The organism is Kitasatospora sp. NPDC048298, from assembly GCF_043201465.1.
Classification (GTDB): Bacteria; Actinomycetota; Actinomycetes; order Streptomycetales; family Streptomycetaceae; genus Kitasatospora.
Window position 1 is genome coordinate 226,847 of the sequence record NZ_JBICYZ010000003.1, and the last position, 56,286, is coordinate 283,132.

Sequence of the window (56,286 nt, forward strand, 5' to 3'; positions counted from 1 at the left end):
CCGAGGCGGGGGCCGGGCAGCGCGCCGCCTGAGCTGCGCATCCGCTGCGGCGCGTCCTCCATGCCGCATGAGCCGCACGCCCTCCGCTTTCCCGCTTTTCCGCTTTCCCGCTCTCCCCGCCCGAAAGGCTCCTCACCCATGCGAGAAGACCGCGGTACCGCCCCCGGTACCCGCCGGGGTGCCCATGCCGGGCCGCCCGCCCGTCCGCCGCGCCCCGGTCCGTGGCTGCGCGGGCTGCGCCCCCGGAGCGTCCGCGCCCGGATCATCGCGCTGCTGATGGTCCCGGTCGTCTCCGTCATCGCGCTGTGGGGGTTCGCCACCGTCACCACCGCCCAGGGCGTCTGGGGCCTGATGCGCCAGCGCGACGCCCAGCGCACGCTGCTCGCCCCCGTCGCCGAGACGGTCGCGGGGCTGCAGGCGGAACGCACCGCCGTCGGTCAGCTGCTGGCGGCCCCGGCGACAGCCCCCACCGCCGTCCGGGAGAGCGCCCTGCGCGAGGCGGCGGCGGCCACCGACCGGGCGCTCACCCCGCTGTTCCCGGACGCCCACCGCCCCGACCGGGGCTACAACCGCGCCGACGCCCAGGGCCTGGGCGGCGAGGCGGCGGCCAGGCTGGACGCCCTCGGCAGCTCGCTCGCAGCCCTGCCCGTCCTGCGCGACCGGGTCCTGGCCAGGAGCGTCGGCTGGCCCGAGGCGTACGCCGCGTACGGCGAGGCGGTGGACCGGGCGCTCGCCGCCGCCGGCGCCGTCGCGCCCTTCCAGGACCGCCAGGTGGCCGCCGACGCCCGGGTGCTGCTGGAGCTGGCCCGCTCCCGTGAGCTGCTCGCCCGCGAGGACGCGCTGCTGCGCGCCGCCCAGTTGTCCGGCGGGCTCGGTGACGACCAACTGCGGGAGTTCTCCGGCGCGGCCTTCGCCCGGCGGGAGTTCGAGCGGGGTGCCGCCGCAGACCTGCGCCCCGCCGACCGGGAGTCGCTGCTCGCCGTCACCGGTGGCCAGGACCACCGCGAGCTGGCCGGGTACGAGGACAGGGTGCGGACGGCCGCCGACGGGCGGACCGCGGTCGCCGCGGTGCCGGCCGACCGCTGGGCGATGGTCGCGGGCAACGTGGCCGGCGCCCTGCGGACCGTCGAGGACCGGGCCGGACGGGTCGCCGCCGAGCGCCAGGACCCTTACGCCCTGGGCCTGTTCACCCCGGCCGGGATGGCCGTGCTGCTCGGCCTGGTCGGCGTGGTGGCCTCGCTGGTGATCTCGGTGCAGATCGGTCGCGGGCTGGTCACCGAGCTGATCGGCCTGCGCAATTCGGCACTTGAGCTGGCGGGGCGCAAACTCCCGGCGACCATGCGGAAGTTGCGCGCGGGGGAGGAGGTGGACATCGAGGCCGAGGCGCCCCGGCCGGTGGGGCGGGACGACGAGATCGGCCAGGTGCACCGGGCGCTGGGCACCGTCCAGCGGGCGGCCGTCACGGCGGCGGTCGAGCGGGCCGAGGTGCTCTCCGGCGTCTCCGGGGTGTTCGTCAACCTCGCGCGCCGCAGCCAGGTCCTGGTGCACCGCCAACTCACCCTGCTGGACGCGATGGAGCGCCGCACCGACGACCCGTCCGAGCTGGCCGACCTGTTCCGGCTGGACCACCTCACCACCCGGATGCGCCGCCACGCCGAGGGCCTGATCATCCTCTCCGGGGCCGCTCCCGGCCGTGGCTGGCGCCGACCCGTCCCGCTGGTGGACGTGGTGCGCGCGGCCGTCTCGGAGGTCGAGGAGTACGCCCGGGTCGAGGTCCACCCGCTGCCGCGCGCCGCCGTGGTCGGCCACGCCGTCGCCGACCTCACCCACCTGGTGGCCGAACTGGTCGAGAACGCCACCGGGTTCTCCCCGCCGCACACCCGGGTGCACATCCGGGGCGAACGGGTCGGCAACGGCTTCGCGTTGGAGATCGAGGACCGCGGCCTCGGCATGGGCCCGGAGGTGCTGGCCTCGGCCAACCGCCGGATCGCCGCCGCCGAGCAGAGCGACCTCTTCGACAGCGACCGGCTCGGACTGTTCGTGGTCAGCCGGCTCGCCCGGCGGCAGGACGTCAAGGTCTCGCTGGTGACCTCCGCGTACGGCGGTACCACCGCGGTGGTCCTGCTGCCGACCACGCTGCTGGCCGACGAGGCGGCGGCGGAGGCGATGGAGGCGGAGGACGTGCGACACGACGTCGAGCCGGTGGCGCCCCTGCCGTCCGTAGCGGCGTCGGGCGGTGCGTCGGGCGGTGCGGCGGCCGGGGAGGCGCCGGTGGGGCCGCTGCCTGCCGAGTGGGCACAGGCCGGTCTCCCGGAGCGGGAGTTCACGGCGGTGCACGCCCGCGGGGAGGGGGCGACGGGCGATCCGGGCAGCGCCATGGGCAACGCGTCGAGCGGCGGCCCGAGCGGCGGTCCGAGGCGCCGGGAGCACCCGCAGGGCAGGACCGGCGACGGGTTTCCGGCGGTGGGTGGGCCACCGCCGGAGGGTGGGGCTCTGCTGGCGTTCGGCGTCCGGGGCAGTGACCCCGGGCCGGTGCGCCGCACCCCCTTCCGGGCCGACGGCGCCCGGGTGGCCGGTCCGGCTGCGGGCGGGGGTGCGGGTGCGACCGCCCGTCCGCAGTCCGGACCGCCGCAGCCGTACGGCGCGGAGCCGTACCGTACGGAACCCCAGGCCGAACCGGTACCCGGGCCCGGCGGCGCGGGTGACGCCAGGCCGGAGGACCGGCGCCCGGGCGGCCAACGACCGGGCGGCCAGCGATCGGAGCGCCACCGCCCGGGCGGCCACCGGCCGGACGATCACCGAATCGACGATCACCGACCGGAAGCCCGGCGACCGGAGGCTCGACCTGCGAGCGGCCACGTACCGGACGGTCACCCAGCCGACCCGGGCCCCGCCGAGCTGCCGCGCCGGACCCGCCAGGCGAGCCTCGCGCCGCAGCTGCGCGAGGCCCCGGCCCGCCCGACCGCGCGCGGCCGCCGTACGGCTGCCGCCTCCTCGGCCGATCCCGGAGCCGGCGACGGCCTCGGCGCCGCGGCCCGCAGCCCCGAGGAGGCGCGGGCGGCGATGTCCGCCTTCCAGAACGGATGGGCGCGCGGCCTGTACCCGGAGGGCCGGCCGGACGGGCAACCCGCCGACCCTCCGCAGCCGCCGGGGGCACGCCACCCCCGACACCCGTCCCGACCCGAAGGAGAGCGTCCGTGATCGCCACCACCCACCGCGCGGGGGAGCTGAACTGGCTCCTCGACGAGCTGGTCCAGCGCGCCCCCGAACTCCGCTTCGCCGTGATGCTCTCCGCCGACGGCCTGGCCATGGGCACCTCGGCCGGCCTGGCCCGCGAGGACGGGGAGCATCTGGCGGCCGTCGCCTCCGGCTTCCACAGCCTGGCCAAGGGCGCCGGCCGACACTTCGGCGCGGGCGAAGTCCGCCAGACCATGGTCGAGTTGGAGGGCGGCTACCTGCTGGTCGCGGCGGCCGGGGAGGGCACCTGCCTCGCCGTGTTCGCCACCGCCCGGGCCGACCTCGGCCTGATCGCCTACGAGATGGCCAGACTGGTCCGCCGGGTCGGCGAGCACCTGAGCGCCCCGCCCCGGGCGGTGGGCGGCCGGTGAGTCCGGTGCCCCGCCCGTACCGGGGGCGACATCCGGAGCATCCGAGGGCCGAACCCGACGGGCACCCCCGCAATCCGCTCGCCGCCGCCCACCGGGCCCGCTGGTACGACGACGACGCCGGGCCGGTGGTCCGCCCGTACGCGATGACCCGGGGGCGCACCGGGGCCGGGGAGCAGCAGTTCGACCTGATCGCCGTGGTGGTCACCGAGTTGCCCGACCCGGTGCTCGTGCCGGACGCGCCCGAGCCGCCGGTCGGCCCTGAACAGGCGCGGATCCTCGCGCTGTGCCGGGGGACCCCGCTGTCCGTGGCCGAGCTGGCCGCCGACCTCGACCTGCCGGTGGGCGTCGTGCGGGTGCTGCTCGGCGACCTGCTGGCGGCCGGGCTCATCCGGGTCCGCCGCCCCGTCCCGCCCGCCCTGCTCCCCGACGAGCGCATCCTCCAGGAGGTCATCCGTGGACTCCGCGCACTCTGACCACCCGCCCGCCCCGTCCGCGCCGTCCGCGCCGTACGACGGACCGGATCCGTTCGACGCCGAGGATCCCGACGGCACGGTGCTCGCGCTCAAGATCCTGGTGGCGGGGGGATTCGGGGTGGGGAAGACGACACTGGTCGGCGCGGTCAGTGAGATCCGGCCGCTGCGCACCGAGGAACGGCTGACCGAGGCCGGGCGCGAGGTGGACGACCTGGACGGCGTGGAGCGGAAGTCCACCACCACGGTCGCGATGGACTTCGGACGGATCACCATCCGCGAGGGGCTGGCGGTCTACCTGTTCGGCACCCCGGGGCAGGACCGGTTCTGGTTCCTCTGGGACGAGCTGGCCCAGGGGGCGCTCGGTGCGGTGGTGCTCGCCGACACCCGCCGGCTGACGGACTGCTTCCCGGCCGTCGACTTCTTCGAACACCGGGGAATTCCCTTCGTGGTCGCGGTGAACCGTTTCGCCGGGACACGGGAGTTCGGTCCGGAGGAGGTCGCCCGCGCACTGGACCTGGACGCGGGCACACCCGTGCTGCTGTGCGACGCGCGCCACCGGGCCTCGGGCAAGGAGGTGCTGGTCAACCTGGTCGAGCACGCGGGCCGGGTGCACGCCGCCAGGCTGCTCGCGGACGCCTCACCGGTGGGCTGAGGCGGGCGGGCCGAGGCACCGACGGGCGGACAGTGTGCGGCGGACGGATAACAGATGACAGCTGACAGATTTCGAAATCTGTTATCCGTCATCTGTTATCCGTCATCTGTCCGCTGACGATCGTCGTCGGTCGGTCGATCGGTCGTCCGCGTTCGGTCGGGGGCGCTCCGGCCGTGCCGCCGAGGGTGTCAGCGGTTCAGCTGTGCCACTGGAACACGACCCGCGTCCAGGTGGACCCGGGGCAGTTGCCCCAGACCGCCCAGGCCTCCGGTCGTGCGCCGATCCACAGGCCGGTGCTGTACGAGCCGTCGGCGCAGTACGTGATGGTGCGCAGTCGTCCGGAATAGACGTTGCAGCGGCCCTCCCAGCGCCAGCCGTAGTTGCCGGTGATGACGCAGCGGTAGGTGTCGGTCGCGACGGTGTTCCAGGCCGGGATGGCGTCGGGGGTCGTGGTCTGGATCCGGACCGTCGCCGCGGCGGCCGGCAGGGTGGTGGTCCCGAGTGCGCCGAGGGCGGCCGTGGCCGCCAGTCCGAACATGGCGAACTTCCTGGCGATGCAGCCTCGCACGGTGGTTCTCCTTGCTGAGGGGTTCTCGTCGGGCGGGGCGCCCCGACCGCCCGGATGTCCGCCGGGAGGTGAACTCCCGCCTCCCGCGCGGTCGGTGACATGTTGCACACGATTGACTGCGCACAGTGAAACGACGAACTATGATGTGACCTGTGTCACAAGTCATCCGGTTGGCCTACGGCGCTCCGTCGCCAGGGCCGGCTTGGTGCTCGGGGTGCCGATTTCCGGGGAGAGCGGCATGGCGGATTGCAGTGGTCGGAATGCGGGCGGCGGACGGGAAGCGGACTGCGCTCCGGGCGGGAGCAGTGGTCAATCGGCAGAGTTCAACCGGGTGTTCACGGATCTGCTGCCCAGGCTCCAACAGGCGGCGGCCTCCCTCGCCGGCGGCCCGGTCGGAGCGGGAGACGTCGTCCACGACGCGTACCTCCGGATCGCCCGCCGGCCGGAGCGCTTCCTCGGTCATCCGCAGCCGTACGCCTACGCGTTCACCACGATGGTGAACATCCTGCGCGACCAGTGGCGCCGGGAGCGCCGGCGGGTGCCGATGCCCGAGGTGCCGGAGGCGGGCGACGTCGGCGAGCGGGACCGGAGCGCCGCCGACTCCTGGGTCGGCGGGATGGCCGAGTCGCAGGCGCGCTGGGAGGTGCTGCGCCTGTTGGGCTTCCTGACCGTCAAGCAGGCCCGCGCGGTGGTGCTGGTGGACCTCGACTGCTACAGCATCGACGAGGCCGCCGAACTCCTCGGGCTGCACCGCAGCACGCTCGCCGTCACCCGGCGCCGCGCCCACGGCCGGCTGCGCGCGATCCTCCAGCAGGAACGCGACCGGGAACGTGACCGGGAACCCGACCGGCAGGGCGACCGGGAACGCACCCGCGGGCGCGGACGCGAGCGCGGCCGAGGCGGCCGGGACGGGTGTGCGATCGCCGCTCCGACGCACCGGGCTGACGGCAAGTCAAACTGATGCGGCGCCCCGGCCCGTACCCTGCGAATCGTGACCACGCACGAGGACGGCCGCCTGCGCGCACTGGCCGAGGACGGCCGCTGGCCCGAGTTGCTCGCCTCCTACCGGCAGGGCCGGGCGGCCGCCGTGGTCGAGGCCGGTGAGGAGGCCGCGGCCGTGCTGACGGCACCGCTCGGCCACCTGATCGCCTATGCGGCGCCGCCCGAGCTGGCCGTCCGGCTGTTCGACGGGGACGGCGGCGCGGGGACGGCGGCCGGGGTGGCCGACCACGACGCCGGCCCGCTCTGGGAGGTGCTGGCGACCAGGCACTCCTGGTCGCGGCTGGCCCCGCTGCTGGGCCCGGCCCCGGTGCGACGGCTGGTCGCGCACACCCGGGCACTGCTCGGCGAGGACCTCTCGCACGGGTCCGAGCCGTACCGGTCCGAGTCGCACCGGTCCGAGCCGTGCGGCTCCGGGCCGTACGGGCCCGAGCCCGACCCCGAGGGCGTGCCGTTGCGCCTGGAGCCGTGGGAGGCGTCGGGCTGGGACGAGGCGGCCCGGGTGCGCGAGTACCTGCCCGGCGGGGGTGCGCGCAGCGCGCTGCTGACCCTGCCCGCCAGCCGGGAGGGCCTGGGTGAGGTGGAACTGCCACGGGCGGCGGAGTCGGCCGGACGCCCGGACGGGCCGCGGGTCGCCCGGGCGCTGGCCGGGCTGGGGGCACTGGTGCCGTGGGCGGCGACGGCCTGCGTCCGCGGTCCGGCCCCGGCGGCGGCCGCCCTGCTCGCCCGCGACCGTCGGGTGGTCGGCGGGTACCTGCCGTTCCCGCTCGCCTATCCGGCGCTGGTGCGGGCCGCCGCCGTGGGGCGGGAGCAGGGCTGCGCGCACGGGCGGCTGGCGCTGTGGCGGGCGCTGGCCGCGATGGCTGCGATGGACGGTGCGGACAGGACGGACGGGGCGGACGGGGTGGGCACTCGGGAAAGGGCAGCCGGGACGGCCGGGACGCGCGGAGTGGACCGCGCCGCGGTGAACGCGCTGGTGGTCCGGATGCGCTGCTTCACCTGGCAGGAGCCGTCGGCCGGGCTGCACCATCTGCACGTCGCGCTGGAGGACCCGGCCAGCGGGGTGGCCTGGGTGGTCAGCGGCTCGCAGGAGCTGTGACGAGCGAGTCGGGAGGCCCGTCCGGGCTGACCGACCGGCCCGGGAGCGACGAGGCCCCGGCCCGGGACCGACGAAACCCCCGGTCCGGGGAAGACGAAACCCCCGGCCCGGCGCCGTTTCCGGGGTTGGTGGAGGCGCCGGGTCGGGGGAGTGTGAGGGCCGCTACCGGGCTCAGGCGCCGGCGGGAGCGGCGCCCTGGGCGGGAACGGCCTCGGGGGTGGCAGCCGCCGAGCCGTCCGCCGCGGTGGCCGGGCCGGCGGGCGCGCCGTGGACGTCGACCAGCGTCTGCTCGTCGAACGGCAGCTCGCCGGCCAGCACCCGCCGGGAGCGCTCGGTGTCGAGCTCGCCGGTCCAGTGCCCGATCAGGACGGTCGCGACGGCGTTGCCCGCGAAGTTGGTGAGGGCGCGGGCCTCCGACATGAAGCGGTCGATGCCGACGATCAGGCCGACCCCGTCCACCAGCGCGGGCTTGTGCGACTGCAGCCCGCCCGCGAGGGTGGCCAGTCCGGCCCCGGTGACCCCGGCCGCGCCCTTGCTCGCGATCACCATGAAGACCAGCAGCGAGAGCTGCTCGCCGAGCGACATCGGCTTGTCCATCGCCTCGGAGATGAAGATCGAGGCCATGGTCAGGTAGATGGCGGTGCCGTCGAGGTTGAAGCTGTAGCCGGTCGGCACGGTGATGCCGACGACCGGGCGGCTGACGCCCAGGTGCTCCATCTTGGCGATCAGGCGGGGCAGCGCGCTCTCGGAGGAGGAGGTGGAGAGGATCAGCAGGAACTCGCGGCCGAGGTACTTCAGCAGCGAGAACACGTTGACCCCGGCGACCAGGCGCAGCAGCGTGCCCAGCACCACGACGACGAACAGCGCGCAGGTGACGTAGAAGCCGATCATGATGACGGCCAGGCTCTTCAGCGCGGCGGTGCCGGTGGCTCCCACCACGGCGGCCATGGCCCCGAAGGCGCCGATCGGCGCGACCCACATGATCATCGACATGATCCGGAAGACCAGCCGCTGCAGGTGCTCGATCCCGCGCAGGACCGGCGCGCCGGCCGTGCCCATCGCCTGGAGGGCGAAGCCGGCGAGCAGGGCGACCAGCAGGGTCTGGAGCACCTTGCCCTGGGTGAGGGCCGAGAACAGGGTCTCGGGGATCATCCCGAGCAGGAAGTCGGTGGTCGACTGGGCGCCGCCGGCGGCCGCCTGGGCGTGGCCGGACTTGGCGAGCGCGGCGGTCAGGTGCAGGCCGCCGCCGGGCTCCAGCAGGTTGCCGACGACCATGCCGATGCCCAGCGCGACGGTCGACATGGCAAGGAAGTAGCCGATGGCGAGGCCGCCGACCTTGCCGACCTTGGCGGCCTTGGTCACCGAGCCGATGCCCAGGACGATGGTGCAGAAGATCACTGGGCTGATCATCATCTTGATCAGGTTGACGAAGCCCGTACCGACCGGCTTCAGCTCCACGGCGAAACCGGGGGCGGCCAGGCCGACCGCCACACCCGCGGCCACCGCGGCGATCACGGCGATGTAGAGGTAGTGGGTCCGGTCCTTGCGTCTGGGTCCCGCCGCCGTGGCGGCTCCGGTGATCGACATCTGCGGCTCCCTTGCCGTGCAGTCCTGGTGGCCCCGGGGGATGGGCCGCTCTGACTATGGGCCCGGAGGTGACGGAGGTCACGTTTGCGTTCATAGAGTTCATGAACGGTACGGGTGGCCCGGAGGTCCCGGCCGTGAACGGTGCGGGCGGCGAACGGTGCGGGCCGGGCGGGCGCGGGTGGGCTGCGGCCGCCCGTCGCCGTGCCCTGGGGTCGTCCGGGAGTGTGGTGCACACTGGCAGGCATGTCCGAGCGCACCGCCCCCACCGCCCCGCGCCGCCGTTCGCACCGGTCGACGGGCCGCGGGCCCCGGCGGCTGGTCCGCAGCCTGGCCGGGCAGCTGTTCGTCGTCCAGGTGGTGATCGTCGCCGCCGTGGTCGCCGGCGGCGCGGTGCTCGCGTACCTCTTCACCGCCGGCCGCACCGAGGACGCCGCGCGCCGCCAGGTGACCGCGGTCGCGCACGCCGTCGCGGACTCGCCGTCCGTCCGTGCGGCCGTCGATGGCCCGGACCCGACCGCGGTGCTCCAGCCGTACGTCGAGCAGGTGCGGGCCGACACCGGGGTCTCCTTCATCACCGTCATGGACACCGACGGCGTGCGCTGGACCCACCCGCTGCCCGAGCAGATCGGCCGGACCTACCTCGGGCACATCGACTGGGCGCTCGCCGGGCAGACCCGCAGCGAGACGTACACCGGAACGCTCGGCCCGTCCGTCCGGGTGGTCACCCCGGTCTGGGACGACCGGCACCGGGTGGTCGCGCTGGTCAGCGCGGGCCTCACGGTGGAGTCGATCTCCGCGCAGCTGAGCGGTCCGCTGCTCGCCCTGGTCGGGGTGGCGGTGGCCGCGCTCGCGCTCGGTGGTGTCGGCACCTACCTCGCCAACTCCCGGCTGCGGCGGCACACCCACGGGATGGGACCGGACGAGCTGAGCCACCTCTACGAGTACCACCAGGCCACCCTGCACGCGGTGCGCGAGGGGCTGGTCCTGGTCGACCGCTCGCACCGGGTGGTGCTGTGCAACGACGCCGCCCGTGAACTGCTCGGACTGGCGGGTGACTTGGAGGGACGTCCGGTGGTGGAGCTGGGCCTGCCGGAGGCGCTGGTCGCGGCCGTGCTGGGGAAGGAGCCGGTCCGGGACGAGGTGCACCTGACGGCCGAGAGAGTCGTCGTGCTGAACACCTCCACCATCGGCGCCGGCACCGGCCTCGGCCGGGTGGTCACTCTCCGGGACCACACCGAACTCCAGGCGCTCAGCGGAGAGTTGGACTCGGTGCGCGGCTTCACCGAGGCGCTCGGCGCGCAGGCGCACGAGGCCGCCAACCGGCTGCACGCCGTGGTCTCGCTGATCGAACTGGGCCGCCACGAGCAGGCGGTGGAGTTCGCGACCGCCGAGCTCGAACTCGCCCAGCAGCTCACCGACCGGGTGGTCGCGGCGGTGAGCGAGCCGGTGCTGGCCGCGCTGCTGCTCGGCAAGGCGGCCCAAGCCGCCGAACGGGGCGTGGAGTTGACCCTCACCGAGGACAGCCGAATCGACGACGGGGTGCTGCCGCCCGGGCTCTCCGCACGAGACCTGATCACCGTGCTCGGCAACCTCATCGACAACGCCGTGGACGCCGCGATCGCCGGAGCGGCCGAGAGCCCCGTCCCGCCGGAGGTCACCGTCACGGCGCGGATCGCCGACGGCCGGGACTGCGGCGTTCCGGACGGTGGCGTTCGGGACTGCGGCGGTCGGGACGGCGTCGGTCGGGATCGCGGGAGCGACGGCCGGGGCGACGACGGGGACGCGGGGGCGCCCGGCGAGTGCCTGCTGCTGCGGGTCGCCGACACCGGCGCGGGGATCGACCCGGGCGCGGTCGAGGACGTGTTCCGGCGCGGCTGGAGCACCAAGCAGGACGGCCGTGGGCACGGGCTCGGGCTGGCACTGGTCGCCCAGACCGCCCGGCGCAACGGCGGCACCGTCGAGGTCGGACGGGAGCGCGGCGCGGTGCTCACGGTGCGGCTGCCGCTGGCCGGCCGGCCGGGTGGGCCAGGGGAGCCGGGAGGATCGGCGGGCGAACCGGAGGAGTCCGCGGACCGGGCCGACCAGGCCGACCGGTCCGCCGGTCGGGAGCAGGAAGGGGCCCTGGCATGAGTGGCGCCGCCGACAGCACGGCCGACACCGCGATCGGCGCCCCCGCCGGGAAGGAGATCTCCGTCCTGGTGGTCGAGGACGACCCGGTGGCCGCCGCAGCGCACACCCTGTACGTGCGGCGCGAGCCCGGCTTCCACGCCGCGGGGACGGTCCACAGCTGCGCCGACGCGCTGCGCTTCCTGGACCGGGCCCGCGCGGCCGGGACGCCCGTCGACCTCACCCTGCTCGACCTCTACCTGCCGGACGGCCACGGGCTCCAGCTCTGCCGCACCCTGCGCGCGGCCGGTCACAGCACCGACGTCATCGCGGTGACCTCGGCCCGTGACCTCGCCATGGTCCGGCAGGCCGTCTCCGCGGGCGTCGTGCAGTACCTGCTGAAACCGTTCAGCGCGGCCGCCCTGCACGACCGTCTGGAGCGCTACGCCCGCTACCGCGACAGCCTCGGGCGCACCGGTGAGGCGACCGGTCAGGAGGAGGTCGACCAGGCGCTCGCGCTGCTCCGCACACCGGAGCGCACCACCCTGCCCAAGGGGCTGAGCGCGCCCACCCTGGACTCCGTCGCCTCGGTCCTGCGCGAAGCGGCCACCGGGCTCTCGGCCGCGGCCGCCGGCGCCGCCGCCGGGGTCTCGCGGATCACCGCGCGGCGCTACCTGGAGCACCTGGTGGAGACCGGGTGTGCGGTGCGGGAGCCGCAGTACGGCAGTGTCGGGCGGCCGGAACTCTGCTACCGGTGGAAGAGCCGGGCCTGACGGTTCACCGAGCCCGAGCCCGGCCCCGAGCCCGAGCCCGGCCCCGAGCCCGAGCCCGGCCCCGAGCCCGAGCCCGGCCCCGAGCCCGAGCCCGGCCCCGAGTCCGAGCCCGAGTCCGAGCCTGAGTCCGAGCCCGAGCCAGAGCCCGAGTCCGAGCCCGGGCTCTGGCACGGGGCCGTATCCGGACCCGGACCGTCGATCGGAGGGGGCGTCGGGGCCCGGGCGTGACCTTTCCGCGCGGCGCTCGTTGGGGGAACCGGGGGAGGTTCACTCGCGCGGGTGGTTCTGGGGCCCCGGGGGCATTCCGCCAGGTCAAGGCCAGTAAAGTTAGGCTTACCTAACTTCCCCTGGGGGTTTCTCGTGTCGCTCGCTGCCGTACCCGTCCAGGCCACCTCCGGAACCCCGGCCGCCGGTGAAGCCATCCTGCGCCGTCAGCGCGTCCGCGAGTCCGCCGCCAGAACCTACGCCCGCTCCTTCCCGATCGTCCCGGTCCGCGCCCACGGCATGACCGTCGAGGGCGCCGACGGACGGCGCTACCTGGACTGCCTCTCCGGCGCCGGCACGCTCGCCCTCGGCCACAACCACCCGGTGGTGCTGGAGGCGATCCGCCGCACCCTCGACAGCGGCGCCCCGTTGCACCTGCTCGACCTCGCCACCGCGGAGAAGGACGACTTCACCAGCGCGCTGTTCGAGAGCCTGCCCGCGGAGTTCGCCGCCCGCGCCCGGGTGCACTTCTGCGGACCGGCCGGGACGGACGCCGTCGAGGCCGCCCTCAAGCTGATGCAGACCGCCACCGGCCGCTCCGGCGCGCTCGCCTTCACCGGCGCCTACCACGGCATGACCGCCGGCGCCCTCGCGATCACCGGCAACGTCGCCGTCAAGGAGCCGCTGCCGAGCGGCGGCGAGGTCGCCCGGCTGCCCTACCCGTACGGCTACCGCTGCCCGTTCGGGGTCGGCGGCGAGGCGGGTGCCGAACTCGCCGAGACGTACGTGGAGCGGCTGCTGGACGACCCGTCGGGAGGTGTGGTGGCGCCCGCCGCGATGATCCTGGAGGCCGTCCAGGGCGAGGGCGGGGTCGTCCCCGCGCCCGACGGGTGGCTGCGCGCGATGCGCCGGATCACCGCCGAGCGCGGCATCCCGCTGATCGTCGACGAGGTGCAGACCGGAGTCGGCCGCACCGGGGCGATGTGGGCGATCGAGCACAGCGGCATCGTCCCGGACGCCATGGTCCTCTCCAAGGCCATCGGCGGCAGCCTGCCACTCGCGGTCGTCGTCTACCGCGAGGACTACGACGGCTGGCGGCCCGGCGCCCACACCGGCACCTTCCGCGGCAACACCCTCGCCATGGCCGCCGGGGCCGCGACGCTGCGCCACGTCGCGGCGAACGGGCTGGCCGAGCGGGCCGCCGCCGTCGGCGAGCGGATGGCGGCGCGGCTGCGCGAACTCGCGGCCGAACTGCCGGTGATCGGCGACGTGCGCGGCCGGGGGCTGATGCTCGGGGTCGAACTGGTCGACCCGGCGGCCGAGCCCGACGCGTGCGGCGCCCGGCCGGCCGACCCGGCGCTGGCGGTGCGGGTCCGGGAGGCGTGCCTGGCCCGGGGACTGATCGTCGAACTCGGCGGACGCCACGACGCGGTGCTGCGGCTGCTCCCGCCGCTGACCATCACGGACGAACAGGTGGCGGCGGTACTGGAGCGGCTGGCGGAGGCGATCGCGGCGGCTTCCGCGAGCGGGCCCGGCGATGGGTCGTCGGGCGCGGTGGTTCACGGTTCGGCAGGCGGTCCGGCGGGAGCGTCGGCGGTTCGGGGGAAGCGGTGACCGGGGCCGCGCCCGGCCCCGTCGGGCTCCCCGACGACAGCGTCGCCACGGACGCCCTGGCGGGCGGCGCGGCCGGGCCGGGCGCACTCGGACCGCTGCTGGCCACCGTCCTCGACTCCCTGGAGCGCGGCACCGCCAAGCGCTCCGGACCGCTGCCGAAGGGCACCCCGGCCGAGATCTCCGCACTCGTCGACGACGCGCTGGCCACCGCCGACGGACCCGGCGCGCTCGCCCGGCTCACCGAGCTGCTCGCCCGCGCCGCCGCCGACCCCGCCGACCCGGCCTGCGCCGCGCACCTGCACTGCCCGCCGCTCGCCGTCGCCGCCGCGGCGGACCTCGCGGTCAGCGCCCTCAACCCCTCCCAGGACTCCTGGGACCAGGCCCCCGCCGCCACCGCCCTGGAGAGCGCCCTGCTCGCCGAGATCGCCGGACTGGTCGGCTACGACCCGGACCGCGCCGCCGGCGTCCTCACCTCCGGCGGCACCGAGTCCAACCTCATGGGGCTCATGCTGGCGCGCGACCAGAAGCTCGACGGCATCGTCGAGTTGGACGGCATCCCGGCCGGCGTCCGGCCGTGCGTCCTCGCCTCCGAGGCCGCGCACTTCTCCGTCCAGCGCGCCGCCGCCCTGCTCGGACTCGGCGAGCGGGCCGTCATCCCCGTCCCGGTCGACCGGGGGCTGCGGATGCGCGAGGACGCACTCGAGCGGGCGATGGCCGAGGCCGGCTGGGCCGGACGGACCCCGATCGCCGTCGTCGCCACCGCCGGCACCACCGACACCGGAGCCGTCGACCCGCTGCACGCCGCCGCCGACCTCGCCCGTCGCTACGGCGCCTGGCTGCACGTGGACGCCGCGTACGGAGGCGGAGCGCTGCTCTCCGACCGGCTCGCCCCGCTGCTCGACGGCCTCGCCCGCGCCGACTCGGTCTCCCTCGACTGGCACAAGCTCGGCTGGCAGCCGGCCGCGGCCGGGATCTTCCTGGTCCGCCGCGCCGAGACCTACGTCTCGCTCGCCCGCCGAGCCGAGTACCTCAACCCGGCCGACGACGAGCGGGCCGGGTATCCCAGCCTGCTCGGCCGCTCGCTGCGCACCACCCGCCGGGCCGACGCCTTCAAGCTCGCCGTCACCCTGCGCACCCTCGGCCGCGACGGACTCGGCCGGCTGGTCGACGCCTGCCACGACCTCGCCCGTACCACCGCGGACGCGGTGCGCGCCGACCCGGCGCTCGAACTCCACGCCGAGCCCGTGCTCACCGTCCTGCTCTTCCGGTACCGGCCGCCCGGCGTGACGGACGAGGCGGCGCTGGACGAGGTCAACGGGCGGCTGCGGCGCCTGTTGCTGCGCACCGGACGGGCGGTGGTCGGCCGCACCGAACTGCCGGGCGACGGCCCGGGCCGGGTCCGGCTGAAGCTCACGCTGCTGAACCCCCACACCACGGTGGAGGAGGTCGGCGCGCTGCTGCGGGAGGTGGTGGGCGCCGGCCGCGAGGTGGCGGGCGAGCGGGCGGGGTAGACGCGGGTCCGGCGGTGCGGGGCCGGAACGGGGCGCGGCCGGAAGGGGTCCAGGTGGGCGTGGCCGGAACGGTTCCGGGCGGGCGCGGCCGCGGGGTCAGCCGTCCAGCAGGATCGAGCGGGTGAGTTCCCAGGTCTCGGGGTCGGCGGCGACCAGGAGGCCGTCCTCGCAGCCGGGGGCCTCCGGGCGGTACGGGGAGCCGTCCGGGCGGGCGGAGACACCGCCGGCCTCGGTGACCAGGAGGGAGCCGGGGGCGTGGTCCCAGGGGAGGGTGCGCCAGTAGAGGACGAAGTCGAATCGGCCCTCGACGACGTCCGGGTACTCGATCCCTGCGGCGTGCCGACCGGGGGAGATCTCGCCGAAGGCCGCGATGTTGTCCTGGAGCCGGCGGCGGTGCTCGGCGTCGAGGTAGCGGCTCTTCACCGAGCCGCGCAGCTTCGCGACGTCCTTCGGCGCCGGGGGGCGGGTCAGGCGCACACCGTCGCGCCAGGCGCCGGAGCCCAGTTCGGCGCGGTAGGCGGTGGCGGTGGCGGGCTGCCAGATCCAGGAGGCGACGGTCCGGCCGGAACGGACCAGGGAGCACATCACGGCGTACTCGGGTCTGCCGGCGACGAAGTTCGCGGTGCCGTCCACCGGGTCGACCAGCCAGACGGCGGGCTCGTCGTGCAGGGCCATGGCGAGCGACGGATCGGCGGCGACCGCCTCCTCGCCGACCACCGGCACGGGGAGCAGCTCGTGCAGGCGGCGGGCGATGATCGCCTCGGCCTCGCGGTCGGCGACCGTCACGATCTCGCCGGGGGCCTTCTCCATCACCTCGCCGGCGGTCAGCGCCCGGAAGCGCGGTTCCACCGCCTCGGCCGACGCCTCGGCGAGTATCTCCGCCACCTTGTCCATCAGCACGTTCGCGCTCCCTTCGCTGCCTACCACTCTCCCACGAGTGGCGGAAGGGGACGGCGGCGGTCCAGGTGGCGGGCGGGGTGGCGATCGGCGGCCGACGGACAACAGCTGACAGCCGACGGCCGACGGACAACAGCCGACAGATCACAGCGGCTGACCGACGGCTGACCGCTGACAGCTGACAGATTTCGAAATCTGTCAGCTGTCAGCCGTCAGCGGTCCTTCGTCGGCTCCTCCGTCACTCCTCCACCGCGCCCGGCCCGTCGCCGTCCAGGTGGTGGAAGACAGGGCGAGGGTGCATCAGGAACTCGTGGTGCGAGATGTTCCAGGCGTACGCGCCCGCCATCGCGAACAGCACGCGGTCGTCCGCCCGCAGGCCGTCGGCTCCCTCGGCGGCGCGGGCGAGGACGTCCTTCGGGGTGCAGAGCTGCCCGGCCAGGGTGGCGCGGCCGGTGGTGACGGCCGGGCGCGGCCACGGGTGCGGCCAGGCGTCCACCGGGAGCACCGCGAAGGGCTGGGAGTGCCCCCGGGTCGCGGGCGTGCGCAGGTGGTGGGTGCCGCCGCGGACCACCGCGAAGTCCTCGCCGTGGCTCGCCTTCACGTCCAGCACCTCGGTCGCGTACCAGCCGCAGTAGGCGGTCAGCGCCCGGCCCGGCTCGATCCGCAGCGTCAGCCCGGGGTGGGCGTCGAGCAGCTTGGCCAGGCCCTCGCCGAAGGCCGTCCAGTCGAAGTGGGCGGACGGGTCCGTGTAGTCCACGGCCATCCCGCCGCCGATGTTGACCTCCGTCAGCGGGAAGCCGTGCCGCTCGGCCACGGGCCCGTTCGCTGTCAGTGGCATCGGCTATGGTCACCCGCGTGATCGATTCCACGACGCGGGTACGGATCGCCCGCCCCTCGCGCGACCTCGCGGCGGCCGAGCGCTTCTACGTCGGCGGCCTCGGCCTCGACGTGCAGTGGCGCAGCACCGAGCGGGTGCCCGGCAAGCACGACCTGCTGATGGTCGGTCCGTCCGGCGGCAGCTGGCACTTCGAGCTGACCCACGACCCGGAACGGCCGCTGGAGCCCACCCCGACGGTGGAGGACCTGTTCGTCGTCTACCTCGGCGCCCCGGTGGACGAGGCCCTGGTCGCCCGGCTGGAGGAGGTCGGTGGCACCCGCGTCGAGTCCCACAACCCGTACTGGGAGGAGTACGGCGTGACGATGGCCGACCCGGACGGCTACCGGTTGGTGCTCTGCTCCCGCACCTGGGAGTCCTGAGCCCCCTTCTCCCCAGGGGTCCGCCCGCCGGCGCCGTCGGGCAGCACCGCCACGCCCCGGTCCAGGTCCACGCCGAAGTGCGGCGGCGCTCCGGCCTGCGTATCGTCCCGCAGCACGAGTCGCTCGTGCTTCTGCTCGATCTGCACCTGCTTGCCCGGGCTGAACAGCGCGTGCAGTTCCTCCAGCCCGCCGACACCCAGCCCCGTCCCCGGCCCGCGCTGACGCGGCCGTGACGAGGCCTCGTCCTGGACCTGCCACGCCGCCAGCAGGACCAGCCCCAGCACCGCCGCGACCACCGCCGTCACACCCACGATCCACCCCATGCCCGCTCAACGCCCCCGCGGGGCCCCGGCGTTCCCCGGGCACGTCGTGGCCGTGCATCGTGGTTGCGCCGGGGCGCGAGGCCACGCTGCGTGTGGGGGCCGCGCCGTGAGGGCGAGGCCGCGCTGTGGCGAAAAGCGCATGGGCGGGCCACGGGCCCACCGGATACGCTGCCGGACGAACCGGAAGGAGCGCCCCTCACCATGCCCGTGCGCGGAACCCTCGTGGACATCCCGACGGCGGACGGCACCGCCGACGCCTACCTCACTCACCCCGACGACGGTCGGGCCCACCCCGGCGTCATCCTCTACATGGACGCCTTCGGGCTCCGGCCGCACCTGGAGGCCATGGCCGACCGGCTGGCCGACGCCGGGTACACCGTGCTCGTCCCCAACGCCTACTACCGCAACGGCCGCTCGCCGGTCGTCGAACTGCCGGAACTCATAGACCTGGACCAGGCCGACGAACTCTTCGGTCGGCTCGTCCCGTTGCTCGAAACGCTCACCCCGGAGGCGACCGCCCGCGACGCGGACGCGTACCTGCGCTGGCTCGCCGAGTCCCCGCTGGTCCAGGACGGCCCGGTCGGCCTGACCGGCTACTGCCGCGGCGCCCTGCTGGCGCTGCGCACGGCCGCCAGCCACCCGGACCGGATCGCCGTCGCGGCCGGGTTCCACGGCGGCAGCCTCGCCACCGACCTCCCGGACAGCCCGCACCTGGGCGCCGACCGGATCACCGCCGAGCTGTACTTCGGCCACGCGGACGACGACCCCGCGCTGCCGCCCGAGCAGATCGACCGGCTCGCCGAGGCCCTCACCGCCGCCGGCGTCCGCTACCGGGCCGAGGTCTACGCCGGCGCCCCGCACGGCTACACCCAGGCCGACACCACCCGCTACGACGCGGTGGCCGCCGAACGGCACTGGGAGGCGCTGCTCGGCCTGCTGAAGCGGGTCCTGCCGGCCTGAGGCCGGCTCCCGACCCGGCCGGGTAGGTGTCCGGCCGGGTCGGTGTCCCGCCGGGGGAGACACCCGGCCGGATACGCGTCCGGCCGGTCTGTACCGGGCGGCACTGTCACGGAAGGCGCTGCCGCGGGCGGCGCTGTCACCCACGGCAACCGGACGAGCCGCTCGACCGGGCCGGGGCGGCCGTGACCGCGCACCGGCACCAGCGGCGGGCCGTCCTCGCCGACTGACAACCGATGCCCAATTCCTGTTCGAACCTGCACGACTGAGCCCTCGACACCCTCTGGCACACTGTGTGCCGACGACCCGCGGGGGCGGGGTCATGACACGGGGGAGCAGGGGTATGAGCGGCGCGGGCACCGTGCTCGGTGGGCGGTACGAGCTGGTCGAGAAGATCGGCGGCGGCGCGATGGGATCGGTCTGGAAGGCCGAGGACACCGTGCTGGCGCGGCGGGTCGCGGTCAAGATCCTGCGCTCGGAACTGCTGGAGGACGAGACCTCGGCCCAGCGCTTCCGCCGTGAGGCCCAGCTGGTCGCCGCGGTCGACCACCCCGGCGTGGTGGGCGTCCACGACTACGGCGAGAGCGGCGGGGACGGTGAGGAGCGCTGCGCCTACATCGTCATGGAGCTGATCGACGGCCGTCCGCTGGACCGGGTGCTCAAGGACACCGGCCCGATGGGCGTCGAGCGCGTCCTCGACCTGGTGGCCGGCGCGCTGGACGCGCTGCACGCCGCGCACCGGCGGGAGATCGTGCACCGGGACATCAAGCCGTCCAACCTGATGGTGCGCGCCGACGGACGGGTCGCCGTCACCGACTTCGGCATCGCCCGGGCGCTCGCCAGTACCAAGCTCACCGCCCCGTTCGCGATCATCGGCACCGCGCTCTACATGTCCCCGGAGCAGGCCGAGGGCGCGGACCTCGGGCCGGCCACCGACCTCTACTCGATCGGTGTCGTCTGCTACGAACTGTTGGTCGGCCGGCCGCCGTACTCCGGTGACGGGCCGCTCCAGATCGCGCTGAAGCACGTCAACCAGCCGGTGCCGCAACTGCCGGACACCTTCCCGGTGTCGGTGCGGGCACTGGTCGCCAGAGCGCTCGCCAAGAAGCCCGAGGAGCGGTACGCGGACGCCGCCGCGATGGCGTCGGCGGCCCGTGCGGCCCGGGCGGCACTCGCGGGGGAGGGCGGCGCCGCAGGCGCGCAGGCGCCCGGGAAGGCCGGCGCGGCCGACAGCGGGACCGTCCCGCTACGGCCCGGTGCGGGCGAGGGGGCTGCGGGCGGTGCCCGTGCGGCGGACCCGGCCGAGCGGGTCACGGCGGATCGGGCCGAGGACGGTGCGGCGGATCGACCCGAGGACCGGGCAGCGGAGCCGACCGGGAGCGGTGCGGCGGTGGACCTGGTGAAGGGCGGCACTCCGGCGCCGGACGAGGTCGCGAAGGTGGGGCCGCAGGCGCCCACCGAACCCGGCCGACGGCGCTCGCGGCGCACCCTGCTGGTGCCCGTCGTCATCCCCGTCGTCATCTCGATGGGCACGGCGACCGTCCTGTTGGTCGACCGTGGTGCGGGCGGCTCCGATGCCGTCCTGCCGCCAGGCGCGCAGCCGACCGTGGTGGTCACCGCCCCCGCGAACCCGGGCGGCGCCACGCCGGCGACCGCGCCCGCGACCACGACCGCGCCCGCCGCCCCGGCACCGACCGACACCCCGGCGGCCACCCCGGGGCCCGACCAGCCGGTGCCCGGCGTCGCCCAGGGCCAGCCGCAGCTCCCGGCCGCCCAGGTCCCGGCCGCCGGTCAGGGTGGCAGCGGCGGCCCGGGTGGCTCCGGCGGCAACCGGGCCGGCGGTACGGGTACGGCCGCGGGCGGGGCGTCGGCCGGTCAGGCGAACCAGCCCGGCGGCGGCAACCCGGCCAACCCGCCCGCCAACCAGAACCCGCAGCCCCCGGCCCAGACCACCGGTGGCGGCGCCACCGGCGCCCCGCAGAGCCCGAGCCGGCCCGCCTCCTGCGGCGGCAACAGCTGGAGCACCATCGTCAGCGTGAAGGACGGCCGCGCGATCGGCATGCGCGACGACAACCTGAACGGCGACAACCCGATCGTGGTCGGAGGTCACGCGCAGTACGGCTGGGTGCGTTCGACCAACCCCGGCTCGTGGATCCTCTTCAACGCCTGCAACAACGGCGGCCCGCTGATGGTCCAGACGATGGACGGGAAGGTCGTCCTGAACAGCGGGTTCAGCTTCCTCACCAACTGGACGGTCCGCACGGGGAGTTCGGCCGGCTCGTACACGCTCGGCGACTACCAGAACCAGAGCTGCATGACCAACAACGGCCCCGGCAGCGCGGTCACCATGGTCGCCTGCACCCCTGGAAACACCGCCCAGGAGTGGCGGCTCCAGTAGCACTGGCCCGGGCCGACGCGCGTTGTTAGCAGGAACCCCTCAGGCGGGCAAGGGGGTTCGGGTGGCGGAAGCTCGCCACCCGTGCGTCAAGGGACCGTATGGAGTCTTCTACACACTTGTAAAAGTCGATCGACTGCAGGTCGCTCCGGCCGGTCCGACCCGTGCTCGGCGGGTGAGCGCCCGTAGGCGCAGGCGGTCGGCCGTCGCACGGGTCGAGACCCGCGGCGGGATGTGGTGAATCGCCCCGTTGTGCCCGTCGATTGGACGCTCTTTACCCAATGGCGGGACCTGGCCAATTGCTGAGCCAGACCTGTCAATTCATCTGCTGGATTGTCATGCTTCTGGTCATCCCCCAGCGGTAGCCCCACCCCCACCCCTCGGTGGCGAGCCGCTCGACTGCACGGGGTTCCCGCACGTCAGTGCCCGTCCCGCCCCACAGGTGCCGACCCGGCCCCCCGGGACGCGGTGCGACCGCGCCCAGACGCGGTTTCCCGGAAGGACTCGTACGTGAAGCGTAAGCTCGCGGCCGTCGCCGTACTCTCGGCCACGGCCCTGTTGACCGGTGTGATCCAGGTGAGCACCGCCGCCCAGGCCGCTCCCACCCCCTCGCTGCAGGCCCAGGCCGCCCAGCAGCACGCGACCGTGCTCAAGCTGGCGGCCGGTCAGGCCGGCCCGCTGGCCAAGGCGCTCAAGCTCGGCGACAAGGAGCAACTGGTCGCCAAGGACGCCGTGCTGGACAAGGACGGCACCCGCCACCTGCGCTTCGAGCGCACCTACGCCGGTCTGCCGGTGATCGGCGGCGACCTCGTCGTGCACCAGAAGGCCGACGGCTCGGTGAAGTCGGTCGACAAGGCGGTCGCGGCACGGATCGCGCTGCCGAACCTGACCCCGAAGCTCTCCGCCGACCAGGCCGTCACGCAGGTCACCGCGGCGGTCAGGGCCACCGTCGGGGTGACCACCGACGCCGACGAGTCGCCGCTCACCGAGGTCCACCAGGCCGGCCGGGCCGAGCTGGTGGTCTGGGCCACCGACGGCAACCCCCGCCTGGCGTACCGCACCACCGTCGAGGGCCTGCGCGCCGACGGCACCCCGAGTCGTCAGATCCTGGTCACCGATGCCACCGACGGCCGCACCCTCGCCAGCCACGAGACCGTCCAGACCGCGGCCGGCACCGGCAACGGCGTCTTCGTCGGCCAGGTCCCGCTGACCACCGCCCAGAGCGGCTCGGAGTACCAGCTGAAGGACGACAGCCGTGGCGGCCAGTCCACCAGCGACCTCAACAACGGCACCGACGGAACCGGCTCGCTGTTCGCCAACACCAGCAACAGCTTCGGCGACGGAACCGTCAACAACCGCGAATCCGCCGCCGTGGACGCCCAGTTCGGTGCCGCCACCACCTGGGACTTCTACAAGAGCACCTTCGGCCGCAGCGGCATCCGCAACGACGGCGTCGGCGCCCTGAGCCGGGTGCACTACGGCTCCAACTACGTCAACGCCTTCTGGGACGACAGCTGCTTCTGCATGTCGTACGGCGACGGCAGCAACGACACCGCACCGCTCACCGAGATCGACGTGGCCGGCCACGAGATGAGCCACGGCGTCACCGCGGCCACCGCCAACCTCAACTACGCGGGCGAGTCCGGCGGCCTCAACGAGGCCACCTCGGACATCATGGGCACGATGGTCGAGTGGTACGCCAACCTGCCCTCGAACCCGCCGAACTACTGGATCGGCGAGCTGATCAACCTGCGCGGCGACGGCAGCCCGCTGCGCTACATGGACCAGCCGAGCAAGGACGGCGGCTCGGCGGACTACTGGGACGCGAACGTCGGCAACCTGGACGTGCACTACTCGTCCGGGGTGGCGAACCACTTCTTCTACCTGCTGTCCGAGGGCAGCGGCGCGAAGACGATCAACGGGTTCAGCTACAACAGCCCGACGTACGACAACTCCACGCTCGCGGGCATCGGTCGGGACAAGGCCGCGCAGATCTGGTACCGCGCGCTGACCACCTACTTCACCTCCACCACCGACTACGCGGGTGCCCGTGCGGGAACCCTCAGCGCGGCGGCCGACCTGTACGGCTCGGGCAGCGCGGAGTACAACGCGGTCGCCGCCACGTGGACGGCGGTCAACGTCAACTGATCCGGACCGAGGTCAAGGCCCGGGCCTGAACCGATCAGGCCCGGCCCGGGACAGTGTCGAGGCCCCGCCGGGCCGTGGGTGCCGGCCGGCGGGGGAGTACGGCGGGGGCGACGGTGAGCGGACCACCGTCGCTTCCGCTGTGTGACGCCTGACGATACGTCAATTTTCCTTCTCGTGCAGCTTTTGTGGTGACTCGCGGCACGACAGGTGGCGGGCGCCGGAGCGCGGGGCGCGAAGTAGCACCTCTAACGGGCTCCCGTACACCCAGAAAACTCGACCATCGCGGTGGTAGTGGACAACTACCTGGGGTGGCAGTGCACTTGGTTCCGGTAGTGGGTCCAGGGTCCGTAGCGTCCCCGACATGACGCTACTGACGCGAACCCCGACGAGCGCCGTCCGGCGGCGCGGCCTGCTGGTCTACCTGGTGCTCGCCTACGCCGGGATGTGGGCGGCGATGGCACCGCTGCTCGCCGACGGGTACCGGCGGGCCGACGCCCGGGAGGAGACCGGCGCCCTGGAGCAACTCTGCATCGGGGCCGCCATGCTGGCCCCGGCACTGGCGGCGCTGCTCGCGGTCCGCTTCGTCGAGCGCGGCGGCGGAGTGCGGGAGGCGCTCGCGCTGCGCCTGCCCCGGCCGCGGTGGCGCGCGGTCCGGGCCTGCCTGCTGCCGCTCGGGGTGCTCAGCGGGCTGACGGCCGCGGCGCTGGTGCTCGGCGCCCTGGCGGGCAGCTACCCCTTCGCCGGTTTCGGCTCGCTGGACCCGGGGCGGGTCGGAGCGTGGGCGGTCCGGGGGTTGATCGGGATGGTGCTGTCGCTGCCGCTGTTCTTCGGTGAGGAGATCGGCTGGCAGGGCTTCCTCTTCCCCCGGCTGCTGCTACGCGGTGACGGTAGTGGTGGCGGTGGCGGTACGGGGGCGCTGGTGCGGGCGTACCTGCTCACCGGGACGGCCTTCGCGCTCTGGCACCTGCCGACGCTGCTGATGGGTGGCCAGTACCCGGGACGGCCCTGGTACCTGGCGGTGCCCGCGCTGACGGTGAGCTGTGTGCTCGTCGTGCCGGTCTTCACCTGGCTGAGGCTGCGCTCGGGGTCGGTCGTCCCGGCGGTGGTGGCGCACGCCTTCGCGAGCAGCATGAGCGTGTCGATGGTCCAGGAGTTCGCGGACCCCGACGCCGAGCTGGACCCGCTCACCATGTCGTTGGCGGGCTGGCCCGGCTGGATCGTCCTCGGCGGGTTCGTGGCCTTCCTCGCGTGCACCGGGAGGCTGGCGCCGGCGGGAGGCCGGTGACGGATGACGGAGTTCAGCTGACAGATGATGAAATCTGTCAGCTGTCAGCTGTCATCTGTCGGCTGACATCTGAAATCCGTCGCCCGGCACCCGGCGCCCGTCACCCGACCGTCGGCACCAGATCCTTGCGGATCTCGTCCAGGATCAGCCCGGCCCCGGTGTAGCCGATGCCGAGCATCCACAAACTGTCGTCCACCCGGAACACCCGCCCGCTCCTCACGGCGTCCAGGTTCTTCCAGAGTGCCCCTCCGGTGATCTTCCCCTGGTCGGACTTGGCCTCGTCCCCGTACACGGAGTAGAAGATGACGTCCGCCGCGGCCTGGTCCACCTGCTCGGGGCTGATCTCCAGCGAGAAGCCGGTCTTGTCCTGGTTGGCGGGCCGGCCGAGCCCGAGGTCCTTGAACAGGGAGCCGGTGAAGGTGTCGTTCAGGTAGAGCCTGGTCGGCGCGCCCGCCAGGAAGCGGGCCATCTCGACCCGGGTGGCCGCCGCCCTGGCCGGCCCGCCGAGTGCGGTGACCAGGTCCCGGAGCTTCACCCGGTACGCCGCGTCCGCCGCGTCGGCCTCGGCCGTCCGGCCCAGTGCCTCGGCGTGCAGCCGGACGTTCTCCTTCCAGGTCGGCCCGGTGGTCCGGGTGAGCACCGTCGGCGCGATCTTCGACAGTTCGTCGTACCGCTTGTCGTCGCGGACCTGGTTGCTCAGGATGAGGTCCGGCCGCAGTGCGGCGATCGTCTCCAGGCTGGGCTGGCCGATGGCCCCGACGGGCTTCGTACCGGCCAGCCGCTCGGCCGGCAGGTAGGCGGGGAAGGCGGCACCCGCCGCGACGGTGGTGGCGCCGACCGGGTCGAGCCCGAGGGTGACCACCGAGTCCAGCGCGTCGCTGTCCAGGGCCACCACCCGGCTCGCCCGCGCCGGTACGGTGCTCTCGCCGCGCGCGTGCCGGACCGTCCGGGTCCCGCCAGTGCCGCCGGCCCCGTCCGTGCCGGAAGATCCGGACGAGCCGGAGCTCGAGGCCGTGGAGCCGGCCCCGCACGCGGCGAGCACGAGCCCGGGGGCGATCCCGGCGGCGAGGCCGAGAGCGGCGCGGCGGCTGAGCGGTCGGGGCATCGGCGGCACCTCCAACGTACGGGCGGGGCGCCGGAATCCCTGCCCGGACAGTGGCCCGGTTACGCCTCGGAGCCGTTCTCCCGTCGCTGGCGCAGGAGTTCGGCGTACTCGACGTGGACCCGCCGGTCCATCGCGAGGGTGAACTGGGCGTCCGCGACGGTCCGTGCCAGCGGCCGGACCCGCAGGATGCGCTCGGTGAGCCTGGCCGCCTCGCCGCGCGGCAGCGGGGTGTCGGTGGCGAGCGCGCTGAGCAGGTGTTCGGTGACCACCTCGATGAAGATCTCGGCGATGGCGTCCACGTGCTCCCGGGTGCGACGGCTCGCCTCCAGCACCGCCGAGAGCGGTACCCCCTCCGCCACCAGCTCGGTGGTGGCGTCCATCAGCCGGCGGCTGACGTGGGTGATGCCGTCCTCCTCGACGGTGATGTAGCCCTGGGCGATCGACTCGGCGGTGTTCTCCTCGGTGAGCTGGTCGCCGAAGGCCGCCTTCAGCTCCTCCCAGTCCAGCCGCACCGGCGTCTCGTCGGACCACGGTGCGACGATCGCCGCCTCCAGCCCGATCAGCCCGGCGACGTCCCGCCCGCTCTCCCCGGCGCCGATCAGCTCGGCGATGCCGCCCAGGGTGTGGCCGCGCTCGAGCAGTTCGCCGATCATCCGCAGCCGGGCCAGGTGCTCCTCGCCGTACCAGGCGATGCGGCCCTCCTTGCGGGGCGGCTGAAGCAGTTTGCGCTCGCGGTAGAAGCGCAGGGTGCGGGTGGTGATACCGGCGGCCTCGGCCAGTTCCTCCACCCGGTACTCGCGTTTTCTGTCGCCCGCAGCAGCTCTGACCTTGTCCACGGCGATCAGCATAGGACCGTCGGCTCGGAAGGATCCCCGAACCGGAGCCGTCGCGCTTCTTCCATCCGGTGTCAGCAAGGGCTACCCTGCCAATCATGCCAGTGATTACTGGCGCGATTGGCAGGGTCCCGGAGGCGAGCCCCCGGGAGGTTCCGGGGCCGCAGACCCCCGGGAGAGCGCGACGATCACCGTCCCACCCTCAGGAGGTTGCCGCATGGCATCCAGCAGCAAGCGCCCCAGCTCCGGCGCGTCCGCAGCGACCGACACCGCCGCTGCGCAGGAGTCCGTCCCGCACGTCCGGGTGGCGGTGATCGGCTCCGGCTTCGGCGGCCTCGGCGCCGCGGTCCGACTGCGCCGCGCCGGGATCACCGACTTCGTGGTCCTGGAGCGCGCGGACTCCGTCGGCGGCACCTGGCGCGACAACAGCTACCCTGGCTGCGCCTGCGACGTGCCCTCGCACCTCTACTCCTTCTCCTTCGCGCCCAACCCCGACTGGCCGCGCAGCTTCTCCGGCCAGCCGGACATCCGCGCCTACCTGGAGAAGGTCGCCACCGTCTTCGGCCTCCGACCCCACCTCCGCTTCAACACCGAAGTGCTGGAAGCCCGTTGGGAGAGCAAGCGGACCCACTGGCGGATCACCACCTCGGCCGGCCAGTGGACCGCCGACGCCATCGTCTCCGCCGCCGGACCGCTCGCCGACCCGCAGATCCCCGACCTGCCCGGGCTCAGCGGCTTCCCCGGCAAGGTGTTCCACTCCTCCCGCTGGGACCACGACTTCGACCTCACCGGCAAGCGCGTCGCGATGGTCGGCACCGGCGCCTCCGCCGCCCAGATCATCCCGTCGATCCAGCCCAAGGTCGGCAAGCTGACGGTCTTCCAGCGCACACCGGCCTGGGTGCTGCCGCGCCGCGACCGCGAGATCACCCAGCTGGAGAGGTGGCTGCACGGCCGCCTGCCGGTCACCACCAAGATCCGCCGCGGCACCCTCTTCGCGCTCCGCGAGATCCAGGTGGACGCCTTCGTTCGCCGCCCCGGACTGCTGCGCCTGGTCCAGCGGCTCGCCGAACGCCACATCGCCCAAGGCGTCCCCGACCCGGCGCTGCGCGCCAAGCTGACCCCGGACTACCGGATCGGCTGCAAGCGCATCCTGCTCAGCAACACCTACTACCCGGCGCTCGCGGCGGCCAACACCGAGGTCGTCTCCTCCGGCCTACGCGAACTGCGCGGCTCCACCCTGGTCGCGGCCGACGGCAGCGAGCACGAGGTGGACGCCATCGTCTTCGGCACCGGCTTCCACGTCACCGACATGCCCATCGGCGCCCGGGTGTTCGGTGCCAACGGCACCAGCCTGGCGGAGGAGTGGAAGGACGGCATGGAGGCGCTGCGCGGCTCGACCGTGAACGGCTTCCCGAACCTCTTCTTCGTCATCGGGCCCAACACCGGCCTCGGCAACAGCTCGATGATCCTGATGATCGAGTCCCAACTGAACTACATGATCGACGCGTTGACCACGCTCGGCTCGATCGGAGCCGCCGCGATGCAGCCCACCGCGCGCGCCCAGCGGCAGTGGAACCTCGAACTCCAGCACCGGATGGACCGCACCGTGTGGACCACCGGCGGCTGCCTCAGCTGGTACCTCGACCCGAGCGGCAAGAACACCGTGCTCTGGCCCGGATCCACCACCTCGTTCCGCCGGGCCACCCGCAGGGTCGACCTCGGTGAGTACGAACTGATCATGCGCGCCGCGCCGACCGCCGCCCGCACCGCCGGCCAGGAGGTCCCCGCGTGAGTGGCGTCCACCTCCCCGAGGGGTACGAACCGCCGGTTCCGGCGGAGGAGTTGAGCATCCGGTCGGCGGACGGCATCCGGCTGCACGCCGAGGTGCACGGCCGGCCCGGCGCGCCCACCGTGGTGCTCGCGCACGGCTGGACCTGCTCGACCGCCTTCTGGGCCCCGGTGATCCGCCGACTGGCCGACCGCTACCGGGTGGTGGCCTACGACCAGCGCGGCCACGGGCACAGCGAGATCCCGCCGAGCCGGGCCCGCTACTCGACCCGGGCACTGGCCGAGGACCTCTCCGCCGTGCTTGTGCGGACCGTTCCGGCGGGCGAGCGGGCCGTGCTGGCCGGACACAGCATGGGCGGGATGACCATCATGGCCGCCGGTGGCCGACCCGACGTCGCCGAGCGCACCGCCGCGGCCGTCCTGATCTCCACCGGTCCCGGCGACCTGGTGGCCGAACTCACCGTCCTGCCACCGGCCGTACGCTCCCCGGGACTGCGGCGCCTCCTGCACCGGCAGCTGCTGCGCTCCCGGATGCCGCTCGGGCCGGTCTCGTCGCTCAGCCGGGTGGCGCTCAAGTACGCGACCATGGGGCCCGGTTCGCCCGCCGGCCAGGTCGAGGCGACGGCCCGGATCGTGCACGCCTGTCCGACCGCCGTCCGCGCCAACTGGGCCGCGGTGCTGGACCGGCTGGACATCCACGCCGGGCTCGCCCGGCTCGCCGCGCCCACGGCGGTGGTGGTCGGCACCGCCGACCGCCTGACCCCGCCGGTGCACGCCCACCGGATCGTCGCCGAACTCCAGGACCCGCAGGGGCTGTTGCTGCTCCCCGGGGTCGGCCACATGTCGCCGCTGGAGCGCCCGGACGAGGTCGCCGCCGAGATCCACCGGATGGCCTCGGCGTACCTGGCCGCCGCTCCCGCCGCCACTTCCGTCGCTGGTGCCGAGCCCGTCGGCGCCGTTCCCGACTCCGTCGCCGAGAGGACCTCCGTCGCATGAACGCCATCCCGCCGCTGTCCGCGCAGGTCGTCGTCGTCACCGGGGCCGCGCGCGGCGTCGGCGCGTCGCTGGCCCGCAAGCTCGCCCGGCGCGGGGCCAAGGTGGCCCTGCTCGGGCTGGAGCCGGAGGAGCTGAAGGACGTCGCCGAGCGGTGCGGCCCGTCCGCCACCAGCTGGGAGGTGGACGTCACCGACCTCGAGGCGCTGGAGGACACCGCCCGCCGGATCAAGGAGCACTACGGGCGGATCGACACCGTCGTCGCCAACGCCGGGATCGCCATCGGTGGGCCGCTCGCCGACAGCGACCACAAGGCGTTCAGCCGGGTCATCGAGGTGAACCTGCTCGGCAGCGTGGCCACCGCGCGGGCCTTCCTGCCGGCGCTCGCCGAGAGCCGCGGGTACCTGCTCCAGATCGCCTCGCTCGCCGCGCTGACCCCCGCGCCGCTGATGAGCGCCTACTGCGCCAGCAAGTCCGGGGTGGAGGCCTTCGCCCACTCGATCCGTGCCGAGGTGGCGTACCAGGGGATCAAGGTCGGTGTCGGGTACCTGAGTTGGACCGACACCGACATGGTCCGCGGGGCCGACCAGGACGCCGTGCTGAGGCAGATGCGATCCCGGCTGCCGTGGCCGGCGAACAAGACGTACCCGCTGGAACCCGCGGTGGAGCGGATCGTCGCCGGGATCGCCCGCCGGTCCGCCCACGTCTACGCGCAGGCCTGGCTGCGCGGGATGCAGCCGGTCCGCTGGCTGCTGCCGACCATGATCGCGGTGGTCGGTTCCCGGGACGTGGCCCGGCTCGCTCCCCAGCTCGCCGCCACCGCCGCGAGCCGCCTGCGCGCCGTCGGTGCCGGAGGCGCGGCGGACACGGAGGCCCGGGGGAGCCGCAGCAGGTCGGGCGGCTGACGGCTGACAGTCCGGCGGCTGGCGGCTGGCTGCGAACAGATGACAGCAGACAGATGACAGCAGACAGATGACAGCGAACGGATGACAGCAGACAGATGACAGATGACAGATTTCGAAATCTGTCATCTGTCATCCGTCTCCCCTAGCTTGTTCGCCGCGCCCCGCCGCGATCCCCGCCAGCGTCTCCAGAGCCCGCGCCAGCACCGGCAACGGCGGTGAGGCGAGCCCGACCCGGACGGCGGAGGGCGAGCGCCGGGGATCGACGGCGAAGGCCGCCGCCGGTGTGACCGACACCCCGGCCCGCGCCGCCTCCGCGACGAAGGCCTCCGCCCGCAGGCCCGGCGGCAGTTCCCACCACAGGTAGTACGAGCCCGGGTCGGACCGCAGCCGCTGCCCCGTCAGCACCTCGCGCGCCAGCAGCTGCCGGGCCGTCGCGTCGGCCCGCTTCGCGGCCTCCACCGAGGCCAGCGTGCCGTCCCCGATCCAGCGCACGGCCGCCTCCAGCGCGAAGCCGCTCGGTGCCCACCCGCCCGAGCGCAGCGCCCCCGCCACCCGCTCGCGCAGCGCCGCAGGAACAACCGCGAACCCGGTGGTCAGTCCCGGGGCGAGCCGCTTGGAGAGGCTGTCCACGAGCACCGTGCGCTCCGGCGCGAGCGCGGCCAGCGGCGCCGACCCCGGCCGGAGGAAGGACCAGACGGCGTCCTCGACCACCGGTAGGTCGAGCCGCCGCAACACGGCCACGAGCGCCACCGCCCGTTCCCGCGGCAGGCTCACGCCGAGCGGGTTCTGCAGGCGCGGCTGGACGTACACCGCGCGCAGCGGACCGGCGGTCCGATGGGCGGCCGCGACGGCGTCCGGCAGCAGCCCGTGCTCGTCCACGGCCAGCGGCACCAGCACGATGCCCAGCCGTTCCGCCACCGCCTTGACCACCGGGTACGTCAGTTCCTCCACGCCCAGCCGCTGCCCGGGCGGCACCAGGGCGGACAGCGCCCCGGCGATGGCCTGCCGCCCGTTGCCGGCGAACAGCAGGTCCGCCGCGTCGGCGTGCCAGGAGCCGCAGGAGTCACAGGAGTCACAGGAGCCACAGGCGTTGCAGGCGTCGACCGAGACCAGTCCCGCGAGCGCCCGCCGGGCCGCGCCCGTTCCCGCCGCGCCGACCGGCCGCAGCGCCTCGCCCAGCGCGTCCGGCCGCAGCAGCGGCGCCAGTCCGGCCGTCAGCAGCTCGTTCTGCCCGGGGACGGAGGGGTAGTTGAGCTCCAGGTCCACGGGGGTGGCGGACGGCTCCGCGAGCGCGACCCGGGCGCCGTCCGGTGCGCGCCCGGCCCGGACGAAGGTGCCGCGACCGACCTCCCCGACGGTCAGTCCGCGCCGGGCCAGCTCCCGGTAGACGCGCCCGGCCGTCGAGTCGGCGATGCCCCGGCTGCGGGCGAACGCGCGCTGGGTCGGCAGCTGTTGGCCGGGCCGCAGCCGCCGTCCGCGATCTCGGCGGCGATCCGGTCGGCGAGCAGGCGGTAGTCGTCCATCGGGGTCGGCCCTCCAGCGGCCCGCATTGCACCGAGTGCAAAGTCATCATTGCATCGAGCCGATTGCCCGGCCTAGCCTCCTCGCATGGACGCGTTGACAACCGCCGTGGACGGCCGGGCCGTGCTCGGGATCGCCGCCGTTGCCCTGGGCATGGTGCTGTCGCCCGGGCCCAACATGATCTACCTGGTGTCGCGTTCGATCGCGCAGGGCCGCCGTGCCGGGCTGATCTCGCTGCTCGGGGTCGGGGCCGGTTTCCTGGTCTACCTGGTCGCTGTGACGGCGGGGGTGGCCGCGGTGTTCTCGGTGGTGCCCGTCCTCTACACCGCGATCAAGCTGGCCGGTGCCGGATACCTGCTCTGGCTGGCCTGGAAGGCGGTCAAGCCGGGCGGCACGGCGGTCTTCGCCCCGCAGCAGCTGCCGCCGGACCCGCCGCGCCGGCTGTTCGCGATGGGCTTCCTGACCTGCTTGCTCAACCCCAAGATCGCCATCATGTACATCTCGCTGCTGCCCCAGTTCGTGGCCCCGGAGCGCGGTCACGTCGCCGTGCAGAGCCTGCTGTTGGGCCTGACCCAGATCGCGATCGCGATCACCGTCAACGGCCTGATCGCGGTGAGCGCGGGCAGCATCGCGGCCTTCCTCAACCGTCGCCCCGGCTGGCTGCGGATCCAGCGCTACGCGATGGGTACCGTCCTCGCCGGCCTCGCCGTGAACATCGCCGCCGACCGGGCCAAGGCCGTCGCCGTCTGAGCCGGAACCGTCCCCTCCCGGGCCGCAGTCGTCCCCGGCCGTGGTCGTCCCGGGCGTAGGTCGTCGCCGGGCAGGCGGCGGCCGTCCGGGCGCTACGCTGCGCGCGTGATCAACGATGCGAACGTACGTCTCGCCGAGCTTCTCGACCGTCGCGCGGACGGGCACGAGCCGGCGCCCGAGGCGGTGCTGGCCGCGCTGTTCGAGGGCGGGGTGTTCGTCCCCGTCACCGACACCGGATCGGTCATGTTCCTTCCCGACCCCGAGCAACCGCCCACGCTGCTCGGGTTCACCGACGCGGCGCTCGGCATGCGGCTGCTGGCGGAGGCCGCGGGGATGGTGCACTGCGACGCGGCTCGGCTGCGGGACATCCTGGAGAAGACCGGCGTCGCCGTGCTCGGGGTCCGCTCCGGGCACGGGCAGGCGATCTTTGCCGAGCAGGTGCTGCGGGACTGGGCGGCGTACGGCCCCGGGGCGGAGATGAGGCTCGCGTGGTCCACCGACCCGGTGGCGGTCGCCCTGCGCGACGCGTTGGTACGGCGGATCCGCGAGTTCCCCGCCGTCCGCTCGGTGTGGGTCGCGCAGAGCCGGTTCCAGGCCACCGGTGAGGAACACCTGGTGCTGCACGTCGCCGTGGACGAGGATCTGCCCTCGGCCTCCGCCGACCGCCTGGTGCGGGTCCTGCTCGACGAGGAGGTGAAGCTGACCCCGACGCGCCCGGACGTCGGGATGATCGCCCTGAACACCACCACCCACGCCGACGCCATCGCCCGACTGGACCGCCAGGGTCTGGAAACGGTGCGCCATGACGCCGAGTCGGGCCGGGTCGAGGTGATCTCCCGTGAGTACGACGACCCGTCGGCGGTCCCGGAGAACGGTGTCGCGCCCCTGCCCCGGGCCAAGCGCCGTTGGTTCGGCCGCTCCTGACAGGGTGCGGGCGGGACCGGCACCGGCGCTCTCAGGCCCGGCTGGCGGCCCGCAGTACCTCGTACCCGGCCTGGACGAACCGGCCGTCCAGCGCCGGGGCGGTGTTGGCCACCGCGGCGACGGCCGCCTGGCCGTCGGGTGAGAACCCCACGAAGGCGGTGAAGCCCCGGGTGCCGCCGCTGTGGAAGTAGAGGTCCCGGTCGCCCGAGCGGCGGTGCATCCACACCAGGCCGATCTGGTCGGTCGAGTGCGGCAGTCGCAACCGCAGCCCCTGGACGTCCCGCAGTGCGGCCCGCAGTCCGCCGTCCGGGTCCGTCGCGGGTCCGCCATCCGGGCCCGTGGCGGGTCCGGAGCCCGGGCCCGTGGTCGGTCCGCCGCCCGGGTCCCTCACCAGTCCGCGGGCCGGGCCCGTCGCAGGTCCGCCGTCCAGGTGGGCCCGGAGGTAGCGCAGCAGGTCGGCCCCGTCGGCCCGGACGGCGCCGGCTCCCGGTAGTCCGGGGATGTACCAGGGTGGGAGGGCCCGCCCGCGCCGGTAGCCGGTCGCCCGGCCCGGCAGGTCCGGGGCGCAGGTCGTGGACCGCAGGCCCAGGGGGCGGCAGACCCGTTCGGCGAGCAGTTCCCCGTACGGCAGTCCGCCCGTCTCGGCGAGTACCCGTCCGAGCAGCCCGACACCGTAGTTGGAGTACCCGTACCGGCTACCAGGCGTGCCCCGTATGGTGGTTCGGGACAGACTGTCCCTCAACTGCTCGTCGCCGTACGTCTCGTACGGGTTGCTGAACCAGGCCGGAACGGCCTTCGCGAGCAGTCCCGGGGGGAGTCCGGGCAGGCCCGAGGTGTGGGTGGCCAGGTGCAGGAGTCGGATGGGTTCGGTCGACCGGACCTTCGCCGCGCGCCAGCGGTGCGGCAGCCGGGCCTCGACCGGGTCGTCCAGGGCGAGTTCGCCGCGTGCGGCCATCTCCGCGAGCAGCAGTGCGGTGAACGTCTTGCTGACGGAGCCGAGTTCGAAGACGGTGTCGGGCGTGCAGGGCGCGGCGGCCGGGCCCCTCCCGACCCGTCCGAAGCAGCGCACGTCGGCCTGGTCCCGGACGGCCAGGGCGACCGTCACGGCGGTGGCGTGGGGCCGGGCCGCCCGGACCGCCGCCGTGACCGCGGCGTCCACGCCGCTCACGTCGAACCCCGATGCCTGGACCCGTTCAAGGGCCCACCGGTGTGCCGCCGAGCGCCCGGGAGAGCGTGACGGTGGCGGCCACCACCCCGACCACCGCGGTGTGGCAGTGCTGGCGGAAGTCCTCCTCCGGGTCGTCGTTGTCGGGTGCGGAGCCCTCGCACCTGATCATCCCGTTCGCCTCCTGGGCCGCGGCCAGCGCCTCCCAGCCGGTCCGGCCGGTGACGGGCTCGCCGATGCACGAGTCCACGATGAGCAGTTCGCCGGCCAGGTCCCACTGTTCGATCTCCAGCCAGATGTCGAGCCAGACCGGCAGCCAGTCGCGCAGGTAGTCGCGCATCGGCTCGGGCAGGCACTCGGGCCGGGCGCCCCAGTCGGTGAGGTGGAAGACGGTGTGGGTGACCTGGTAGGCGATCACCCAGGCGATGGTCCAGGGTTCGGCGAGGGCGCCGAGCCAGGTGTTCCGGGCCAGCCTGCGCCAGTCCGGCTGGGGTTCGAGGCCCGCGATCCGCCGGGCGTTGGCGAGGGCGAGGTGGCGGCTGCCCTGGATCTCGACGGCGTGCACGGCCCGGAGCCGGCCGATCGAGGTGAGCAGTTCCTCCATGGCGGCGTGGCGGTATCCGGACCGGGCGAAGTGGCCGTACGTCTCCAGCGGGTCGACGAGGGTGACGTGACGCAGCTGCCGTTCGAGCAGCAGGTCTCCCTCGCCCAGCTGGGACCACGCGGCTTCGAGCAACTCCCTTGCAAGGTTGGCGTCGTGAGGTCCGGTGACGCCGTCGCGCAGGACCAGGGAGGACGCCAGGGCGGCCTCGCAGAGCGGCTTGTAGACGTCTTCCGGGTCGGCCAGGTCGACGATGGTGCTCTCCTCCAGCCGGCTGTAGCCGCGCTGGTAGCCGTCGTGCAACCAGGCCAGTGACCGGGAGCCGAGCTGTTGGGCGGTGGCGAGCGCCTCGGTGTCGGTCGTCATCTCGTCGCTCCGTTCGAACCAGTGGAGCCAGTCGGGCCGTTCGAGCCGTCGGAGCCGTCGGAGCCGTCGGAGTCGTCGGGGTCGCCAGGGCCGCTCAGTCCGTTCAACAGGCTCTGGGCGATGGCGAGTTCGAGCGCCGACCGGGCGGTTCCGTCGCCGGAGAAGCGGATCCGGTCCAGGACGGGTTCGAGTTCCAGTCGGAGCGGCCGGCCGTCGGCCCGGGCCCAGGCGAGCCACCGGGCGAGCCGGACGGCGGTGGTGGGGTCGCGCCGGAGCATGCAGCGGACGGTGCCGCGGGCGAGGTCCAGGGTGTGGGTGCGGGCGGCGTCGTGGATCGGGCCGTCCAGTGTCGGCAGTGCCAGCGAGGACAGTTGGGCCATCCGCTTCGACCACGCCTGCCAGCCGACGGTCTCCGGGTCGGACAGCGGTGCGGGCGGTGGTGTCACGTCCGCCCCGTACGGTGTGCGGGCGAGCAGCCGGCCGGCCGCCCAGTCCTGCCACCCGATCACCAGCGCGGCCTCCGCGGAGGAGGGGGCGGGCGCGGGGAAGGCCACGCGTGCCTCGGACAGCAGGGCGGCGGCGGTGCCGTCGGGTTCCGCGCCGGTGAGCAGCTGCGGCGCGAACAGGTCCGCGCCGAGCACCCGTACCGCGGCCAGCAGGGGGCGGGGTACCAGGCTGTCGGGGTCCGCGAGTGCGGCCGTGCCCCCGCCGTCCCGGAGGACGGCGAGGGTCCGGTCCGCCACCCGCTCGACCGCCGCGGCGAACTCGTCACGGAGAGGGGTCTCGGCGGTTGGCATGGTGATCGGGTCCCCCTTCAGGAGGGAGTGGTCACGGGCGGGTGGCCCGACGGGGGAGAAGCCGTCCTACCGGGTCGGCTTCTCCTTCGGGCCCTTCGGCGAGAGGAGCAGGAGCGCGGCCAGCAGCACCGCGCCGGCGGCCTCGGGCAGATACGTGGGCGCGTCGGACACGACGGCCTCGTCCTCCACCATCAGGCTCGCGAGTGTCTCGGCCTCCAGCGCCGCGCTGTGTGACGTCGAAGCCGTTTCGGTCCGGAACTGAGTAAGCATCAGATCTGCCTCCTCAACTGGATTTCACCGCCCGGTCGGACGATGCCCCCGTACGACAGTACGAGCACCTCCGGGGACCTGCATCCGGAGGTCACCGAGCAGGTGGGATCGCCCTGGGTGTGTGCTCGGGTGCGGCGAGTCGGTACGGTCGGGGCATGACCACAGCCTTGATCACCGGCGCTACCGCCGGCATCGGAGCCGCCTTCGCCCGCCGGCTCGCCCGCAGCGGCTACCGGCTCGTCCTGGTGGCCCGGGACACCGAGCGCCTGGAGCGCGCAGCCGCCGACCTGCACGGCAGGTACGGCATCGAGACGGAGGTGCTGACCGCCGACCTCGCGACCGACGAGGGCATCGGCGCCGTGGAGGCCCGGCTCGCCGACTCCGCCCGCCCGGTGGACCTCCTGGTCAACAATGCGGGCTTCGGCAACAAGGGCGCCTTCGGGACGGTCCCGCTCCAGGACGAGCTGGCCATGCTGAAGGTGCACATCGAGGCGATCCTGCGGCTGACCACGGCCGCCCTGCCCGGCATGCGGGAGCGCGGCCGCGGAGCGATCGTCAACGTCGCCTCGGTGGCGGCGTTCCTGCCGCGCGGCACCTACGGCGCCAGCAAGGCCTGGGTGGTGAGTTTCACTCAGGGTGTGATGCGCGACCTCGGCGGTACGGGTGTGCGGATGATGGCGCTGTGCCCGGGCTTCACCCGGACCGAGTTCCACCAGCGGGCCGGTATGGGAACGGGCAACATCCCGTCCTGGTCCTGGCTCTCGGCCGAGCGGGTGGTGGACGAGGCGATGCGCGACCTGGCGCGCGGCCGGTCCGTGTCGGTGCCGGGCAAGCGGTACAAGATGGCCGTGGCCATCGCCCGGGTGCTGCCCTCCGGGAAGCTCGGTGGGCTCTCCTCGAAGGCGGCGCGCACCTACCGGACGAACTGACGATCGGGGCGGTCGGGCGCGGTCGGGCGCGGTCGGCGCGGGTCGGCGAGGCCCTCCCAGGGGGCGGGAGCGAGCACTGGGGGTCGATGGCCGAGGGTCGATGGCCGAGGGTCGATGGCCGAGGGGGGAGGGGCGAGGAATAGAGTCGCCCTCACTATTAGCTTGTCTAACTATGAGCTATCCTCGCTATGTCGACCCCAGCCCGCCCGTCCGCCCGACCGCCCCACCCAGGGAGGCCCGTCCTTGAGGCCCACCGCCATCGACTGGACCCCGCCCGAGCGCGCCGAGGGCGAGCCCCGCCCGCCCGCGCAGTGGCGCCGCATCCTCGCCCTCTTCCGCCCCTACCGGGGCCGCCTGGCCGTGGTCGGGCTGCTGGTCGCGGCGTCCGCCGTGGTCTCGGTCGTGTCGCCGTTCCTGCTGCGGGCCGTCCTGGACACCGCGATCCCGCAGGGCCGCACCGGGCTGCTCAGCCTGCTCGCGCTCGGGATGATCCTCACCGCCGTGGTGAACAGCGTCTTCAACGTCCTCCAGACGCTGATCTCCACCACCGTCGGCCAGCGCGTGATGCACGACCTGCGCACGGCCGTCTACGGTCACCTCCAGCGGCAGTCGCTGGCCTTCTTCACCCGCACCCGCACCGGCGAGGTCCAGTCCCGGATCGCCAACGACATCGGCGGCATGCAGTCCACGGTGACCTCCACCGCGACCAGCCTGGTCTCCAACCTGACCGCGGTGGTCGCCTCCGTCGTCGCCATGGTCGCCCTCGACTGGCGGCTGACCGTCGTCTCGTTGCTGCTGCTCCCGCTCTTCGTCTGGATCAGCCGCAGGGTCGGCCAGGAACGCAAGAAGATCACCACCGAGCGGCAGAAGCAGCTGGCCGAGATGAGCTCGGCGGTCCAGGAGTCGCTCTCGGTCAGCGGCATCCTGCTCGGCCGCACGATGGGCCGCTCCGACTCGCTCGCCCGGGAGTTCACCGGGCAGTCCGACCAGCTCGCCGACCTGGAGGTGCGGGCCAGCATGGCTGGGCGCTGGCGGATGAACACCATCCAGATCGTGATGGCCGCGATGCCCGCGCTGATCTACTGGGCGGCCGGGCTGACCTCCGCCGCCGGCGCGCCGATCGTCTCGGTCGGCACCCTGGTCGCCTTCGTCACCCTCCAGCAGGGCCTCTTCCGCCCGACCGTCAGCCTGCTCTCCACCGGCGTGGACGTGCAGACCTCGCTCGCGCTCTTCCAGCGCATCTTCGAGTACCTCGACCTGCCGGTGGAGATCGACGAGCCGGCCGACCCGATCACCCTGACGGACATCCGCGGCGAGGTCCGCTTCAAGGACGTCGACTTCCGCTACGACCCGACGCAGGAGCGGCCGACCCTGTCCGGCGTCGACCTGACGGTCCCGGCCGGGAGTTCGCTGGCCGTGGTCGGCGAGACCGGTTCGGGCAAGACCACCCTCAGCTACCTCGTCCCGCGGCTGTACGACGTGACCGGCGGACAGGTCAGTCTGGACGGCGTGGACGTGCGCGAACTGTCCTTCGACACGCTGTCCCGCGCGGTCGGCGTGGTCTCCCAGGAGACCTACCTCTTCCACGCCTCGGTCGCCGAGAACCTGCGCTTCGCCAAGCCCGGCGCCGACGACGCCGAACTGGTCGAGGCCGCCCGGGCCGCGCAGGTCCACGACACCATCGCCGCCCTCCCGGACGGCTACGACACCCTGGTCGGCGAGCGCGGCTACCGCTTCTCCGGCGGCGAGAAGCAGCGCCTCGCACTCGCCCGGACGATCCTGCGCAATCCACCGGTGCTGATCCTCGACGAGGCCACCAGCGCGCTCGACAACCGCACCGAGCGGGCTGTCCAGCAGGCCGTGGACACCCTGGCCGCCGGCCGCACCACCATCACCATCGCGCACCGGCTCTCCACCGTCCGCGCGGCCGACCAGATCGCCGTCCTGGATCGCGGTGAGGTGGTCGAACTGGGCACCCATGACGAGCTGGTGGCGCTGGACGGCCGGTACGCGGCGCTGCTGCGCCGGGAGGCGCCGGAGGCCGCCGGCCGGGCCGACGCGCCGGAGCCCGCCGGGCAGCACGAAGCGGCCGCGCCGGAGCCCGTGTGACGGACCGGCCAGGCCGACGACCCCGCCGACGGACCGGCCACGCCGACGACCCCGTCGACGGACCGGCCAGGCCGACGACGGACCGACGCCGCCGACGCGCGGCCGCCGGTCAGGCCGCCTTCGGGACCTCGTTGTAGCTCCCGGCGACCTCCTGGCCGGAGAGCCGCTGGATCGCCGCCATCACCTCGTCGGTCACCTGCCGACGGGCCTTCAGCGAGCGGGCCTGCCCGTGCAGCTCGTCGAAGTGCAGCGGCTCGCCGAAGCGCACCGTCACCTTCTTCAGCCGCGGCACCCGCTTGCCCACCGGCAGGATCTGCTCCGGACCCTCCAGGGCCACCGGTACCACCGGCACGCCCGCGGTCAGCGCGAGCCAGGCGACGCCCGTCTTGCCCCGGTAGAGGCGGCCGTCCAGCGAGCGGGTGCCCTCGGGGTAGATGCCGAAGGCCTTGCCGTCCTCCAGGATCTCCAGCGCCGACTCCAGCGAGGCCTGGGCGGAACGGTAGGTGCCGCGCTCGACCGGCACGGCGCCGATGGCCTCGAAGAAGCCCTTGGAGAGCCGGCCCTTGAGCCCGGTGCCGGTGAAGTACTCGGCCTTGGCCAGGAAGTGGACCCGGCGCGGGGCGGTCAGCGGGATCACCACGCTGTCGATGAAGGACAGGTGGTTGCTGGCGAGGATCACCCCGCCCTTGCGCGGCACGTTCTCGATTCCCTCGATGGCCGGCCGCCAGATCCCCCGTGAGACCGGTTTCAGCACCAACTTGGTGACGAGGTCGAGCACGATTCCCTCCCAGAACGAACGACCGCCCGGGAGGAGCCCGGGCCTGCAATCAGATCCGCAGACTACGACACCCACCCCCGCGCGCGTCCACTCCCGGCGACCGTGGTGCGCACCACGGCCGGGTAGGGTACGGCCGTCCGAACAGAGCAACACCGCGCAGTACCCAGGAGGGCACGATGGAGACCACCGAGGCGATCAAGGCCTTTTTCGACCGCTTCGACAAGGACGGCGACGGCAAGATCACGGCGGCCGAGTACGCCCTGGCCGCCAACGAGATGGGCGACCACGACGTCACCCTCTCGATGGCCGAGGCGCTGATCCACAGCATGGACACCAACCACGACGGCGTCCTGACCTTCGAGGAGTTCCTGGCCGCCCGCCGGCGCTGAGCCCGCGCCGACGGGGCCGGTCGCCGTACCGGCGGCACCGGCCCCGTCCGGAGGCCCGTCCTCGCGTGGGCCTACAGCTCCTCCGCCGCGAACCGCTGCCCCTCCGCCGCGAACGGCTGCCCCCCACCGCGAACCGCTACTTCTCCACCGGGAACACCCGGCGCACCACCCGCTCCGCGGCCCCGCCGTCGTCCCAGACGCAGAACCTCTCCCGGAACCGCGCCCGCGCGGCCGGCTCCGGGTCGCCCGCCAGCAGCGCCCGCGCCAGTCCGTCCGCGTCCACCGTGACCGCGCCCGGCGGCTCCGCGAACAGGTCGAAGTAGACGCCGCGCTCCCGCTGGTACTCCTCCCAGTCCGGGGCGAAGATCACCACCGGCCGGTCCAGCACCGCGTAGTCGAACATCATCGACGAATAGTCCGTCACCAGCACGTCCGCCGCGAGGTAGAGGTCCTCGACGGTGGGGTGCGCCGAGACGTCCACGATCCGCGCCGACTCCGCCCCGGCCTCCGCCAGGTCGCCCGGACCACCGGTGTGGAAGTAGTGGGTGCGCACCAGCAGCGTGAAGTCCGGGCCCAGCCGCCGGGCCAGCTCCGCCACGTCCAGTAGCGGTACGTAGCCGCCCTTGCTGCCGCGGTGGGTCGGCGCGTACAGCACCGTCCGGGTGCCGGGCCGCAGTCCGAGCAGTTCGCGCATCGCCCGGACCTCGTCCGAAGTGGCGTTCGCCAGCCGGTCGTTGCGCGGGTAGCCGGTGTCCAGCATCTCGTACCGGCCGGGGAAGGCGCGGGCGAAGTGCCCGCTGGTGTGCGGGTTGGGGGAGACCAGGAAGTCCCAGCGGTCGACGGCCTCCTGGAGCGCCTCGAAGTCCATTCCCTCGGCCGCCGCCGGGTGGTCGCGCAGGTCCATGCCCATCGCCTTGAGCGGGGTGCCGTGCTGGGTCTGGACGTGCACCGTGCCCCGCCGCTTCGTCATGGTGCGGGGGAAGTTGACGTTGTTGACGAAGTACTTGGCGGTCGCCATCGCCTTGAGGTAGGCGGGGGTGTTGACGATCACGTACGGCACCCCGGGCGGCAGCGTGGCGGCCTGGGCGCGGTTCTCCACCACCCACACACCCCGGATCCGCGGCGCGAGTTCCTTCGCCTTCTCGTAGATCGCCGCCGGGCTGCACGCGTAACCCCGGTGCCAGTACGCGGCGTAGACCGCGAGGTTCTCGTCCAGCGGCAGCCGGCGGAACGCGTTGTACGCGGTGAACCGGGCGCTGCTGCGCATCCCCTTCTTCACCGCGGGCGCCACCGCCCTCGCCCCGCGCTTGAGTTCGCGCGGCAGCCGGCCGGTGCGGCGCAGTTCGGCGTACGCGATCCGGGCGCCGCGGGCGGCCAGCCGGTACTGCACGCCGCGCACCCCGCCGGGGAAGCGGTAGTCGGCCGGGCGGTGGCGGTCGAAGTGCCGGGCGATCCGCTGGAAGAAGTCCTTGCGCAGGTCGGTGGGGACCAGCCCGGGGGTGTCGTAGACGTTCAGCGCCTGGCGGACGGTCCGGTCGAAGACCAGGGTGCGCAGCGAGTCCGGGACGGGCCGGCCGGGACGGTCCGGGCGGTCCAGGAAGGCGAAGATCGCGTCGTACTGGGCGAACACGTCGGCGTGCTTGGGGGAGGCGGTGGCGGTGATCGCGCCGTCCCGGCCGCGCCGGTAGAAGTAGCAGGGGCGGTCGACGTAGCGCAGCCGCTCGGCGGCCAGCAGCGCCGGGTAGGTGACCGAGATGTCCTCGTAGTAGCCGCGGCCGAAGGAGACGCCGAGGCCGTCCAGGAACGCGCGGCGGAACAGCTTGTTCCACACCGACATCACGGTCTGGAACAGCGCCGGGTGCTCGGCCAGGGTGCAGCCCTCGACCAGCGGGGAGCCGGTCAGCACGTGGCGCCAGGGGTTGGGCTCGGTCCCGCCGTCCGGGTAGACGTGGGTGAAGTCGGTGATCAGCACGTCGGCGGGGGTGTCCCGGCGGCTCTCCTGCGTCAGCTCGTCCAGGAGGGCGCCGACCGTCCCCTCGGGAACCCAGTCGTCGCTGTCCACGAACCAGACGTACTCGCCGCGGGCCTGCGGCAGGGCGGCGGTGCGGGCGCCGCCGAGGCCCTGGTTCTCGGTGAGGTGCAGGACCCGCAGGCGGCTGTCGCGGGCCGCGTAGGCGTCCAGGATCGCGCCGGAGCCGTCGGGGGAGAGGTCGTCGACCGCGATCACCTCGAAACGGGTCTCGGCGGCGGGGGTGTCGCCGAGGATCGAGTCGAGGCAGCGCGGGAGGTACCGCTCCACGCCGTGGACCGGGAGCACGATGCTGAGGAGGAGGGACACGCTGGCCGAGTGTACCGATCCACCGGGTGCGACCTGCGCGGACGGCCGGTGCGGGCGCTGTGGGGCCCTGGAGGCCGGTGCGGGCGCGGTGGGAACCAGCGGTCGTGGCGGGCGTCCGTGGCGGGTGTCCGGGGGCGGGCGTCCGTGGTGGACCCGGAACCGCCGGTGCCGGGCCCCGTGCGGGGCGGCACCGGCAGTCAGGTGGCGGTCCGGCCGACCCTCTACGGCCGACCGCCGGTCCGGGCACCGCGCGAGCCTGGCCGCCGCAGCGTCGAGGCGGCCGGGCAGTGGCTCGCGGGAGCCGGAGTTCTTCACCACTCGAACACGCGCTTGAGTGCGGTGCGGGCACCGGCGCGTGCATCAGAATACTGCTTGGAGGTTTGACGGGAGTCAATCCCTCGAATGTGTTCACTTCCTGAAGGCGGGCGGTCATGGGCCGATGACCGCCCGCCGGGCGGGCCCCGCGCCGCTCGGCGGGCGCCTCGGTGATCGCTTTGTCGATGTGGCGGCTGTCCCCTAATACGGAGACGCGGGTGGAGGTGTGGGCCGAGGGGCGGCGCCGGGCGGGGGTCGTGCGCGGCGTCGCCGCAGCCGGATCGGCCGTCCCTGGTGACGGGCGGCTGGTCGTGCACCATCATTGATGCCTAGTCGTGATCGGCCGGGTGGCCCCTGGTGCTTCGTCAGTTGACGCCGCACGGTACGGTGGCACAACACCAAGGACGGTTGCGCGAAGGCCGTCCGTCACGGATAGTCTTCGCCTCACGGCCCTGGCGCCTCGTAGGGGTGGGAAAACTGATGGAACACATGCAAGTGCGGACTCGGCCCCGTGTGCCGGCGATCCAGTGCGGTGTCGGCACGACCGGCCGCCGGATCGACCGACACCTGGCCGTGCTCGGCGCGCCCGCACTCCCGGCGGTGGACACCGCCGAGGCGCTCGGGCTGATAAGGGAACTCACGCCGCGCGGCGCCGAGGCCCCGACGATCCGCCGTCGCCACACCAGGATCTCGCTGCTGACGCCGCTGCGTCGGCTGCGTCGGAGCCTCTTCGGCGGGCGCGGCTAGAGCCTGGTCCGGCCGGCGGTACGGGTCCCTCCCCGCCGCCCGGTCGGCAACCGACCCGGTGGACCATCCGGTCCGCCGGGTCTTCGGTGTGCCCGGGGCGTGCCCTGGCCGTGTCCGGACCCCGCCCTGGCCGTGCCCGGGTGAGTCCCCCCGGCGACCGGGGTGCTGTGGTCTGAACCTTTCACCCTACGCGAGTTCGCCCCTCCGGCACGGCGAGACGGCGAGGGAGTACGCCCGGTCCGCTGACCTGGGACAGGATGGCGCCATGGCGGACAACAACCACTCCACCCAGCCCGGCCCGTACCCGACGACCACCTTCCAGAGCAGCACCTTCGAGATCACCACCGGCGCCCGCGAGGTCGCGCTCGACATCACCGACCGCTGCGCCGCGTTCCTCGACGAACGGGCCGTCGGGCGCGACGGCCTGCTCAACATCTTCGTCCCGCACGCCACCGCGGGGATCGCGGTGCTGGAGACCGGATCCGGCAGCGACGACGACTTCCTCGCCGTCCTGCGCGACCTGCTCCCGGCCGACGACCGCTGGCGCCACCGGCACGGCAGCCCGGGGCACGGCCGGGACCACGTGGTGCCCGGGCTGGTCGCCCCGCACGCCACCCTGCCGGTGCTCGGCGGCCAACTGGCGCTCGGCGTCTGGCAGTCGGTGGTGCTGGTCGACACCAACGGGGACAACCCGCGCCGGACCGTCCGGCTGTCCTTCCTCGGCTGACGCCCGAGCGGCGCGGCTGACGCCGCCCGAGCGGCGGACTCAGCGGACGTGCGCGGCCACCGCGGCGAGGTAGCGCTCGATCGCCAGGTGCTGGCAGAGCAGGGCCACCGGGCGGCCCAACCGGGCGTACCAGGCGGACAGCCGGGAGAACGCGGTGACCTCGAACCACACCTCGCCGGCGGCGTCCATCGACACCAGGAACGCCTCCTCCCCGCACTCCGGGTGCCCCGGGAGGGTTCCGTACCCGTACCCGATCCGGTCCGGCTCGTCCACCGTCCACACCACCCGGCACGGGATCACCAGCCGCGGCCGCCGGATCCCCGGCAGGTTCAGCCGCAGCAGTACCGTTTCGCCGTCCCGGGCGGGGCCGGCCGGGAACACCGCGAAGCCGGTGCCCAGCTGGCTGCCCCAGCCGAGCACGTACCGCCCGGCCCGCTCCAGCACCTCCCGCCCGTGCCCGAGGTGGACCCGCCGCCGCAGGTGGGCGTAGCCGTCCGGCAGTCTCCCGCCCCCGTTCAGGGTGGCGCCCACCTCGGGGTATGAGGGGCTGGTGGCGCGGGCGGCGAGCAGGCGGCTGTGCGGGTCGGTGGGCATGCCGGTCACGGTAGCCGCCGGGTGGGAGGGGGCCGGCGCCGGGGCGGACGGGTTAGGTGAACGGATCCCCCCGGCGTCCCGACGGATACCCCCTACCCCCATCACTCCAGAATCCCTTGCCGGCGTCCGTTGACTGACTCTTACCCCCCTGGGGTATATTCTGACTGGTCCTCGCCGGGGTCGTCGATGCCGGCTACCAGGTCGGTTCGGCGCTCGGCCCGGCCGCGATGACCGCACTGGCCGGCGCCCGCACCCCGGACGCCACCGTCCAGAGCCTGACCTCGGGCTTCTCCGCCGCCTTCATCGGCTCCGCGGCGATCGCGGTGGTCGGCGGCCTGCTCGCGGTGGCCACCCTGCGCACCCCGCGCCCCGAGGGCGGGGCCCGCGAGGCGCGGTCCGCGACGGCCCTGGGAGGCCGCGCACTCGCTCCACCAGGGGTCGGGTCAACCGACGCGGCCCCGTCGGCCGTGCCCCACACCAGAAGGAGCCCCCCGATGACGCCCCGCGAAGCCACGCCCGCCCTGCTGCGCGCCGTACGCCCCCCGTCACCCGTTGCCTGCTCGCCTGCCTGGCCATCGCCGTCGCGGCCGCCGCTGCCGCCGACCCGGCCCGGAGCGCCGCCGGGCCCGGCTGCCCGGGGCGCCGCTGACCGCGTGAGAAGTCGGCCAGGCCGACTTCTCACGCTGGACGACGACTCCGGACGAGCGGAGGTGCCGGGCGATCCCGCATGGACCGCCCGGCACCTTCCGCTAGCTGGGTTCGAGCACGAAGACCGGGATCACGCGCTGGGTCTTCTCCTGGTACTCGGCGTACGGCGGATACGCGGCGACCGCGCGCTGCCACCACTGGGCCCGCTCGTCCCCGGCGAGCTCACGCGCCGTCATGGCCCGGCGGTCGGGGCCGTCCTGGAGCTCCACCCGCGGGTCGGCCTTGAGGTTGAAGTACCAGGACGGGTTCTGCGGGAAGCCGCCCTTCGAGGCCACCGCCGCGTACCGGCCCTCGTGTTCCACGCGCATCAGCGGAATCTTGCGGATCTTGCCGCTCTGCGCGCCGAGCATCGTGACGATGACGACCGGCAGGCCCGTCTCCCACAGCGTCGTGCCCTGGGTGCCGCCCGAACTCTCGTACAGCTCGACCTGTTCGCGCACCCACTGTGCCGTACTGGGCTCGTACTCGCCTTCAAGGGGCATCGCCTTCACCTCATCGCCGTGTACGGATCGTGCCGGGACGGTCCGGCGCAGGCCTCACGCGACGGGGAGGCGCCGTTCCCGCTCCGTCGACAGCTTCAAGTGTGACGGCGAGGTTCAGGTGCCGCACCCGGCTTCGTGCCCCACTGAGGTCGGTCGGCGGTGACATCCGAGCTACTGTGGATGTCATGACTGTGGCCTACGAGGACGTGCCGTTCAGCGAACTGCTCCACCACCCGGCCGCGACCACACGCCGGCTCGACGCCGTCCGCGCGCTCCGGCTCCGTAGACGTGACGCCGGGGACCTGGCGCTGATGCGCGTCGAGCAGATGGAGCGCGACGCCTCGGTCGTGGACTTCACCTCCCGGCTGCTCGCGGGGCTGGTGCGGACCGAGAACGTCGCCGCGCTGCGCCAGGCGCTGCCCGAAGCCCTGCCGTGGTGCACCTTCCTGCCGGAGGAGGACATCGACACCCTGCTCGCCGAGCTGGTGGACACCGCACGTGGTGCCGTGGCGCTGGACAACCTCGCCCCGATCGCGCTCCTGCTCACGCGGTGGAAGCACAGCGCCGAGGTCCACGCGGACCCGGCCCTGCTCGCCATCCTCACCCGCGAGCCCGAGGGCGACCTCGGGCCCGTTCATCGCCCCTGATGCTCACGGCGCCTCAAGTGCGTCCGCGCGCTGCTTGAGTTCCTCGGCGATGTCGTCCCAGTCCGGGCCGTGCAGGTGGAGGCTGTCGGCCGCGGCGCGTATGAGGGCCGGGTCGTCGGGGCGCTGGAGAAGAAGCAGCCGGTAGGCCAGGTTGCGGGCCCAGACCGGCAGGTAGCCGTCCACGAGTTGTGGGCAGAGCGTGCGCAGCATGGCGATGATCTCCTTCGCGTCGGCGAAGGTCAGCCGCTCGATGAAGTGGAACTCCTCGTGCTCTCCGGCGAGTTCGCAGGCGGCGGTGGGGCCGTACTCGTCGCCGTAGAGGCAGCGGGCGAGGTCGGTCAGGGTGCTGTGCATGCCGGGACCCTACACGCGTGGGAACACCGGAGTGGGGGGGGGGGGGGGGGGGGGGGGGGGGGCCGGCGGGGGGGGGGGGGGGGGGGGGGGGGGGGGGGGGGGGGGGGCGCGCGCGGGGGGGGGCGGCCGGGGGGGGGGGGGGGGGGGGGGCGGGGGGGCCCGCCCCCCCCCCGGGGGGGCCCCCGGGGGGGGCGGGGCGCGGGGGGGGGGCCCCCCCCCCCACGTCTGTGTGGCGGGGGCGGTCAGTGCTGGTGGGCGCCCGCCTCCTCGGCGTGCTCGGTGGCGGCGGTGGTGGTCAGGGTGAAGGCCGCCGTGTGGACGGTGTCCTGGTGCTTGAAGTCCAGGAAGAGCCGGTAGTCGCCGGTGCTGGGGGCGGTGGTGGTGAAGCCGATCTCCGGGCCCGGGGCGCTGGTGTCCGGGTGGACGTGGAGGTAGGCGAGGTCGCCGGCGCGCAGGGCGACGAGGTGGCCGTACGCGCCGAGGTAGGGCTGGAGGTCGGTGACCGGCCTGCCGTCCTTGCTGACGCCGAGGGTGAGCCGGCCGCTGCGCCCGGGGGTGAGGTCGCCGCCCAGGGTGACGGTGTAGCCGTCGACGGTGACGGTCCGGCCGGTCTCCGGTAGCGGGGCGGGCCGCAGGTCGCCCGCGGCGTGCAGGTCGGCGCCGAGGGTGAGGCCCTCACTGGCCCCGGCCGGGGTGAAGTCCGCGAAGACCCGGTACTCGCCGGCGGCGGGGACGGCGGTGGGGGCGCTCCAGGTGCCGTCGGCGGTCAGCGTCGGGTGCAGGTGCTGGAAGGTGGACAGGTCGCGCGGGGCGACGATCAGGTGCAGTTCCTTCTCGTGCTGTGGCTGGTAGGCGGTGACGGGCTTGCCGTCCGTGCCGAGGATGCGGAAGCGCAGGTCGGTGGGGGAGCCGGCGGTCACGAAGGGGTTGTCGACGCTGAGCGTGTAGCCGCGTTCGGAGACCTGCAGCCCGCCGGGCAGGTGCTCGGTGCCGCCGCCGTCCGCCTTCTCCTCGTGTCCCCCGTGCCCCGCGTGTGCCGCGGCGGGCTTGGGCGCGGGGCCGCTGCCGGTGGCGTGGCCGACCCCGAGGGCGAGGCCGAAGGCGGCGGCGAGTCCGCCCGTGAAGGCGGTGATGCGCAGGGCGGTGTTCATGGCGGGGTTCCCCTCGGAAGGACGTGCGGATCGGACGGGACGTACGGATCAGACGGGACGTGCGGATCGGATGGGCGGACGGAGTGGTGGGGCGGGCTCGGGCCCGCATGAGCCGGGCGATGGCCTGCGAGGCTCCGGCGATCTCGGTGGGCGCGCCCTTCGGCTCGATGCCCACGAGTGAATACCCCATTGGGGGTATCGAGTCAACCGGATCGGGGGCCCGAAAAGATACCTGCCAGGGGTATGGCCAAGCCTTGCGGCCGATACCCCTCGGGGGTATAAATGAACCCGGCACCGCCCGATACCCCCTCTGGGTATGACGGCCCGGCCGCCGAACGTACCGCACGACGACGTCACGAGGAGCGACGATGACTACGCAGGCACCCGCCTCCGCGGAGGTGGAACTCTCGATCGGCGGAATGACGTGCGCCTCCTGCGCGGCCCGCATCGAGAAGAAGCTCAACCGGATGGACGGGGTCACCGCCAGCGTCAACTACGCCACCGAGAAGGCGAAGGTCTCCTTCGAGGGCGGAGTCGAGGTCGCCGACCTGATCGCCACCGTCGAGGCCACCGGCTACACCGCCGCGCTGCCCAAGCCCCCGGCCGCCGAGGGCGCGGGCGGCACCGGGCAGGCCGAGCCCGCCGACGAACTGGCCCCGCTGCGCCAGCGGCTGTTCACCGCGGTGGCGCTCGCGGTGCCGGTGATCGCGATGGCGATGGTGCCGGCCCTGCAGTTCGACAACTGGCAGTGGCTCTCGCTGACCCTCGCCGCGCCGGTCGTCACCTACGCCGCCTGGCCGTTCCACCGGGCCGCGTTCACCAATGCCCGGCACGGCGCCGCGACGATGGACACCCTGGTCTCGCTCGGCACCCTCGCCGCGTTCCTCTGGTCGCTGTGGGCGCTGTTCCTCGGCGACGCCGGGATGCCGGGCATGCGGCACGGCTTCGAGTTCACCATCGCCCGCACCGACGGCTCGTCCAACATCTACCTGGAGGCGGCGGCCGGCGTCACCGCCTTCATCCTGGCCGGCCGCTACTTCGAGGCGCGCTCCAAGCGCACCGCAGGGGCCGCGCTCAAGGCCCTGCTGGAACTGGGCGCCAAGGACGTGACGGTGCTGCGCAACGAGGGGGGCGGACGCGAAGCGTCCTCGGACAAGGGTGGTGGTGGGCGAGGGGCAGGCACCGAGGTGCGCATCCCGATCGCGGACCTCGCCGTGGGCGACCGCTTCGTGGTCCGCCCCGGCGAGAAGATCGCCACCGACGGCACGGTGGTCGAGGGCGCCTCGGCGGTGGACGCCTCGATGCTGACCGGCGAGTCCGTCCCGGTCGAGGTCGGGGTCGGGGACGGCGTCACCGGCGCCACCGTCAACGCGGGCGGCCGGCTGGTGGTCGAGGCCACCCGGGTCGGCGCGGACACCCAGCTGGCCCGGATGGCCAAGCTGGTCGAGGACGCGCAGAACGGCAAGGCCGCGGCCCAGCGCCTCGCGGACCGGATCTCCGCGGTCTTCGTACCGATCGTGATCACCCTCGCGGTGGCGACCCTCGGCTACTGGCTGGGCACCGGCGAGGGATGGACCGCCGCCTTCACGGCCGCCGTCGCCGTGCTGATCATCGCCTGCCCGTGCGCCCTCGGCCTGGCCACCCCGACCGCCCTGCTCGTCGGCACCGGCCGCGGCGCCCAGCTCGGCGTCCTGATCAAGGGCCCGGAGGTCCTGGAGTCCACCCGCAAGGTCGACACCATCGTCCTGGACAAGACCGGCACCGTCACCACCGGCCAGATGACCCTGCTCGCGGTGCACACCGCCGAGGGCGTGGACCAGGCCGAGGCGCTGCGCCTGGCCGGGGCCCTGGAGCACGCCTCCGAGCACCCGATCGCCCGGGCGATCGCCGGCGCCGCCGCCAAGGCCGGCGAGCTGCCCGCCGTCGAGGGCTTCGAGAACGTCCCGGGCCTGGGCGTCCAGGGCGTGGTGGCCGGCCACGCCGTGGTGGCCGGCCGGGAGGCCCTGCTCAGCGAGTGGTCGCAGCAGCTGCCCGAGGTGCTGGCCGAGGCCAAGCGCACCGCCGAGGCGGCCGGCCGCACCGCGATCGCGGTCGGCTGGGACGGCGAGGCGCGGGCCGTGCTGGAGGTCGCCGACGCGGTCAAGCCGACCAGCGCCGAGGCCGTCCGCAAGCTGCGGGCGCTGGGCCTGACCCCGGTGCTGCTCACCGGCGACAACCGGCTGGTCGCCGAGGCCGTGGCGGCCGAGGTCGGCATCGCGCCGGAGCACGTGATCGCCGAGGTCATGCCGCAGGACAAGGTCGACACCGTCAAGCGGCTGCAGGCCGAGGGTCGGGTCGTGGCGATGGTCGGCGACGGCGTCAACGACGCGGCCGCGCTCGCCCAGGCCGACCTGGGCCTGGCGATGGGCACCGGCACCGACGCCGCCATCGAGGCCGGCGACCTCACCCTGGTCCGCGGCGACCTGCTGGCCGCGGCGGACGCCATCCGGCTCTCCCGCAAGACCCTGGGCACCATCAAGAGCAACCTGTTCTGGGCCTTCGGCTACAACGTCGCCGCCCTGCCGCTGGCCGCGGCCGGACTGCTCAACCCGATGATCGCCGGGGCGGCGATGGCCTTCTCCTCGGTCTTCGTGGTCGGCAACAGCCTGCGGCTGCGCCGCTTCCGCTGAGCCGTCGGGGTGAGGGCGCTCAGCGGGCCCGAACAGCTCAGCGGGCCCGAACATCCGAGCCACTCTCCACCGCCGGGCCGAGGCCCCGGAACCCCGCCAGGGTTCCGGGGCCTCGGCGCTGATCCGGCCCTGCCGCAGGCGACGCCCGCACGAGGACCCTCCGCCAGGGAGGGACCCCTTGCCGACCAGCGCCGACCCGCCGGGAGCTAGAGTCCGACCCATGGACGAAGACACCGTGCTCTGGGCCCGGATCGCCGACCTCCTGCCGGACGACGCCGCCCGGGAGGTCAAGGACTGCTGGGCGATCGGGGAGCAGGAGAGCGGGCTCGCTCTGCTGGTCGAGGGCCTGCTGGCCCGCCAGATCCCGATCAGCGGCACGGACCGCGCCCAGATCTCCGTGCTCGCCGAGGAGTGGGGAGAGCGCGAGCGGCTCACCCCCGGCCTCCTGCGCTGCCCGGGCGACGGCGCGCCCGCCCCGGTGCGGCTGCTGGACGGCGAGCGCGACGAGGTCGAGGTGGTGACGGGCTGGAGCGAGCCGGAGCTGGCCGACCTGGTGCTGGTGCCGTGGATCGGCTGCACCCGCTGCGGCCGGACCCTGCTGCGCGCCCACCGCTGGGAGCCCTGGGACGACTTCTCGTACCACGCCGAGCACTACGTGATCAGCACGCCGGACGGCGTCCGGGCACAGCGGATCCTCCCGCGGGACGCCGCCGGAGCGGCCTTCGCCGAACTACTCCACGGCTGCCCGGCGGAGGGCTGACCCGGCGCAGGACCGACCCGGCGCAGGGCTGGCCGGCGCAGGGCCGACCCGGCAAGGAACCAGGAGCAAGGCCCTAACGCTCCTCCGGCAGCTCCACCGCCTGCCAGCGGTACGCCGCGTCCTCCTGCCACACCTGCAACTCGCCCTCCACCACCGCCGCCAGGCACAGCCGCCAGTCCTCGCCCATGGCCAGCGCGACGCGGGTCGCCGGGCGCAGCGTGGGCCGCCACCAGCGCGGTCGGCGCGAGGAGCCGCCGGCCGGCAGCCGCAGCCGTACGCCGCCCGCGCCGGCCAGTGCGACGGTCGGGCCGCCGCGGTGGCCCACCATGGCGATCCCGAGCGAGGGCTCACCGTCGCCGATCTCCGTTCCCGCCCCGGCCCTGCCGAGGGTGTGCAGCTGGACCGAGCCGTCCGGCCGCAGCGTGGCGGCCTGCGGTCCGGCGGAGGTACGGGCCAGCGCTCCGGCGCGCAGCGGGCCGGCCGGGCCCACCGGGACGGGCGGCTGCGCGGTGCCGGGCCGCCAGCTCAGCACCCGCTCGCGGTGCTCGACCAGCAGCAGCCAGGCGCCGGGCCGCTCCTCGGTGGCGGCGAGCACCCGGTCGGCCGGGCAGCCTGGGTGTTCCTGGCCGGTGAGGGTGCGGCCGGGGGCCCAGCGGTAGGAGCGCAGCGCGCCGCCGGCCGCCGTCCAGACCGTCATCTCCCCGGCCGAGCCGGCCGAACCGAACGAACCGCCGGAGCCGAACGAGCCGCCCGAGCCACCCGGACCACCCCACCCGCCCGAACCGACCCCGCCCGCCAGCCCGTTGACCCCGCGCGCCGCCTCCCACCAGCCCGCCGCCGTACCGACCCACAGGGTGCCGCCGCGGTCCTCCGCGCAGACCACCAGCTCGCCCGGCTGCCCGGCCCAGCCGGCCGCCAACTCCCGTACAACGGACGGTCCCTGCCCAGCCGGAAGCCGTCGGCCGAGGGCGCCGGGGCCGGCCAGCGCGGTGCCGTCGGCGCCGCCGGTCACCACCAGCGGCCGCCCGTCCGGGTCGGGCAGCACGGCCAGGCCCGCGGTGCGGGCCACCGGCCGGTGGGCGCGCAGCAGTTCACGGCCCCGGGCGGCCCACGGGCCGAGCGGGGAGGGGCGGCGGTCCGGGTCGCGGGCCAGCGGTTCGCAGGCCCAGCGCGCCAACTCCTCGCCGTAGCCCGCCGCGAGGAACTCGGCGCGGGCCTGTTCGGCGGCCAGCCGGTGGTCGAGGCGGCCGTGGTCGGGCAACAGCAGGGTTCGGGCGAGGGTGCCGACCGCGAACAGGTCCTTGGTGGTGGTCGGGAAGCCGCCGACCTGCTCGGCCTCCGGCGGGACGTGCCCGGGGGTGAACACCGCGACGGTCAGGGCGTGGTCCAGCGGGGCGAGGAAGGTCAGGTCGATCAGTTTGACCTGCCCCTGGCCGTCCACCAGGACGTTGGCGGGGGAGATGTCGCGGTGCACCCAGCGTTTGCGGTGCAGCTCGTCGACGATCCGGCAGAGCCGGGCCAGCACCTCGGCGACCGCCGACGGGCCGCCGTGCCGGCCGCGCGCCCAGGTGTGCAGCGGCACGCCCTCGACCCAGGGCGAGATCTGGTAGCCGAGCAGCGCGGCGCCGGGCGGGCTGCCGGGCCGGTGCGGGGAGGGGCCGAGCAGGAAGCTGGGCACCACCAGGTCGGTGACGCCCAGTCGGTGCGCGTTATGCGAGACGTCGTCCCAGCGGCCGAGCCAGCGCCGCACCTCGGTCGGGTCGCGCTCCAGCATGATCTTCGCGGCGACCAGTTCCTTGCGCCCGTTGTGGCCGGTGCGAACCGCCCGCCACACCTCGGCCTCGCCGCCCCGGTGGTGGAACTCCAGGAGCTCGTACTGCTCCGGGTCGAACTCCGGCCCGAACCGGAGCCCGGGCACCCAACGCGACTGCGACACCCGACCCCCGACGCTACTGGCTGCTGCCGACCGCTGTGGACGCGCTGTTGGCGCGCTGCTGTTGAGCTGTTGCTGTGCTCTCGTCCCACTGGTGATGTGATGCCCAGGATAGTGCTCCTTCCTGTTCGTCCGTCCGATCGAGGGCCTATTCTGATGGCACTCGAGCAACATCGCGACACGACGTCAAAACACGACCACCCCAGGGCAGTTGATCATCAGGGTGGACGGTACTCGAACCAGGGGGACGGTGCATGGCGCTGTTAGCGGTGCTGCTGGTCGTGGTGGCACTGGCCGGTGCGGCCGCCGTCGTCCTGGCCCGGCGCCGACGGGCCACGGACGCCGCGGCGGTGGCGAAGGCCCTGGCCGCGGCCGCCGAACGGCTCGCCGCCGGCCGGCCCGCCCAGGCCCGCCGTCGCTACGCCCGGCTGGCCCGCCGACTCGCCGACGCGCCCGAGGAGTTGCGCCCGCAGCGCGGCCTCGCCCTGCTCGGCCAGGCCGAGGCCACCATCCCCACCGGCGACCAGCAGGCCACCCTCGCCCTGCACCGCGAGGCCTACCCGCTGCTCGCCGACCCGGCCCGGCAGCTGCCCCGGTGGAGCCTGCGCTGCCTCGCCGAGGAACGGATGCGGGCCCCCGACGGCGACCTCGGCCCGCTGCTCGCCTTCCTCCAGGCCACCGCCGCCGGCGCCGAGCCCGGCGAGGAGGCCGAGGCCGCCGCCCGCGCCCTGGACTGGCTGCAGCGCCGCTGCCGGGAGGGCGCCGTCGAGCAGCGCGAGGACGCCACCGCCCGCGCCCTCGCCGCCCTGCCTGGCCGGGACTGGCCGGTGCTCGCCCGCGCCGCCCTGCTGACCGCCACCGGCCGGGCCGTCGAGGCCGAGGGCCTGGTCGCCGAAGCGGCCCCCGGCGGCAGCGGCGAACTCTGGTTCCGCTGGGGCGTACAGCTGTACGCCCGGCACCAGGACGGGCCCGCCGTCGCCGCCTTCGACGAGGCGCTGCACTTCGGCCCCGGCGAGCCCTCCCCGTGGGGGCGCGGCCAGGCCCTGCGCACCGACGCACTGCTCTTCCGCGGCCTCGCCAGGCAGCGGGCCGGCAACACCCAGCGGGCCTGGGGCGACCTCGCGGCCGCCGCCGTGGAGAGCCCGACCGACCCCCGCCCCCGCTACGCCCTCGGCCGGCTCGCCCTGCTGCTCGGCGCCGACGAGCAGGCCCGGGAGGAGTTCACCGCCGCCCTGACCCTCCGACCGGACTTCGCCCCCGCCCGGTTCGGCCTCGCCCTGGTGCACGAGCGGGCCGACCGCCCCGCCGAGGCCGCCGCCGACTACCGGGCCGGCCTCGGCACGGCCCCCGACTGGCGCCCCGCCCGGGTCCGGCTCGGCGCCGCCCTGCTCGCCGCCGGTCAGGCCGGACAGGCTGAGCCGATCCTGCGCGCCGAGGCCGACACCGAACCGGGCAGCCGCTGGAGCGCCATCGCCGCCTTCCACCACGGCCTCGCCCTCGCCCGCACCGACGACCAGGCCGGCGCCCTCGCCCGCTGGGAGCAACTCGACGACGAGGACATCCACCCCCGCCGCGCCCTGGTCCGTGACCGGCTCGCCCGCACCCGGCTGGCCACCGACCCTACGGCCGCCCGCGAACTCTGGCAGCAGGCCGCCGCCGAGCACCCCGCCGCCCCCGGCTACCGGGCCGCGCTGCGCGAAGCCGCCCTGCGCGAGGCCGCCCACCTGCTGGTCACCGGCCGCGACCGGGCCGAACCACGCGGCCGCGCCGCCGCCGCGCTCGCCCTCGCCGACTCCCTGCCCGGCGCCCTCACCCACCGCCAGGCCCGGCTGCGCGCCGCGCTCGCCCTGGCCGAGGGCACCCCGGAGCCGGTCACCGCGCTGCTCGACGCCGCCAGCGGCCTGCGCGACCGCTACCACCTGGCCGCCGTCGCCCTGCTGGCGGGCCGTCCGGCCCGGACGATCGCCCTGCTCGGCCCGCCCGACCCGGCCGGCGACCCGGCGATCGCCCGGCTGCGCGCCCTGCTCGCCGAACGGGCCGGCAACTGGGCCGCCGCACTGGACTGGTACCGGCACTTCCTGGCCTCGGGCACGGCGGCCGGCCGGGCGCCGACCGGCGACTGCGCGCTCTGCGGCCGCCCCGCCGCCGACACCTGCGGCGGCTGCGGCCGCGAGGCCTGCAC

At 74.3% G+C, this 56,286-nt stretch carries 50 protein-coding genes and 1 pseudogene (2 of these 51 only partly in view); 30 read left to right on the forward strand and 21 right to left on the reverse strand.

Translation table 11 applies throughout. The features are described from left to right. From ACGF0D_RS03930 to ACGF0D_RS03950, 5 genes are all read left to right on the forward strand, one after another. Window positions 1-32: the final stretch of an MHYT domain-containing protein gene (locus ACGF0D_RS03930; protein WP_392913872.1), read on the forward strand. 817 nt of this gene lie to the left of the window's left edge; only the last 32 of its 849 coding nucleotides appear in the window; its start codon lies off the left edge, out of view; it ends in the stop codon at window positions 30-32. Window positions 33-138: 106 nt separating this feature from the next. Then, complete coding sequence (locus tag ACGF0D_RS03935) at window positions 139-3,201, forward strand: nitrate- and nitrite sensing domain-containing protein (RefSeq protein WP_392913873.1); 3,063 nt, start codon at window positions 139-141, stop codon at window positions 3,199-3,201. Next, the gene (locus tag ACGF0D_RS03940; RefSeq protein ID WP_355257205.1) at window positions 3,198-3,608 is read left to right on the forward strand and encodes a roadblock/LC7 domain-containing protein; all 411 of its coding nucleotides are present in this window, start codon (window positions 3,198-3,200) and stop codon (window positions 3,606-3,608) included. The genes ACGF0D_RS03935 and ACGF0D_RS03940 overlap by 4 nt, the downstream gene beginning before the upstream one ends. Before the next feature lie 125 nt (window positions 3,609-3,733). Then, complete coding sequence (locus ACGF0D_RS03945) at window positions 3,734-4,081, forward strand: DUF742 domain-containing protein (RefSeq protein ID WP_392913937.1); 348 nt, start codon at window positions 3,734-3,736, stop codon at window positions 4,079-4,081. Window positions 4,082-4,160: 79 nt separating this feature from the next. After that, window positions 4,161-4,733 carry an ATP/GTP-binding protein gene (locus ACGF0D_RS03950; protein WP_392872748.1) on the forward strand — a complete coding sequence of 191 codons (573 nt, stop codon included), beginning with the start codon at window positions 4,161-4,163 and terminating at the stop codon, window positions 4,731-4,733. A gap of 196 nt (window positions 4,734-4,929) precedes the next feature. On the opposite strand, the gene ACGF0D_RS03955 is transcribed toward ACGF0D_RS03950, so the two are convergent. Further along, window positions 4,930-5,301 carry a hypothetical protein gene (locus ACGF0D_RS03955; RefSeq protein WP_392913874.1) on the reverse strand — a complete coding sequence of 124 codons (372 nt, stop codon included), beginning with the start codon at window positions 5,299-5,301 and terminating at the stop codon, window positions 4,930-4,932. 331 nt (window positions 5,302-5,632) lie between these two features. On the opposite strand from ACGF0D_RS03955, the gene ACGF0D_RS03960 reads away from it, so the two are divergent. Then, a complete protein-coding gene (locus ACGF0D_RS03960; protein WP_392913875.1) occupies window positions 5,633-6,262 on the forward strand; it encodes an RNA polymerase sigma factor in 630 nt (209 codons plus the stop codon). A gap of 30 nt (window positions 6,263-6,292) precedes the next feature. After that, entirely contained in the window at window positions 6,293-7,399 is a 1,107-nt protein-coding gene (locus ACGF0D_RS03965; protein ID WP_392913876.1) for a hypothetical protein, read from the forward strand. Between the two features lie 171 nt (window positions 7,400-7,570). Here the strand turns inward: ACGF0D_RS03965 and ACGF0D_RS03970 are convergent, their stop codons facing one another. Further along, on the reverse strand, window positions 7,571-8,986 hold the full coding sequence (locus ACGF0D_RS03970) for a cation:dicarboxylate symporter family transporter (protein WP_392913877.1): 1,416 nt from the start codon (window positions 8,984-8,986) through the stop codon (window positions 7,571-7,573). 243 nt (window positions 8,987-9,229) lie between these two features. Between ACGF0D_RS03970 and ACGF0D_RS03975 the strand changes: the two genes are divergently transcribed. From ACGF0D_RS03975 to ACGF0D_RS03990, 4 genes are all read left to right on the forward strand, one after another. Further along, complete coding sequence (locus ACGF0D_RS03975) at window positions 9,230-11,116, forward strand: ATP-binding protein (RefSeq protein WP_392913878.1); 1,887 nt, start codon at window positions 9,230-9,232, stop codon at window positions 11,114-11,116. After that, a complete protein-coding gene (locus ACGF0D_RS03980) occupies window positions 11,113-11,865 on the forward strand; it encodes a response regulator (protein ID WP_392871866.1) in 753 nt (250 codons plus the stop codon). Before ACGF0D_RS03975 ends, ACGF0D_RS03980 begins: the two co-directional genes overlap by 4 nt. 360 nt (window positions 11,866-12,225) lie before the next feature. Next, complete coding sequence (locus ACGF0D_RS03985; protein ID WP_392913879.1) at window positions 12,226-13,683, forward strand: diaminobutyrate--2-oxoglutarate transaminase; 1,458 nt, start codon at window positions 12,226-12,228, stop codon at window positions 13,681-13,683. Further along, on the forward strand, window positions 13,680-15,194 hold the full coding sequence (locus ACGF0D_RS03990; protein WP_392913880.1) for a pyridoxal phosphate-dependent decarboxylase family protein: 1,515 nt from the start codon (window positions 13,680-13,682) through the stop codon (window positions 15,192-15,194). The genes ACGF0D_RS03985 and ACGF0D_RS03990 overlap by 4 nt, the downstream gene beginning before the upstream one ends. Before the next feature lie 96 nt (window positions 15,195-15,290). On the opposite strand, the gene ACGF0D_RS03995 is transcribed toward ACGF0D_RS03990, so the two are convergent. Next, window positions 15,291-16,088, reverse strand: coding sequence for an inositol monophosphatase family protein (locus ACGF0D_RS03995; RefSeq protein WP_392872745.1), 798 nt, complete (start codon window positions 16,086-16,088; stop codon window positions 15,291-15,293). A 241-nt stretch (window positions 16,089-16,329) separates the two neighbouring features. Next, window positions 16,330-16,899 (reverse strand): annotated as a pseudogene (locus ACGF0D_RS04000) (type III PLP-dependent enzyme); the annotation flags it as partial. A gap of 47 nt (window positions 16,900-16,946) precedes the next feature. On the opposite strand from ACGF0D_RS04000, the gene ACGF0D_RS04005 reads away from it, so the two are divergent. Further along, window positions 16,947-17,348 (forward strand): VOC family protein, encoded by a 402-nt coding sequence (locus ACGF0D_RS04005; RefSeq protein ID WP_392913881.1) that lies wholly within the window; start codon window positions 16,947-16,949, stop codon window positions 17,346-17,348. On the opposite strand, the gene ACGF0D_RS04010 is transcribed toward ACGF0D_RS04005, so the two are convergent. Beyond that, complete coding sequence (locus tag ACGF0D_RS04010) at window positions 17,309-17,671, reverse strand: DUF6191 domain-containing protein (protein WP_392913882.1); 363 nt, start codon at window positions 17,669-17,671, stop codon at window positions 17,309-17,311. The genes ACGF0D_RS04005 and ACGF0D_RS04010 overlap by 40 nt on opposite strands. Before the next feature lie 201 nt (window positions 17,672-17,872). Here ACGF0D_RS04010 and ACGF0D_RS04015 point away from each other — a divergent pair, with 201 nt between their 5' ends. The 4 genes from ACGF0D_RS04015 to ACGF0D_RS04030 all read left to right on the forward strand — a co-directional run bounded on the left by ACGF0D_RS04015 (window position 17,873) and on the right by ACGF0D_RS04030 (window position 24,456). Next, on the forward strand, window positions 17,873-18,631 hold the full coding sequence (locus tag ACGF0D_RS04015) for a dienelactone hydrolase family protein (RefSeq protein WP_392913883.1): 759 nt from the start codon (window positions 17,873-17,875) through the stop codon (window positions 18,629-18,631). A gap of 340 nt (window positions 18,632-18,971) precedes the next feature. Continuing rightward, window positions 18,972-21,026: a serine/threonine-protein kinase gene (locus tag ACGF0D_RS04020; protein WP_392913884.1), complete on the forward strand. Its 2,055-nt coding sequence runs from the start codon at window positions 18,972-18,974 to the stop codon at window positions 21,024-21,026. Between the two features lie 507 nt (window positions 21,027-21,533). Further along, entirely contained in the window at window positions 21,534-23,171 is a 1,638-nt protein-coding gene (locus ACGF0D_RS04025) for a M4 family metallopeptidase (RefSeq protein WP_392913885.1), read from the forward strand. A gap of 361 nt (window positions 23,172-23,532) precedes the next feature. Next, a complete protein-coding gene (locus ACGF0D_RS04030) occupies window positions 23,533-24,456 on the forward strand; it encodes a CPBP family intramembrane glutamic endopeptidase (protein ID WP_392913886.1) in 924 nt (307 codons plus the stop codon). A 100-nt stretch (window positions 24,457-24,556) separates the two neighbouring features. Here ACGF0D_RS04030 and ACGF0D_RS04035 read toward each other — a convergent pair whose 3' ends face one another. Both ACGF0D_RS04035 and ACGF0D_RS04040 read right to left on the reverse strand, forming a co-directional pair. Further along, a complete protein-coding gene (locus tag ACGF0D_RS04035) occupies window positions 24,557-25,561 on the reverse strand; it encodes an ABC transporter substrate-binding protein (protein WP_392913887.1) in 1,005 nt (334 codons plus the stop codon). Between the two features lie 59 nt (window positions 25,562-25,620). Further along, window positions 25,621-26,409, reverse strand: a complete 789-nt coding sequence (locus ACGF0D_RS04040) for a MerR family transcriptional regulator (RefSeq protein ID WP_392871836.1) — start codon at window positions 26,407-26,409, stop codon at window positions 25,621-25,623. A 202-nt stretch (window positions 26,410-26,611) separates the two neighbouring features. On the opposite strand from ACGF0D_RS04040, the gene ACGF0D_RS04045 reads away from it, so the two are divergent. The 3 genes from ACGF0D_RS04045 to ACGF0D_RS04055 are packed head-to-tail and all read left to right on the forward strand — an operon-like array spanning window position 26,612 to window position 30,080. Next, window positions 26,612-28,186 carry a flavin-containing monooxygenase gene (locus ACGF0D_RS04045; RefSeq protein ID WP_392913888.1) on the forward strand — a complete coding sequence of 525 codons (1,575 nt, stop codon included), beginning with the start codon at window positions 26,612-26,614 and terminating at the stop codon, window positions 28,184-28,186. Continuing rightward, a complete protein-coding gene (locus ACGF0D_RS04050; protein WP_392913889.1) occupies window positions 28,183-29,178 on the forward strand; it encodes an alpha/beta fold hydrolase in 996 nt (331 codons plus the stop codon). The genes ACGF0D_RS04045 and ACGF0D_RS04050 overlap by 4 nt, the downstream gene beginning before the upstream one ends. Next, entirely contained in the window at window positions 29,175-30,080 is a 906-nt protein-coding gene (locus ACGF0D_RS04055; RefSeq protein WP_392913890.1) for an SDR family oxidoreductase, read from the forward strand. Before ACGF0D_RS04050 ends, ACGF0D_RS04055 begins: the two co-directional genes overlap by 4 nt. A 129-nt stretch (window positions 30,081-30,209) precedes the next feature. On the opposite strand, the gene ACGF0D_RS04060 is transcribed toward ACGF0D_RS04055, so the two are convergent. Beyond that, window positions 30,210-31,346 carry a PLP-dependent aminotransferase family protein gene (locus tag ACGF0D_RS04060; protein ID WP_392913891.1) on the reverse strand — a complete coding sequence of 379 codons (1,137 nt, stop codon included), beginning with the start codon at window positions 31,344-31,346 and terminating at the stop codon, window positions 30,210-30,212. Window positions 31,347-31,438: 92 nt separating this feature from the next. After that, window positions 31,439-31,603, reverse strand: coding sequence for a hypothetical protein (locus ACGF0D_RS04065; RefSeq protein ID WP_392913892.1), 165 nt, complete (start codon window positions 31,601-31,603; stop codon window positions 31,439-31,441). An 85-nt stretch (window positions 31,604-31,688) separates the two neighbouring features. Here ACGF0D_RS04065 and ACGF0D_RS04070 point away from each other — a divergent pair, with 85 nt between their 5' ends. Beyond that, complete coding sequence (locus tag ACGF0D_RS04070; RefSeq protein ID WP_392913893.1) at window positions 31,689-32,351, forward strand: LysE family translocator; 663 nt, start codon at window positions 31,689-31,691, stop codon at window positions 32,349-32,351. A gap of 105 nt (window positions 32,352-32,456) precedes the next feature. Then, window positions 32,457-33,275: a hypothetical protein gene (locus tag ACGF0D_RS04075; RefSeq protein WP_392913894.1), complete on the forward strand. Its 819-nt coding sequence runs from the start codon at window positions 32,457-32,459 to the stop codon at window positions 33,273-33,275. A gap of 31 nt (window positions 33,276-33,306) precedes the next feature. On the opposite strand, the gene ACGF0D_RS04080 is transcribed toward ACGF0D_RS04075, so the two are convergent. The 4 genes from ACGF0D_RS04080 to ACGF0D_RS04095 form a co-directional block, all read right to left on the reverse strand. Continuing rightward, the gene (locus tag ACGF0D_RS04080; protein ID WP_392913895.1) at window positions 33,307-34,443 is read right to left on the reverse strand and encodes a serine hydrolase domain-containing protein; all 1,137 of its coding nucleotides are present in this window, start codon (window positions 34,441-34,443) and stop codon (window positions 33,307-33,309) included. A 25-nt stretch (window positions 34,444-34,468) separates the two neighbouring features. After that, entirely contained in the window at window positions 34,469-35,407 is a 939-nt protein-coding gene (locus ACGF0D_RS04085; protein ID WP_392913896.1) for a DUF6895 family protein, read from the reverse strand. Further along, window positions 35,404-36,204: a hypothetical protein gene (locus tag ACGF0D_RS04090; protein ID WP_392913897.1), complete on the reverse strand. Its 801-nt coding sequence runs from the start codon at window positions 36,202-36,204 to the stop codon at window positions 35,404-35,406. The genes ACGF0D_RS04085 and ACGF0D_RS04090 overlap by 4 nt, the downstream gene beginning before the upstream one ends. 66 nt (window positions 36,205-36,270) lie before the next feature. Beyond that, a complete protein-coding gene (locus ACGF0D_RS04095) occupies window positions 36,271-36,474 on the reverse strand; it encodes a hypothetical protein (RefSeq protein ID WP_392871806.1) in 204 nt (67 codons plus the stop codon). A 155-nt stretch (window positions 36,475-36,629) separates the two neighbouring features. Between ACGF0D_RS04095 and ACGF0D_RS04100 the strand changes: the two genes are divergently transcribed. Both ACGF0D_RS04100 and ACGF0D_RS04105 read left to right on the forward strand, forming a co-directional pair. Further along, window positions 36,630-37,403 (forward strand): SDR family NAD(P)-dependent oxidoreductase, encoded by a 774-nt coding sequence (locus tag ACGF0D_RS04100; RefSeq protein ID WP_392913898.1) that lies wholly within the window; start codon window positions 36,630-36,632, stop codon window positions 37,401-37,403. 243 nt (window positions 37,404-37,646) lie between these two features. Continuing rightward, entirely contained in the window at window positions 37,647-39,512 is a 1,866-nt protein-coding gene (locus tag ACGF0D_RS04105) for an ABC transporter ATP-binding protein (protein ID WP_392871800.1), read from the forward strand. Between the two features lie 109 nt (window positions 39,513-39,621). Here the strand turns inward: ACGF0D_RS04105 and ACGF0D_RS04110 are convergent, their stop codons facing one another. Continuing rightward, window positions 39,622-40,290 carry a lysophospholipid acyltransferase family protein gene (locus ACGF0D_RS04110; RefSeq protein WP_392871797.1) on the reverse strand — a complete coding sequence of 223 codons (669 nt, stop codon included), beginning with the start codon at window positions 40,288-40,290 and terminating at the stop codon, window positions 39,622-39,624. A 176-nt stretch (window positions 40,291-40,466) separates the two neighbouring features. Between ACGF0D_RS04110 and ACGF0D_RS04115 the strand changes: the two genes are divergently transcribed. Further along, complete coding sequence (locus tag ACGF0D_RS04115) at window positions 40,467-40,679, forward strand: EF-hand domain-containing protein (protein WP_392871794.1); 213 nt, start codon at window positions 40,467-40,469, stop codon at window positions 40,677-40,679. A gap of 136 nt (window positions 40,680-40,815) precedes the next feature. Here the strand turns inward: ACGF0D_RS04115 and ACGF0D_RS04120 are convergent, their stop codons facing one another. Then, a complete protein-coding gene (locus ACGF0D_RS04120) occupies window positions 40,816-43,017 on the reverse strand; it encodes a CDP-glycerol glycerophosphotransferase family protein (RefSeq protein ID WP_392913899.1) in 2,202 nt (733 codons plus the stop codon). A 795-nt stretch (window positions 43,018-43,812) separates the two neighbouring features. On the opposite strand from ACGF0D_RS04120, the gene ACGF0D_RS04125 reads away from it, so the two are divergent. Together ACGF0D_RS04125 and ACGF0D_RS04130 are read left to right on the forward strand one after the other, a co-directional pair. After that, on the forward strand, window positions 43,813-44,079 hold the full coding sequence (locus ACGF0D_RS04125; protein ID WP_392871788.1) for a hypothetical protein: 267 nt from the start codon (window positions 43,813-43,815) through the stop codon (window positions 44,077-44,079). A gap of 265 nt (window positions 44,080-44,344) precedes the next feature. Then, window positions 44,345-44,806, forward strand: coding sequence for a YjbQ family protein (locus ACGF0D_RS04130; protein ID WP_392871785.1), 462 nt, complete (start codon window positions 44,345-44,347; stop codon window positions 44,804-44,806). 39 nt (window positions 44,807-44,845) lie between these two features. Here ACGF0D_RS04130 and ACGF0D_RS04135 read toward each other — a convergent pair whose 3' ends face one another. The 3 genes from ACGF0D_RS04135 to ACGF0D_RS04145 form a co-directional block, all read right to left on the reverse strand. After that, window positions 44,846-45,400, reverse strand: coding sequence for a DUF1990 family protein (locus ACGF0D_RS04135; RefSeq protein ID WP_392871782.1), 555 nt, complete (start codon window positions 45,398-45,400; stop codon window positions 44,846-44,848). A 193-nt stretch (window positions 45,401-45,593) separates the two neighbouring features. Continuing rightward, window positions 45,594-45,752 (reverse strand): hypothetical protein, encoded by a 159-nt coding sequence (locus tag ACGF0D_RS04140; RefSeq protein ID WP_392913900.1) that lies wholly within the window; start codon window positions 45,750-45,752, stop codon window positions 45,594-45,596. Window positions 45,753-46,149: 397 nt separating this feature from the next. Then, a complete protein-coding gene (locus ACGF0D_RS04145) occupies window positions 46,150-46,590 on the reverse strand; it encodes a nitroreductase family deazaflavin-dependent oxidoreductase (RefSeq protein WP_392913901.1) in 441 nt (146 codons plus the stop codon). Between the two features lie 185 nt (window positions 46,591-46,775). Between ACGF0D_RS04145 and ACGF0D_RS04150 the strand changes: the two genes are divergently transcribed. Further along, window positions 46,776-47,237 carry a hypothetical protein gene (locus ACGF0D_RS04150; RefSeq protein WP_392913902.1) on the forward strand — a complete coding sequence of 154 codons (462 nt, stop codon included), beginning with the start codon at window positions 46,776-46,778 and terminating at the stop codon, window positions 47,235-47,237. Window positions 47,238-47,240: 3 nt separating this feature from the next. Here ACGF0D_RS04150 and ACGF0D_RS04155 read toward each other — a convergent pair whose 3' ends face one another. Both ACGF0D_RS04155 and ACGF0D_RS04160 read right to left on the reverse strand, forming a co-directional pair. Then, window positions 47,241-47,591, reverse strand: a complete 351-nt coding sequence (locus ACGF0D_RS04155; protein WP_392913903.1) for a hypothetical protein — start codon at window positions 47,589-47,591, stop codon at window positions 47,241-47,243. Window positions 47,592-47,833: 242 nt separating this feature from the next. Then, window positions 47,834-48,742 carry a hypothetical protein gene (locus ACGF0D_RS04160; RefSeq protein WP_392913904.1) on the reverse strand — a complete coding sequence of 303 codons (909 nt, stop codon included), beginning with the start codon at window positions 48,740-48,742 and terminating at the stop codon, window positions 47,834-47,836. Between the two features lie 368 nt (window positions 48,743-49,110). Here ACGF0D_RS04160 and ACGF0D_RS04165 point away from each other — a divergent pair, with 368 nt between their 5' ends. Beyond that, window positions 49,111-51,411, forward strand: coding sequence for a heavy metal translocating P-type ATPase (locus tag ACGF0D_RS04165; RefSeq protein WP_392913905.1), 2,301 nt, complete (start codon window positions 49,111-49,113; stop codon window positions 51,409-51,411). 220 nt (window positions 51,412-51,631) lie between these two features. After that, on the forward strand, window positions 51,632-52,171 hold the full coding sequence (locus tag ACGF0D_RS04170) for a hypothetical protein (protein WP_392913906.1): 540 nt from the start codon (window positions 51,632-51,634) through the stop codon (window positions 52,169-52,171). A 73-nt stretch (window positions 52,172-52,244) separates the two neighbouring features. Here the strand turns inward: ACGF0D_RS04170 and ACGF0D_RS04175 are convergent, their stop codons facing one another. Next, window positions 52,245-54,107, reverse strand: coding sequence for a hypothetical protein (locus ACGF0D_RS04175; RefSeq protein ID WP_392913907.1), 1,863 nt, complete (start codon window positions 54,105-54,107; stop codon window positions 52,245-52,247). A 251-nt stretch (window positions 54,108-54,358) separates the two neighbouring features. Here ACGF0D_RS04175 and ACGF0D_RS04180 point away from each other — a divergent pair, with 251 nt between their 5' ends. Beyond that, window positions 54,359-56,286, forward strand: the 5' end (the start) of a protein-coding gene (locus ACGF0D_RS04180) for a hypothetical protein (protein WP_392913908.1). 2,170 nt of this gene lie beyond the right edge of the window; only the first 1,928 of its 4,098 coding nucleotides appear in the window; its start codon is at window positions 54,359-54,361; its stop codon lies beyond the right edge, outside the window.

What these genes read in the sequence shown, in the direction of transcription:
- ACGF0D_RS03970 (WP_392913877.1), bottom strand. Translation starts at nt 8,986, where the DNA reads ATGTCGATCACCGGAGCCGCCACGGCGGCGGGACCCAGACGCAAGGAC.
- ACGF0D_RS04070 (WP_392913893.1), top strand. Translation starts at nt 31,689, where the DNA reads ATGGACGCGTTGACAACCGCCGTGGACGGCCGGGCCGTGCTCGGGATC.
- ACGF0D_RS04125 (WP_392871788.1), top strand. Translation starts at nt 43,813, where the DNA reads ATGGAACACATGCAAGTGCGGACTCGGCCCCGTGTGCCGGCGATCCAG.
- ACGF0D_RS04045 (WP_392913888.1), top strand. Translation starts at nt 26,612, where the DNA reads ATGGCATCCAGCAGCAAGCGCCCCAGCTCCGGCGCGTCCGCAGCGACC.
- ACGF0D_RS03975 (WP_392913878.1), top strand. Translation starts at nt 9,230, where the DNA reads ATGTCCGAGCGCACCGCCCCCACCGCCCCGCGCCGCCGTTCGCACCGG.
- ACGF0D_RS04040 (WP_392871836.1), bottom strand. Translation starts at nt 26,409, where the DNA reads ATGCTGATCGCCGTGGACAAGGTCAGAGCTGCTGCGGGCGACAGAAAA.
- ACGF0D_RS04020 (WP_392913884.1), top strand. Translation starts at nt 18,972, where the DNA reads ATGAGCGGCGCGGGCACCGTGCTCGGTGGGCGGTACGAGCTGGTCGAG.
- ACGF0D_RS04085 (WP_392913896.1), bottom strand. Translation starts at nt 35,407, where the DNA reads ATGACGACCGACACCGAGGCGCTCGCCACCGCCCAACAGCTCGGCTCC.
- ACGF0D_RS04165 (WP_392913905.1), top strand. Translation starts at nt 49,111, where the DNA reads ATGACTACGCAGGCACCCGCCTCCGCGGAGGTGGAACTCTCGATCGGC.
- ACGF0D_RS04170 (WP_392913906.1), top strand. Translation starts at nt 51,632, where the DNA reads ATGGACGAAGACACCGTGCTCTGGGCCCGGATCGCCGACCTCCTGCCG.
- ACGF0D_RS04135 (WP_392871782.1), bottom strand. Translation starts at nt 45,400, where the DNA reads ATGCCCACCGACCCGCACAGCCGCCTGCTCGCCGCCCGCGCCACCAGC.
- ACGF0D_RS04130 (WP_392871785.1), top strand. Translation starts at nt 44,345, where the DNA reads ATGGCGGACAACAACCACTCCACCCAGCCCGGCCCGTACCCGACGACC.
- ACGF0D_RS04055 (WP_392913890.1), top strand. Translation starts at nt 29,175, where the DNA reads ATGAACGCCATCCCGCCGCTGTCCGCGCAGGTCGTCGTCGTCACCGGG.
- ACGF0D_RS04100 (WP_392913898.1), top strand. Translation starts at nt 36,630, where the DNA reads ATGACCACAGCCTTGATCACCGGCGCTACCGCCGGCATCGGAGCCGCC.
- ACGF0D_RS04015 (WP_392913883.1), top strand. Translation starts at nt 17,873, where the DNA reads ATGCCCGTGCGCGGAACCCTCGTGGACATCCCGACGGCGGACGGCACC.
- ACGF0D_RS04145 (WP_392913901.1), bottom strand. Translation starts at nt 46,590, where the DNA reads ATGCCCCTTGAAGGCGAGTACGAGCCCAGTACGGCACAGTGGGTGCGC.
- ACGF0D_RS04090 (WP_392913897.1), bottom strand. Translation starts at nt 36,204, where the DNA reads ATGCCAACCGCCGAGACCCCTCTCCGTGACGAGTTCGCCGCGGCGGTC.
- ACGF0D_RS04035 (WP_392913887.1), bottom strand. Translation starts at nt 25,561, where the DNA reads ATGCCCCGACCGCTCAGCCGCCGCGCCGCTCTCGGCCTCGCCGCCGGG.
- ACGF0D_RS04160 (WP_392913904.1), bottom strand. Translation starts at nt 48,742, where the DNA reads ATGAACACCGCCCTGCGCATCACCGCCTTCACGGGCGGACTCGCCGCC.
- ACGF0D_RS04010 (WP_392913882.1), bottom strand. Translation starts at nt 17,671, where the DNA reads ATGGGGTGGATCGTGGGTGTGACGGCGGTGGTCGCGGCGGTGCTGGGG.
- ACGF0D_RS04030 (WP_392913886.1), top strand. Translation starts at nt 23,533, where the DNA reads ATGACGCTACTGACGCGAACCCCGACGAGCGCCGTCCGGCGGCGCGGC.
- ACGF0D_RS04155 (WP_392913903.1), bottom strand. Translation starts at nt 47,591, where the DNA reads ATGCACAGCACCCTGACCGACCTCGCCCGCTGCCTCTACGGCGACGAG.
- ACGF0D_RS04150 (WP_392913902.1), top strand. Translation starts at nt 46,776, where the DNA reads ATGACTGTGGCCTACGAGGACGTGCCGTTCAGCGAACTGCTCCACCAC.
- ACGF0D_RS04065 (WP_392913892.1), bottom strand. Translation starts at nt 31,603, where the DNA reads ATGGACGACTACCGCCTGCTCGCCGACCGGATCGCCGCCGAGATCGCG.
- ACGF0D_RS04115 (WP_392871794.1), top strand. Translation starts at nt 40,467, where the DNA reads ATGGAGACCACCGAGGCGATCAAGGCCTTTTTCGACCGCTTCGACAAG.
- ACGF0D_RS03980 (WP_392871866.1), top strand. Translation starts at nt 11,113, where the DNA reads ATGAGTGGCGCCGCCGACAGCACGGCCGACACCGCGATCGGCGCCCCC.
- ACGF0D_RS03995 (WP_392872745.1), bottom strand. Translation starts at nt 16,088, where the DNA reads ATGGACAAGGTGGCGGAGATACTCGCCGAGGCGTCGGCCGAGGCGGTG.
- ACGF0D_RS03935 (WP_392913873.1), top strand. Translation starts at nt 139, where the DNA reads ATGCGAGAAGACCGCGGTACCGCCCCCGGTACCCGCCGGGGTGCCCAT.
- ACGF0D_RS04095 (WP_392871806.1), bottom strand. Translation starts at nt 36,474, where the DNA reads ATGCTTACTCAGTTCCGGACCGAAACGGCTTCGACGTCACACAGCGCG.